This is a genomic window from Pseudomonas sp. UBA6323, from assembly GCF_002439135.1.
Taxonomy (GTDB): Bacteria; Pseudomonadota; Gammaproteobacteria; order Pseudomonadales; family Pseudomonadaceae; genus Aquipseudomonas.
In genome coordinates this window covers 1-42,140 of sequence record NZ_DJSX01000035.1, presented here as the reverse complement: position 1 = coordinate 42,140, position 42,140 = coordinate 1, and the positions used below count along the sequence as shown (strand labels likewise).

Genomic DNA, 42,140 nt, shown 5'->3' with positions numbered 1-42,140 from the left:
CAGATGACCGTGGAATCCGCAGGTCTGGCGCAAGGGAGATGTTCTTGGTGCTGTTTCTCGACCGGTACCGAAGGCACCTGCACCGCGCAAAATCAAACCCGAACAGCTCCGCATTTCGCGATCAAGGCAGCACCCTGTTGTCGTGGGGGCGTATGAGGTCTTTGAGCATGGGCGAGTCATCGACCAGGGGTTCCTCAAGCCAGGTAGGCAGCGTCTGGTGGATGTCGTGGTGACCAAGCCTCAGCTTGAGCCGGCTCTGAAACTGGCGAATCAGCTGTTTCTCAAGCTGGAAGCTGCCGGCCATCGCGTGATGTTTGCACCGAGTGACCGAACCTATGCCCGGGCCTCGTTTGATGAGCATGAACACCCACCCAAGAAGCCAATGCACCGGCATCCGGCGTTGTGGTCACCATCCAAGCCCACAGTGGTTTTCGTCGGGACCGTTGCCATTGGGTTGACGTTATTTGAGATGACTGAGGAACTGGAGGCCCGCTACATCGATGGCAAGTACATCCCCACCTCCAAGATACCGTCGCAGCAGATGCGCCGCTTAAGCCCAACCTGGAACTGGTCGACGCGCATGGACTTTGCGACCGGCCGCCTATGCATAAGGGCGTTCTCGCCATATCCGTGGACTGATTGGTCTCAGAGTTGGAAGGAGGCTAAGCAAGGCTCGCTACGCGGCCAGCTGGATGAGATCGTCCAGCAGCTCACGGACGCCGCGCCTGTAATTGCCCGATTGGTAGAGGAGGCCGAGGAACAGGCGAGAATTCGTCAGCAGGAGTGGAAGGAGCAGATATGCCGGCTCGAGGAGAGGCAGCAAGTTCGACGGGAGAATGAGGCAAGAGAGCAGGCGAGGGCTGATTTGTTGAGTGCCATCAAGCAGTGGGATGACATAAAGCGGATCCAGGCCTTTTTCAGTGATGCAGAGAGCTCCGCATCGAATCTGCCCGAAGCCGAGCGATGCATTGCTATGGACAAGCTCGCTCAAGCGCGTGAGCTTGTTGGCGAACTGGATCCGCTACAGGCGTTGCTGGAATGGAAGGGGCCTAGGGAGCGCCTATAGCAATGTTCAAGAGTTCCTTGTGTGGTTTATAAAAACTAAATTTTGCTCACTATTGGTGAGTATTTTTTAGATTTTCTAAACCATCTTCTTGCTGAAGGTTTAGAAAAGCTCTATTTTGCTCACTATGAGTGTGCAAAAGTCTGAAAAACTAAACTCCTTGCTTGCAGGGCTCGGCGACAGCGACTTGGTATCCAGTAGCTGGTTGAAGGCTCATGGCTACAGCAGCAACCTGGTAGCGCGATATATCGCGAGCGGCTGGCTGGAATCGCCTGCGCGTGGAATCTATCAACGACGAGGCGGACGTCTCACCTGGGCTGCTGTAGTGCACGCGCTGCAGGAAGGAGAGCGATTGCCGCTGCATGTTGGCGGGCGTTTTGCCTTGGCTTGGCATGGGCACGAGCACTACCTGCGGTTGGGCGAGCGTGAGAGGGTCACTCTATATGGCCCTGGAAGCCTCCCTGCCTGGGTGGAAAAGCTTCCCTTGAAGGCAGAGGTGGTGCTGTGCGGCAAAAGCCCATTCAATCTGCCAGCATTGTCATTCAAGGCCGACATGGATGACGAAGCCCTAAGGAATCTTGGGCTCGAGTGGGTGGATGCTGATGGCGACCGCGGCCGCATCGTAGTCGCGACACCTGAGCGCGCAATCCTCGAGCTGTGTGATGGCGTGTCGGACGCGTCGCTCGTTTATGAAGTGGATGCGCTGATGCAGGGCGCGGACACCCTTCGTCCCCAAAGGGTAAGCATGCTGCTGCGACATTGCACCAGCATAAAAGCCAAGCGCTTATTTCTAGCCCTCGCAGAACGCCACCAGCACGCCTGGGTGGATCATCTCTCGTTGGACGGCGTCTATCTCGGGAAGGGGAAGCGTTGTCTGGTTCCCGGTGGTCGCTTGAACCCAACCTACCAAATAACCTTGCCGGCGGATCTTGATGAGCACCTGGGATAAGCGCTACACCGACCGAGTCCAGTTGTTGGTGGAAATTTTGCCGACCTTGGCGAAAGAAACACGATTTGCCCTCAAAGGAGGGACGGCGATCAACCTGTTCGAGCATGACTTGCCCAGGTTGTCTGTGGATATCGATCTGACTTGGTTGCCGATGCAGGACTATGCGCAGGATGCTGGTCAGATCTCCGATGCATTAGAAAGTCTGGGAAGGGCACTTGGCTCTGCGTCATTAAGGCTACAGGTACAAACATCGGCGCCAGAGAGAGGTGGCTTCATAAACAGACTGATAGTGAGTCGTGGACGAGCCCGAGTCCAAATAGAAACGACTCCGGTGATGCGCGGTTCCGTGCATCCGGTACGGACAATGGTTGTCCAGCCGCAGGTCCAAGAGGCCTTTGGCTTTGCCTCGATCCAGGTGCTCGACTTTGCGGATCTATATGCGGGGAAAATGGCAGCAGCATTGTCGAGGCAGCATCCGCGTGACCTGTTTGATATCGGTTTGCTTCTGGCCGATCCGCGCACAGATGAGCGACTTTGGCGAACCTTCCTGATCTACATGACCTGTAGCCCGAAACCTGCCTGGGAGATGCTGGTTCCCAATGAACCCAAGGATTTCGAGGCGATATACCAGACCCACTTCCGTGGTATGACTGCAGCCCCTGTCAGCTCAGAGATACTGCTGGAGCACCGCGCCAGGCTTCTTCGACAAATTTCAGAGTGGCTTACCCCGCAGTCGAGAGCATTTCTGGAATCCGTCGAGATGGAGAATCCAGATTTTGACTTGATCGAGTTGCCACAGGCAGCAGAGCTACCTGCGGTAAAACGGAAACTGCAGAATCTTGCTTTACGATCAGCTGCGAAGCGGGCTTCCGACCATTCTCAGTTGCAAGCGGTCTTCGAGATGTTTGATCGTCGGTAGTGTTCGCGGACTGCCCAGCCGTTGTTATTTCGGCATGGACTGAGTGGGCGTCGCTGAAAAGGCTAATCCCTCAAAGCCGGATGTGGATAGCGGCGCTCGGTGGCGCGACGAACACTTCAGGCTATTGCCTTGGCTTCTCTAATGAGTTTCGCTTCTTCGAGTACCTTGCGATGGCACGCTCAGCTGCTGCACCATAAGCAGCGCGCTTGGCTGTATCAGAGCTGTTTCCTGAAGAAGGTCGACAGCGGGCTTGAATTGCGCCCAAGGGCCTTTCCTTTCATCGACGTCGCCTCCCTCGTTCTTCCATACGGAACTAAACAATCGCAGCAAATCGCTCGATGTGCGGCTGTTCGCGATGCCTGGCTTGCCAAAGGTCGTAGTCGGCTTGCACTCCGAGCCAGGTGCGAGCTTTGCCGATGCCGGCCAACTCTAGGCGAACAGCCAAATCCGGACTGACCGGCGCATGGCCGTGCAAAATGCGAGACAGGGATTCCCGCGCAAAGCCAAGGCGGCGGGCAAGTTCGGCAATGCTGATGCCCAGTTCGGGGAGCACATCCTCAAGCAGGGTTTCACCAGGGTGTGGTGGGTTGAACATGGTCATGGATAACCCCCTCCTGTTTAGTGGTAGTCAAGGTAGTCGACGAGCTCGATGTCGCTACCCACGAATCGAAAGATCACTCGCCAGTTTCCGTTGACGGTGAGTGACCAGAACTCTTCCAGTTCCCCTTTGAGGGGATGTAGCCGCCAACCGGGGATGTCGAGGTCGGCGGGTTCATTGGCTCTATCCATAAAACTCAGCATTCGGCCCAGGCGCTTTGCGTGGTCGGCCCGAATGCCTTTGGTTGAGCCAGATTCAAAGAAAATGCGTAGACCTTTGTGCCGGAAGCTTACAATCATAGTGATGAGTGTGATGTATTGGGTCACGGTTTTCAACCGTGTGTGGGTTTTCTTCCGTTGTCATCACGGCAGCTGGGAGGGGGAATGCAGACTTATCAATTGCCGGTGCAAGATTGTGTATTTGTTCTCCTGAACACCCGATCCCTCGCCATAAAAGCTTCCAGCATGTGCGGGATGAGCGTCAGGGCGTCGACCTCTTCGCCATAGGTATGCGAATGCAGTGCCGCGTAGCGCTCGAGGTCGGCCTTCAGGGTGGCCGGGCAGGTGAAGGTCAGCTTCAGGTTCTCGGTTTTCGGCAGCGGGCCGAGACGCAGCTTGGTCGTGCTCATTGCGGGTTCCTCTGTTGAGTGGAGAAAGGTTGATAGGGGCGCAGTACCAGGTCGCGGTTGACGATTACCCGGAGTGGTAACCCGGGGCGCTGGGTCAACGTGGGCTGGATATCGAGGTTACGGCGGGTGACCTCCTGGCCGACCTGATTCACTGTGTCTTGCAGGCTGTCGCGTCCGGCGATGATGATGCGGTCGCCATCGGTGCGACTGGTCGGTGCCGCCAACTCTGCACCGATGCCCAGCAGGCTTGTCATGGCCGCGCCGGCGACGATCCGATCCCAATGCCAGTCGACGCCATCCTCGAGACCGGCATAGCCGGCGGCATCGGTACCGACCAGGTTGTCGAGCTGGAAGGACGAGGTGTCCGGCAGGATCACTCGCTGCCACACCACCTGCACGCGGCTTTGTCCGTAGCTCACCTGGCTGTTGTAGCGGCCCAGCAGGCGCGAGTCCTGGGGAATCAGCACGTGCTGACCGGTGGCACTGTCATAGACCGGCTCGGTCACCGTGGCGATCACGTCGCCGGGTAGATCCGACTTGATGCCAGTTATCAGTGCCGCCGCGATGATGGTGCCGGCCATCACCTGGTAAGGCGACTCAGGCATCTGCAGCAATCCGGAATTACGGATTTGTGCGTTTACGGATTTACTGAGAAACGCCTCGTTCCGCTCCTGCTGCGTTGGTGTTCCTGATATTCCGCCTAGTGCGTCCGTCGAGGTCATACCCGGAGTCATGGGAACTGTTTGGGCGACACCGTCGGATGCGACGCTCGATTTCCTCGCGTTGCTGGTCTGGAAAAACACCGAGGACTGCGCTGCTTCCTCAGCTTCCTTGAGCAGGGCCAGGCGCTCTGCTTCGGCGGCATCTGGCCCATGTCCATAACCTTGCGCCTGCTGCTCCGCCCTGAGGATTGGCCCGCCCAGATCGCCGGGCAGCGGCGGCCCCAATTGCGGCACCTCGGGTGCAGGGGGAGGCGGCAGCTGCGAGTAGTCTGCCGGCAACTGCTCCAGCCCCTCGGAGCGTGCCACTCGGTCGACGTTGTATAGCTCGTTCGGCTCTGCGCCCTGGCGGCGCTGCTGCGGTTGCAGCGACCACAGCATGGCTCCTAGTACCGCAGCCGATAGGCCGCCCACCACTACCGCCAGCATGCGTGGGTTGAGGCGGGTGACAGGGCGAGGCTTGGCGCGCAGCTCCAGCGACTCCGGCGCCTCCTTGGTCGGTAGCGAGGTTGCCGCGTTTTGGTCGTTATCCTTACCCGTCATGCTCAGCGCCTCCGTGCCACGCCGTCGGTGCGCTCGATCCGCACCACGTCACCCTTGTCGGCGCCTAGGCGCAGCTCGGCCGCGCCGAACAGGCGATCGACGATGTAGTAGGGCGAGCGGAAGCGGTAGTTGACCAGCTGCCCGTCACCTTCGGGGCCAATTACGAACAGCGGCGGCAGCTCGCCTTGGGCGATACCGGCGGGGAACTGGATATACACCTTACGGCCGTCATCGAAGGCGCGCAGCGGTTTCCAGGGCGGATTGCTACCGCTGATTGCATAACGAAAGCGCAACTGCTCTAGCGCCAGGCCGGCGTCCACCGGCGCCGCGGCCTGGGCGGCACTGGCACGGCGTTGCAGGGCGAGCATGCGATCCTTCGGGTAGTCCCAGGACACCGACGCCATCCAGGCCTGCTCGGTGGAACTCAGCTCGATCAGGTAGGTGCGGCGCGTGGTGGTGATCACCAGGTTGGTCTTGAGATCGACCCGCGTCGGTTTGATCAGCACGCTGGTGCGTAGCTCGTCGCCGCTACCACTAGTGGTGTCACCGACGATCCAGCGCACGGTGTCGCCAGCGGCCACGGTGACAAGTTCCTCGCCAGGCTGCAGGTTGATTGCGGTCACCCGTCCTGGGCTGGCGTAAACCTGATACAGCGCGCCATCGGAGTAAGGCCAGACCTGGATGGCGTTGATATAGCCCTCGCGGCTCGGCGCGACTCGAGCGTCGCGATTGGCACGCGAGACCCGCACTCGCTCATCGGCCGGTTCCTTGGCGGGTTTGCTGGGTTGAGTTTCCGGCAGTGGCTTGAGCTGTGCGGGCAGGGCCAGGGGCTTGGGTACTTCCACCACTTCGATGGGCTTGGGCGGCTCCGGCAGGCGCTGCGCTTCTATCGGTTCATCCAGCGCTATCACTGGCGGTTCCTGGCTGGCGCAGCCGGCCAGCACGCTCAGCAGCAAAGGGCAGAGGCAGAGGTTCAGGGAGGTTTTCATGGTTTCTTGGCTCCTTCCGTAGTGTCCAACTCGCGGCTCCAGGACAGGCCGTTGACGTAGATGCCGAGCGGGTTGCGGCGCAGCTTTTCCTCGGTGCGTGGAGGTTGCAGCACCAGCGAGATCACCGCGGTCCAGCGCTCCAGGCCGGCGGCTGAACCATTCACGAAACGGCGTTCGATCCAGCGCACCTGGAACGAGCTATCGCTGGCGCGCACCACGCTGGTGACCTCTACCGACACCGACTCCTTGCCGACCCGGCTGAAGGGATCGTTAGCGCGGGCATAGTCGTTGAGGGTGGCTGCGCCGCGGTCGGTGGTGGAGTGATAGGCCTCCAGCCAGTTTTGCCGGACCACTACCGGATCGATCGATAGCGAACGCACCAGATCGATAAAGCGCGCCAGGTGATGCGCGATCTGCGCATCCTGGGGCTGATAGGGACTGGCGGCTTCGCCGACCGCGCGTACCTGACCAAGGTTGTCGACCTCCACCACATAGGGCGTCACCGTCGACTGCGCCGAACGCCAGACCAGCCCGCCTGCCATCAGCAGCGCCAGGCCCAGGCAACCGAAGGCCATCAGTCGCCAGTTGCGTGCCTGCGCCAGGCTGCTGCCCATGCGCAGATCCCAGGCCTGTGCCGCTGCCTGGTAAGGGGTGACAGGTTGAGGGGTGTCGCTGTAGCGCACCCGTGGGCGTCTGAATCGCATCCTCGTCCTCCTTTACGAATTCGATGGGTCGCGGATCTGCGGCCCAGGTGATGAACCACCGCCATCGCCGCCGCGCAGGGTGTGGGCGACTGTGCTGGTGGCCTGTGAGAGTTGTTGTCTGCGCTGCAGGCGCCTGGCCCAATCGGGCTGTTTGGCTGGGGCTGTTGCAGGATCGGAAGCTGCTGGGGCGCCATTTGCTGCAGCGCTGGAAGAAGCTCCTGCCAGAGAGCGAGCGCCGCCCATTGCCAAGCGCGCTGCACCGGGTGCCATACGTGCGCCGGCCAATACCGCGCCGCCGACACCTGTGGCGACTGCAGCAGCACCAGCAGCCATGCCCGCCGCGCCTAGCGCGGTACCGGCTGCTGCACCAGCACCCAGTTGCGGTGCGCCGGAGACCAACCCGGTGGCAATGCCCGGCCCGAAGATGCCCAGGCCCAGCAGGGCCAGCGAGGCGAGCATGACCACCAGCGCATGGTCGATGGAGGGCTCGTCCGGCATAGCCTGGAACTCGGCGAACAGCCCGCTGCCAATGCCGACGATCACCGCCAGAACCAGCACCTTGATGCCGGACGCGACCACGTTGCCCAGCACCTTCTCGGCGAGAAAGGCGGTCTTGTTCCACAGCGCAAAGGGCACCAGCACGAAGCCGGCGAGGGTGGTCAGCTTGAACTCGACCAAGGTCACGAACAGCTGAATGGCCAGGAAGAAGAAGCTGACGATCACCACCAGCCAGGCCAGAAACAACACCAGGATGCTGTGCAGGTTACTGAAGACTTCAGGAAATCCGCTGAGGCTGCTGATCTGCTCAAGCAGTGGCCCTCCGGCATCAACCCCAATCGCGGCCAACCGCCCTGGCTGCAGAAACTCCGCATGACTCAACCCGGAACCCGAGGCCAGCAGACCCAACCCGGCGAAGGAGTTGAAGACGATCTTCGCCAGGGCATTGAAGTTGCCAATGATGAAGGCGAAGGCGCCGACATAAAGGATCTTGCGGATCAGCTTGGCGCTAACGTCCTCACCGCCCATGGCCCAGAACAGCCCGGCCAGGGTCATGTCGATCACCACCAGGGTCATGGTGAGAAAGGCCACCTCGCCGCCGAGCAGCCCGAAGCCGGTGTCGATATACAGCCCGAACACCTCGAGGAATCGATCGATCACGCTGACGTCGTTCATTGCGCGTCCTCATCGAAACTCGGAGGGATCGCGGGCAAGTCGGTAAGCCGCAGAAACTCGCCGTGCCGAGCACAGCCGGAGTAGAAGCGCTTAGTCGCATCGGCTTGCTTAGCCATGACGCCGTTGTCGCCTTGTCCGCAGGCGACCAGCACCAGCAGCGGCAGCAATGTCAGGTATCTCATGGAGTCGCCTCCCTACCGATAGAACTGCACGGGGTAGGGGGTGTAGGGCGTGCCGTTGCCCATAAAGCGTCTCCGGCGTTCGCGCGCCTCTTCGGCCGCAGCAGACTGACGGGCAAGCTCCAGGGCGATGGCGCGGTTCTGGGTGATCTGCAGTTGCTGTGCCTGGATCGACTGCTTGGCCTGCAGGGCCAGCAACTGATTGGTGGCCTGGGCAGCCTGCAAGGCACCTCCCGCCGACTGGCTCTGCTGCACCAGGGCGGCCAAGGCGCTTTCATCCTCGGCCAGGCTCTGTGTCACCTGAGCCTGCACGCGCAGCGCCGTATGCAGCCCAATGAGGCCCTGCTGCCAGCGCTCCCGCGCTTCTTCTGCCAGGCGCTGGCTGCTGACATCGTTGGTGTACTCGTTCGGGTAGAGGCGGCTGAACTCCTGATCCAGGCGCTGCACTTCGTAGGCCAGCCCTCTCGCCTCGGCGAGCAGTCGCTCGGTGTTGGCCAAGCTCGCGCGCAACTGGCTGATCACGTTGTAGTCCAGGCGCTGCAGATTGCGGGCCTGGTTCAGCAGCATCTGGGTCTCGTTCTGCAACTGGCGAACCTGATTGTTTGCCATCTCCAGGGTGCGCACCGCAGTCAGCGTGTTCTGCACCAAGTTGGTCGGATCGATTACGGTGAAAGCGCTGGCCGGTTTCACGGCCAGCAGACCCAGTACCAGCAGCGTTGCGCAGGGAAAACGGTGGACAGAGGATCTCATGGCAGGCACTCCTTGCGTGACGAGGGATAAGCGGTGAGCAGGTCGGCGGCCCAGTCCAGGCCGCGGTGACGCAACCAGGCAGGGGCGAAATCGGCGGCACCGGACGTCTGCAAAATGCGGTCGATCTCGCGCTGCTCGGCCGGGCTGGCCGAGGCGGCGAAGGCCAGCGTCACCGGCCCCAGGTCGAGGTCGAACAGGCGGTTGCCCAGGCGCGACTGGTAGTAGTAATCACGCTTGGGCGTGGCCTGGGCGATGATCTCGATCTGTCGGTCGTTGAGGCCGAAGCCTTGGTAGATGTCGCGGATCTGCGGTTCGCCCGCCAGCGGGTTGGGCAGGAAGATGCGGCTGGCGCAGCTCTCGATGATTGCCGCAGCGATGCTGGAATCCTTGATGTCGGCCAGCGACTGTGTGGCGAAGATGACGCTGACGTTCTTCTTGCGCAGAGTCTTGAGCCACTGGCGGATGCGCGCGGCGAACAGCGGATCGTCGAGAAACAGCCAGGCCTCGTCGAGGATCAGCAGGGTCGGCGCGCCGTCGAAGCGCTCCTCGAAACGGGCGAACAGATAACTCAGTACGGCGGCCGCCGCCGCCTTGCTGTGCATCAGCTCCTCCATCTCGAAGCACTGCACGTCGGCGCTGCCCAGACGATCCTGATCGGCATCCAGTAATGCGCCATGGGCACCGCCCAGCACGTAGGGTTGCAGCGCCTGGCGTAGGGCGTTGTCCTGCAGCAGCACCGACAAACCGGTCAACGTGCGCTGCGCCTCCGGCGCGCCGGCCAGGCTGTCGAGTGCCGTCCACAGCGCAGCCTTCTGCTCGGGGCCGACGGCCACACCTTCCTGCAGCAGGCGAGCCTCCAGCCACTCGGCGGCCCAGGCGCGGTAGCCGGGCTGGTCGATGCGCGCCAGGGGCTGGAAGGCCAGGTCTCCGTCGCCTCCAAGGTCGTAGTGCTCGCCACCCAGGCCCAGCACCGTTGCGCGCAGCGAACGTCCCATATCGAACAGAAACAGGCGTGAATCCGGGTAGCGGCGAAACTGCAGGGCCAAGGTCGCCAGCAGCACTGACTTACCCATACCGGTAGGGCCGGCCACCAGCGTGTGGCCGACATCGCCAATGTGGGTAACCAGGCGAAACGGTGTTGCGCCATCAGTGCGGGTGATCACCAATGGCGGGCCACCCAGATGTTCGTTGCGTGCCGGCCCAGCCCAGACTGCCGAGACCGGCATCAAGTGTGCCAGGTTGAGCGTGGAGATCAGCGGCTGGCGGACATTGGCGTAGGCGTTGCCGGGGATCGACGACAGCCAGGCCTCCACCGCGTTGAGACTCTCGGCGATGGTGACGAAGCCACGGCCTTGAATCACTCGCTCGACCCGGCGCAGCTTCTCGTCGGCGACCTGAGCGTCGGCATCGCTCACCGTCACGGTGGCGGTCACATAGCCGAAGGCGACCTGGTCGGCACCGAGTTCCTGCAGCGCCGCATCGGCATCGCTGGCCTTGTTCGCGGCATCGCTGTCGAGCAGTGGGCTCTCCTGCTGGAAGATCGCTTCGCGCAGCAGCGCCAGAACACCCTTGCGCTTGGCGAACCACTGCCGACGCAGGCGCACCAGTTCCTTCTCGGCCTCGTCCTTGTCCAGGCAGATAAAGCGGGTCGACCAGCGATAGGCAAAGCCCATTCGGTTAAGGTCGTCCAGTACGCCTGGCCAGGTCGAGGTCGGGAAGCCTCGTACCGACAGCACGCGCAGGTGCTGCTCGCCCAGGCGTGGCGCCAGGCCAGTGGTCAACGGACTGTCGGCCAGCAGGGCGTCGAGATGGAAGGGCACCTCGGGTACCGCCACCCGCTGGCGATGGGTCGAAATCGTGGTATGCAGGTAACTCAGCGTCTGGCTGTCATCGAGCCAGGCGAGCTCCGGCATTACCCCGTCCAGCAGGTCGAATAAACGAGCCGTCTCGGCGACGAAAGCAGATAGTCGTTCGCGCCAGTTGACGTCGCGCTGCGCCCGGTGCTCGTAGAGCAGGCCGGCGGCGCGCGAGCGCGACTCCTCCGGCGGCAGGTAGAGCAGCGTCAGGTGATAACTGCTCTCGAAGTGGCTGCCCAGAGCTTCGAATGCGGCTCGGCGCTCCTCGTCCACCAGCCAGGACAACGGCTCGGGAAAGTCGCTGTCAGGGTAGTCGGCGGCCGCCAGGCGCTCGGCTTCGACAAACAACGCCCAGCCCGATCCAAGGCGACGCAGGGCATTGTTCAGGCGCGCTGAGGTGGCCACCAGCTCGCCTTGGGTGGCGCTGTCCAGGTCTGGCCCTCGAAAGCGCAGGCTGCGTTGGAAAGAACCGTCCTTGTTCAATACGACGCCGGGTGCGACCAGGCCGGCCCAGGGCAGCCAGTCGGCCAACTGTACGGGGCGGCGCTGGTATTCGGTGAGGTTTAGCATGGCGGCCTCCTCACACATCCAGCAGCGACGGCTGCTTGATGTGCCGGGCAAACACCTGCAGGAACTGCGGGTCCAGACGGGCACCCCATACCGCCAGCGAGTGACCTACCAACCAGAGCGCCAAGCCAGGCAGCCACAGCTGTAGGCCCAGGCCTACCACTGCCGCAAGAGTGCCGTTGAGGATCGCCACGTTGCGCGGCGCGCCACCGAGCAGAATCGGCTCGGCCAGCGAGCGGTGCAGTGGCACCTCGAAACCGGGGATGAGTTCGCGCTCGCCGTTCATGCGATCACCGCCCCGCCGGCAAAGCTGAAGAAGCTGAGGAAGAACGACGACGCGGCGAAGGCAATCGACAGGCCGAAGACGATCTGGATCAGCTTGCGAAAGCCGCCGCTGGTGTCGCCGAAGGCCAGCGTCAGGCCAGTGGTAATGATGATGATCACTGCGATGATGCGAGCCACCGGACCCTGCACCGAATCAAGGATCGATTGCAGCGGTCCTTCCCAGGGCATGCCGGAGCCAGCAGCGAGCACCGGCAGGGAAGCGCTCAGGCATAGAGCACCGAGGATCACGGCGCCGATGAAGCGACGACGATTAGCAACGCAGAGATGGCAGGCAGTCATGGCTGTTTTCCTGAGGTAGCGAAGGAATGAATGCTGGGGCGATGGACGTGAGTTGATAGCCGCGCTCGTCATAGCCGGTGACGCGGGCGATCTGCTGGACATAGCGCGTGCGGCCACGCCCGGCGAGAAACACCACCAGGTTGACCGCCTCGGCGATCAGCGCCCGCGGCGCGGTCAGGGCGACTTCCAGAATCAGTTGCTCCAGGCGCAGCAGCGCGCCCTGTGCAGAGCCGGCATGAAGGGTGGCGATACCGCCTGGATGGCCGGTGCCCCAGGCCTTGATCAGATCCAGTGCCTCACCGCCGCGCACCTCGCCGACCACCACGCGGTCGGGGCGCAGACGCAGCGTGCTGCGCACCAGATCAGCCATGGAGACCACGCCGGGCTTGGTGCGCAGAGCGACGTTATCGAGGGCCGGGCACTGTAGTTCGACCGTGTCCTCCAGCACCAGTACGCGATCGCCGCTGCCGGCCACCTCGGCCAGCAGTGCATTGGCCAGAGTGGTCTTGCCGCTGCTGGTGCCGCCGGCCACTAGGATGTTCTGCCGCTCGCGCACGGCCACGCGCAGGTACTCGGCTTGCGCCGCGCTGAGGATACCGTCGGCCACGTACTGCTGCAGCGGGATGACGCCAGCGGCGCGTTTGCGCAGAGCGAAGGTCGGCCCGGCCACCACTGGCGGCAGTAGACCCTCGAAGCGTTCGCCAGTCTCTGGCAGCTCGGCGCTCAGTAGCGGCTTGTTGCGATGTACCTCCTGGCCGACATGCGCGGCCACCAGGCGGATGATCCGTTCACCGTCGGCAGTTGCCAGCGTGCCCAGATGGGCGCGGCCAGCGGACAGGCGGTCCAGCCAAAGCACGCCATCGGGGTTGAGCATTACTTCGACAACGTCTGGATCATCCAGGGCGGCAGCGATCAGCGGGCCCATTGCCGTGCGCAACATGCGCGTACGGCGATCCATGGACGTTGCGGCAGCGCTCAGCATTGGGGAGGAGGCGACAGTCATGGACGCTCTCCCGAGACCTGAGCCTCTGCCTGAACCTCTTCCTGTACGTCCCTGACCAAGCTGCGTCCGCGCTGCAGGTGGCGCCCCAGTTGTTCGACGAACTGGCTGAAGCGCAGCTTGCCCTGCGCGCGGGCCGCCTCCTGATGCGCCTCGGGCACCGGCGTGCTGACCGTGAGGTAGTAGCGCACGTAGAGCGCCACGGTCTCGATAAGGATGTGCTGGTCGCGCTCCAGGCGCTCGAACTGACGTGACAGCCGGTCCAGGCGCTTGGCCATGGCCACCTCGCGCTGCTCGCCGGACTCGGGTGACAGCCAGGAGGCCAGCGCCGCGGCGATGATCGAGGACTTCGATACGCCCTTGGTGATCGCCAGTTCGTTCAGACGCTTGGCGTGCTCGGGTTGGATAAACAGGTTGAGGCGGGCTCGGCTCATAGGGCTATTCCATCGTCAGGGTCGAGGGCGGCCAGCCGCGCCACGCGTTGCAGGCGTGGGTCCGGCTGGGTGGGGAAGGGGGCGGGAATGTCGTCTTCGTCGAGCAGCAGCAGGTCGTTGGTCAACTCGTCGTGATCCGGCAACTGGGCGAGCTCCGCTAGTTCGGGCTGACGGCGCGGGCCGCCTTCCTCAATGGTTTCGTCATCGCTCAGGTCGGCCGGCGACACGGCAACGGACGCAGGCACGGTCAGGCCGCTCCAGTCGTCCGCTCGTGGCGCCGGAGCGTCGGCATAGCCGCCCGGCTGCAAGCGCGGCGCTGGCAGCACGCGGCTCTGGAAGTTGGCGTCGGTGAAGTAGCGCAGCTTCTTCGCCCGGATCGGCGCCAGGCCGGAGAGCATCACCACGGCCTCGTCGCTGGGCAGTTGCATCACCTCGCCCGGCGTCAGCAGCGGGCGCGCGGTTTCCTGGCGCGACACCATCAGGTGGCCCAGCCAGGGCGCCAGGCGGTGGCCGGCATAGTTGCGCTGCGCTCGCAGTTCGGTGGCGGTGCCCAGGGTCTCGGAGATGCGCTTGGCGGTGCGTTCGTCGTTGGTGGCGAAGGTGACCCGTACATGGCAGTTGTCGAGGATCGAGTGGTTCTGGCCGTAGGCCTTGTCGATCTGGTTCAGCGACTGCGAGATCAGGAAGGCGCGCAGCCCATAGCCGGCCATGAAGGCCAGGGCCGTCTCGAAGAAATCCAGCCGCCCCAGCGCTGGAAACTCATCGAGCATCAGCAGTAGTTTGTGCCGGCGCTCGATGCCATCCGAGCCGTCGAGCGACTCGGTCAGGCGCCGGCCGACCTGATTGAGGATCAGGCGAATCAGCGGCTTGGTGCGGCTGATATCCGAGGGCGGCACCACCAGATACAACGACACCGGATGCTCGGCCGAGATGAGGTCGGCGATACGCCAGTCGCAGCGCGAGGTGACCTCGGCCACCGTTGGATCTCGGTATAGGCCGAGAAAGGACATGGCCGTGGACAGCACGCCCGAGCGCTCGTTGTCGCTCTTGTTGAGCACCTCCCGGGCGGCCGAGGCCACTACCGGATGCGGTGCATCACCCAGGTGCGGTGTGGTCATCATCTGGTGCAGGGTCAGCTCGAAGGTGCAGGCCGGATCGGAGAGGAAGTTGGCAACGCCGCGTAGGGTCTTGTCTTGACCGGCGTAGAGCACGTGCAGGATGGCGCCGACTAGCAGCGCGTGGCTGGTCTTCTCCCAGTGGTTGCGCCGCTCCAGTGCGCCCTCCGGGTCGACCAGGATGTCGGCGATGTTTTGCACGTCGCGCACCTCGTGGGCGCCACGGCGCACTTCCAGCAGCGGGTTGTAGGCGGCCGAGGCCAGGTCGGTGGGGTTGAACAGCAGGCAGTGGGAGAAACGTGAGCGCCATCCCGCGGTCAGGCTCCAGTTCTCGCCCTTGATGTCGTGGATGACCGCCGAGGCCGGCCAGGAGAGCAGGGTGGGTACCACCAGGCCGACGCCCTTGCCGGAGCGCGTCGGCGCGAAGGTCAGCACATGCTCAGGGCCTTCGTGGCGCAGGTACTGCCCATCGCACTGGCCGAGGAACACTCCCGCGGACTGGGTCAGGCCAGCCTTGCGCACCTCATCCGCATCGGCCCAGCGCGCCGAGCCGTAAGTGGTGACGCGGCGTGCCTGGCGCGCTCGCCAGATCGCCATCCCGATGGCCACCACCAACGCCAGCAGACTGCTGCAGGCGGCGATGCTGCCGCCGACGTTGAAGACGTCCGGCGCATAGGCATCGAAGACGAACCACCACTCGAACAGACGCCAGGGGTGATACACCGGCGTGCCCAGCAGTTCGAACCAGGGTGCCCCCAGGCGAGCTTGATAGCCGAGCGCAGCAGCCGTCCACTGCGTGGCACCCCATACCCCGGACAGGGTAATGGCCAACACCACCAGCACTTGGCCGTACAGAACCGTTGTTGCATGCATCCCTGAACCCGACCTCCCAGACAAAGCACGCGGCACGCCGATGTGCCGCGGGCGAAAGGTTCGGTACTGGGGGAGGAGGGGTCAAAGACCGTTTCGGCGGGGACTAAGAAGGTTGGGACAACACAGCATACTGTGGCGATTGGCGGATAAGCTCAGCAGGGTATCGACCCGGCGACAAACGCCCAGAGGCGTTGCTGACGAGCAGCAGAAATGCAGCCATGGCGTGCAACAGCCAGGGCGAGAGGCAGGGGGTTCTACCCCCGTTAGCACGGACACTTTCGAGTAACCACGGCTGTCGCGCGTAGCAAGACATCTTTTACAAGCTGTGTTTCTGTCTGGCCGTTGAGTTTCTGGCTTAACCGTTGATCGGGCGGCTTCTCCTTGGCTGATAATCAAGATACTGTAGAGATCGAACGATTTTTGTGAGATTGCTACATGGGTGATTGGCTCTGCTTGGTCATGGCTTTGCCTACAGCCAATGCCGCCGAGCGCATGCGCGCCTGGCGAGCGTTGAAGGGGGCAGGGGCCGCGGTGCTGCGCGATGGGGTGTACCTGCTGCCGGACCGGCCGGGTTGTCGAGAAACCCTGTCGGCGGTCGAACGCGACATTCTCGACAGCGAGGGTTACGTCTGCCTGTTGCCGGTATGCGACCCGCAGGGTGAGCGCTTCATTCCCCTGTTCGCGCGTGCGGAGGACTACGCCAAGCTGCGTGCAGAGGTAGATGCACAGCTCGCGCAACTGGCCCCTGACACCGCGCTTGCGGTCATGCGCCAGGCTCGAAAACTGCGTAAGGCCTTCGCTCAGGTCCAGGACATCGACTTCTTCCCCGGGGCGGATCAGCAGCAAACCGACGCCCAGTTGCGCGAGCTGGAGGTTGCGATCAGTCGCGCGCTGTCCAGAGACGAGCCCTGCAGTCACGAGCAGGAGATCGAGCGACTGTCTTCGGCGGAGTTTAAGGGGCGGGTCTGGGCCACGCGTCACCGGCCCTGGGTCGACCGCTTGGCCAGTGCCTGGCTGATCCGGCGCTTCATCGACCCGGCGGCGCGCATCCTCTGGCTGCCGTCTGCGGACGATTGCCCCGCCGACGCTCTGGGCTTCGATTTCGATGGTGCGCGCTTCAGCCATGTCGGCAACCGCGTCACCTTCGAGACCCTGCAGGCCAGCTTCGCACTGGACGTGCCCGGTCTGCAGCGCATGGCAGCACTGGTGCATTACCTCGACATCGGCGGTGCCCAGCCTGCCGAGGCCGCCGGCGTGGAACGGGTGCTCGCCGGCCTGCGGGCCAGCCTGGAAAACGACGATCAACTGCTGGATGCCGCCTGCGCCATCTTCGATGGCTTGTTGGTGGCCTTTGGTAAAGAAGGACAGAACGATGACTGAGACGATTATGCAACCCGATGAGCAGGCACTGCCGCGCCGCGAGTCCGTCAGTTTCTGGCGGGCCCTGCTGTTCTGGCTCAAGCTCGGTTTCATCAGCTTCGGCGGGCCGGCCGGGCAGATTGCGATCATGCACCAGGAACTGGTGGAGAAACGCCGCTGGATTTCCGAGCGGCGTTTTCTGCATGCGCTGAACTACTGCATGTTGCTGCCCGGCCCGGAGGCCCAGCAGTTGGCCACCTACATCGGCTGGCTGGTGCACCGCACCTGGGGCGGGGTGATCGCCGGGGTGCTGTTCGTGCTGCCGTCGCTGCTGATCCTGATCGCCCTGTCCTGGGTCTATATCGCCTTCGGCGACGTGCCGCTGGTGGCCGGGATCTTCTACGGCATCAAGCCGGCGGTGACCGCCATCGTGCTGCAGGCGGCCCATCGCATCGGCTCGCGTGCACTGAAGAACAACTGGCTGTGGGCCATCGCCGGCGCCTCGTTCGTCGCCATCTTCGCCATCAATCTACCGTTCCCGCTGATCGTGCTGGGAGCGGCGCTGATCGGTTACCTGGGCGGGCGTTACGCGCCGGCCAAGTTCAGTGTCGGCGGCGGCCACGGGGCGGCCGACAAGTCTTGCGGCGCTGCGCTGATCGACGACGACACCCCACCGCCGGCGCATACCCGCTTTCGCTGGTCGCGCCTGGCGCTGATCCTGCTGGTGGGTGCGCTGCTCTGGCTGTTGCCGATGGGCCTGCTCACCGCGCTGTTCGGCTGGGACGGCAGCCTGACGCAGATGGGCTGGTTCTTCACCAAGGCCGCGCTGCTGACCTTCGGCGGCGCCTACGCGGTGCTGCCCTACGTCTACCAGGGCGCGGTCGGCCATTATGGCTGGCTGACGCCGACGCAGATGATCGACGGCCTGGCCCTGGGCGAGACCACGCCGGGGCCGCTGATCATGGTGGTGGCCTTCGTCGCTTTCGTCGGCGCCTACGTGCAGCCGGTGTTCGACGGCGACTCGGCCTTCGTCAGCGGCGCGCTGGCGGCCTGCCTGGTCACCTGGTTCACCTTCCTGCCGTCGTTTCTGTTCATCCTCGCCGGCGGGCCGCTGGTGGAGTCGACCCACGGCGAGCTGCGCTTCACCGCGCCGCTGACCGCGATCACCGCGGCGGTGGTCGGGGTGATCCTCAACCTGGCGCTGTTCTTCGCTTACCACGTGCTCTGGCCGCAGGGCTTCGCCGGCAGTTTCGACTGGCCCTCGGCGCTGATCGCCCTAGGCGCGGCCGTGGCCCTGCTGCGCTTCAAGCGCGGGGTGATCCAGGTTTTGCTGGGTTGTGCCCTGGTCGGGCTGGCGGTGCATCTGCTGCGTTGATGGAGGCAATCATGGCGCGTATCTCGTTCTGCGAACTGGCCGAGTGGCAGGCTGCCGGCCGTACCTTCACCCTGCTGGATGTGCGTCGCGCCAGTGTGCGTCAGGCCGATGCGGCGCAGATCGCGGGCGCCCGCTGGCGCGATCCGGAGGCCTTGCTCGCCTGGAAGGATCAGGTGCCGCGCGACAGACCGGCGATTCTCTACTGCGCCCATGGTCACGAGCTCAGCCAGGGCTGCGCCGCCACCCTGCGCGCCATGGGCCTGGATGCGCGCTACCTGATCGACGGTTTCGCCGGCTGGCGTGCGGCCGGTCAACCCCTGCAAACGCTGGAATGAGTGTGAGGTGCGTATGAAGTGGATTACCCGTGAGCGGCCGAAAATCGACCGCATCGCCTGTCCCTGGCTGATCAGCCGGTTCATCGATGCCGACGCCGAGTTTCTCTACGTCGCCAGTGCGGACGTGCTGCGTCTGTCACAGGAGCTGGAGGCGGTGCCCTATGACATTCCGGGTGTCGAGCTGTCGCACCTTGGCGAGCAGTGCAGTTTCGACGCCTTCCTCACCAAGTACCGGCTGCAAGAGCCAGCCTTGCAGCAACTGGCGGCCATCGTCAGGGGCGCCGACACGTCGCGGCTCGACCTCACCGCGCAGTCGGCCGGTCTCTATGCGATTTCCCTGGGGCTGTCGCACTGTTTTGCCGACGACCACGAGATGTTGCGTCATGGCCTGGTGCTGTACGACGCGCTCTATGCCTGGTGCACGCACTGTCAGGGCGAGTCGCACAACTGGCCGCCAGCGCTGTGAGGCGGCCGGTCTTGGCGGGCTTCGGTGGCGCTCAGGGCATGGCGCTACGCAGCACATGCAGCGCCAGCAGGTGCCCCGGATAGAACAGGTAGCCCCAGCGGCCGACGGGCCAGATCTTCAACGGCAGGGCTCGATGCAACAGGTAGAGCCCCAGCAGCGCAGCCGCACAGGCCATCGCGAACGACGCCAGGGTATCCGCCACCAGGCCCAGCTCGGCAAACCAGCGGTTGCGGCCGTTGGCCAGCACCGCCAGGGCGGCAGGCAACCACCACCAGCGCAACCCCTTCAGCCCTTGGACAAAGGCGGCCGGCAACAGGACGCCGAGTACGCCGTACATCAGTTGCTGATGCAGCAGGGTGGCGATCAGCACCGTCGCCGCTGCCAGCAGCAGGCTGGTGCGCTCGCCATGGTGGACGCCCCAGGCGACCATCAGCCCCAGCAGTAGGGTTGGCATCACGTTGAGCGTCGCGCTTTCCGGCGACAGCAGGCGATAGGGCAGCTCCGACAGCAGGGAGAACACCAGCAGCCAGCCGAGGTAGCGCGCGTTGCCCTCGCTGAACAGCTCGCCGGGGCGGGTTCTGGCCACGTTGGCGGCGATGCCCAGGCAAAACAGCGGGAATGCCAGGCGGCCGACGACGAATAGGCCATAGGCGTCCGGCCACAGGTAGCGCAGGTGGTCGAGCAGCATGCTGAGCATGGCCAGCCACTTGACCAGGTCGAGCCCCGCATCCCGTCTCATCTCATGACTCCGAGCGTCAGCACCGCCAGCACCAGGTAGCGCCCCGCCTTGGCCACCAGCACGATCAGCAGGATACTCCAGAACGGCTCGCGCAGGACGCCGGCGATCACGGTCAGCGGATCGCCGATGATCGGCACCCAGCTCAGCAGCAGGGACCAGCGTCCATAACGGTGGTAGGCCTGCCAGGTGCGCTGCAGTTTGTCTTCCGGCACCGGAAACCAGCGTCTGTGGCGAAGGTGTTCGATATAGCGGCCGAGCAGCCAGTTGGCAGTCGAGCCCAGTACGTTGCCGGTCGTGGCCACCAGGAGCAACAGGGCAGGTGGCTGTTCAGTGGCCAGCAGCAGGCCGACCAGCACCGCCTCCGACTGCATCGGCAGCAGGGTGGCGGCACTGAAGGCCGCAACGAACAACCCCAGATAGGCGGATAAATCCCACACCTCAGGCGCTCAGTCCGGCCCAGCCATGCAGGCCGACATAGATGCCCACGGCGATGATCAGCAGGCCGGACAGGTAGGGCGCGCGGCGCGCCACCACGGCCAGCCAGGGCCAGCGGTTGGAGGCGTGTCGCGTGCCGACGGCGGCGGCGACGCCAACCGCGACCAGGGTCAGCGCCAGGCCGACGCTGAAGCTGAGTACCAGAACCGCACCCAGCGTCACCTCCTTGACCTGCAGGCAGAGCAGCAGCACGGTGATGGCCGCAGGGCAGGGAATCAGCCCGCCGGTCAGGCCGAACAGGATCACCTGGCCGGTGCTGACGTTGCGGCTGGCGAAACGACGGCGAATGTCGTTGGCGTGGGCCCGCTCGTGAGCATCCTGGTAACCCTCCAGCGACAGCTCCAGACCCTCCAGCTGCGAATGGGCGTGGTCGTGTTCATGGAACTCCAGGTCGTACTCGTGGGCGTGTCCGGCGTGGCCGAGGCGCAGGCGCGCGGTGAACTCATGCGGCTCGGGAATCGCATCCAGCGACTGCAGATAGCCGTCCTGGGTGACGAAGCGGAACTCCTGCATCTGTCCGTCGCTGCGGGTGGTGAGCAAGCTGACGTCCCCGGCGGGCCAGGCATGCCCGCTCAGCACACGCAGACGCCAGCGCGGCGGCGCGTCCTGCTCGTGGATCGACAGTTCGACGCGGCCGTGTCCGGTATCGATGTGCTGGCGTTCGTCGTGATGGTGCTGCTCTTCCTCGAAGCGCCACATTTGCTCGCCACGCCAGGTGCGCCAGAGCATCCACAGCGCGATGGTAACGATGAGCACGGCCGAGGCGAGTTGGAAGTAGGGTTCGGTGGTCTGGGCGTCGAGGTGCTGCCCCAGGTACATGCCGCCGATCGCCACCAGCCAGACCACGGCGGTGTGCGAGGCAGTGGCCGCCAGGCCAAGCAGGACGGCCTGACGCACCGTGCCGCGAATGGCCACGATGAAGGCCGCCATCATGGTCTTCGAGTGCCCGGGTTCCAGGCCATGCAGGGCCCCGAGCAGGATGGCGGTGGGGATATACAGCCAGGCCTGTGCGGCCCCTTGCTGCAACAACTCGGCGAAGGTCGACATGGGGGGCTCAGAGGTATTTGGTGATCTGCTTGAACTCTTCCAGTGGCGCCCGCTCACCCTTGGTAAGGGCGCCGACCGTGTGTTCCAGGCAGTGGTCGATGTGGTCCTGGATCAACGTGCGCTTGGCCTGGCAGACCGCTTTCTCGACCGCGTGCAGTTGCTGGGCGATGTCCACACAGGCGCGACCGTCCTCGATCATGGCGACGATGCTGCGCAGATGGCCCTCGGCACGTTTCAGCCTTTTGATGATTTCCGTATGACTTTGGTGCTGATGTCCGTGTTCGTGCTTGCTCATCGCCAGACCTCGTGCAAGGATAATTGCCGCGGCATCCTATCCCCCTGGGGGGGATATGGTCAAACGGCTGCCCCCTCAATCACACGGCCCAGCTATCGAAGCGGCGATCCATGCTCAGCAAACCCATCAGCGCCAAGGTGATCTTCGCCCTCGCTCTCGCCATCCTGATGGCCTGGGCCGGGCATGCGTCTGCGCTGTTAGTGGGGGCGAGCCCGCCGACCTGGAGCGACAACCAGGATGTGCATGCGCACAGCCATGGCGACGGTGCGTTTGCCTGTGCGGTCTGTGCGGATCATTACCACTCGCCGCTGACGGCTGACCACGTGCATGAAACACCGCACCTGACCACTGGCCTGAACATCGCCACGCAGCCGGAGCGTACGCTGCTGCTGGAAAGCCCCGGCTACTCGATTCCCGCCAGCCCGATCTACCTGATCGAACGGCCACCACGCCCTGGTTTGGTGTTCTGAACAGGCCGCTGTGCGGCCCAAGACCACTGCAACCTAGGATTTCTCCATGCATTCGCTATCCATGCGCGGCATGGACGCAGGCCACCTGCGTCCGCACCGCTCGCTACCATTATTGCTACTGCTTACCGCCCTGTTCTTTCTCGGTATGCCCGATGCGCTGGCCCACGGCGTCGCCGAGGGCGACAAGGGCTTCATCCAGGAAAGCACCGGGGTGATGTTGATGCCGTTCGTGTACATGGGCGCCAAGCACATGATCACCGGCTACGACCACCTGCTGTTCCTGTTCGGCGTGATCTTCTTTGTCTACCGTCTGAAGGACGTGGGGCTCTACGTCACCCTGTTCGCCGTCGGCCACTCGGTCACCCTGCTCCTCGGGGTGCTGGCGGACATCGGCATCAGTGCCTACGTGATCGACGCCATCATCGGCTTTTCGGTGGTGTACAAGGCGCTCGACAACCTGGGGGCCTTCCAGCGCTGGTTCGGCTACCAGCCAGATACCCGCGCAGCCACGCTGATCTTCGGCCTGCTGCACGGCTTCGGTCTGGCCACCAAGATCCAGGAGTACGAGATTTCATCCGATGGCCTGATCGCCAACTTGATCGCCTTCAACGTCGGAGTGGAGATCGGCCAGCTTCTGGCGCTCGGCAGCATTCTCATTCTGATGGGCTACTGGCGGCGCACAGCCAGCTTCTGGCGCCACGCCTACACCGCCAACGTCGCCATGATGAGCGCCGGTTTCCTGTTGATGGGTTACCAGCTCACCGGCTTGATCGTCTCCCAGTAAGGAATTTCTCCATGTTCAACAGCAAGATCCCAACCCTCAACGAACTGCCGAGCAGCCAGCAACTGCTGCGCTCGACCGTGATTGCACTGATCGCCGCCATTGTCCTGCTCGTTACCGTGGTCATGCCCTCGGAATACGCCATCGATCCCACAGGGGCCGGTCGCATGCTGGGGCTGACCCAGATGGGCGAGGTCAAACAGCAACTGGCCGCAGAAGCTGCAGCCGATGCTGCGACGCCTGTAGTTGCGGCTCCGGCGGCGCCCCAGCCGGTAGCTCAAGCGGCCCCGCAACCTGCCGTCAGCACTGCCGCCGAACCGACGGCCCCAGCCGTGGCAGCGCCTGCGGTAGTCGAGGCCGAGGGGCAGCAGCATGAAATGAGCATCTCCCTTGAGCCCGGTCAAGGCGCCGAGATCAAGCTGGAGATGCTCAAGGGCAGCAAGGTGAACTACTTCTGGACGGCCAACGGCGGCCTGGTGAACTACGACACCCACGGCGACCCCTACAACGCGCCGCGCGAGTTCTACCACGGTTACGGCAAGGGGCGCGCCACGCCGGAGGATCAGGGCGTCCTGGAGGCCGCCTTCGACGGCAAGCATGGCTGGTTCTGGCGCAACCGCACCAGCAAACCGGTCACCGTCACGCTGCGTACCGAGGGTAATTATATTGCCATCAAGCGGGTGATCTGATGGTTCAGCGGGAGCAGTGAGCCTCTGTTCCCGCTACTTTCTGCCTGCGTGCTCCATTGATCTAGATCAGGAAGATGATGAGTTCTGGATGCTTGCTTGACGAGTCGGAACCACAGCCCGATCAACGGGCTGCGGGAGGTCTTACTTTCGGATGCTCAGAGTTCCTGACTGGTTTTTGATGGCTCAGGCAAAGCTCCTCGCGATATCTGCAGGTTGTCGCGTGGTGCTGCGTTTTGCGCACCTGCCTCGTGTTCTACTGGATGGTATTCAGCCTGGCGTGTTCGAAGTGTCCGCCTTCCTTTGCGCTGTGCGGAAAGGTCTTCGAAGCCTTCGGTCAGCTCAGAGAAAATATCCCTCTGGGTCATGGCGTCGGGATTACCTTTTTGTTCAAGACGCTTCGTAAATTGTCAGGCCTACAAGGAATAGTGGTACCAGTAGTTACTCGACAACTATGGTTGTAATGCGGCTGACGCTGATGATTTGCCCGCTCCAGATCATTTCATAGTGTGCGCTCTGGATGATCGAGGTAACAGGTCGCGGCGTCATCAGTGCCCAACAGATGTTGCCGGTAGATCGAACCGAGTGGTAGCGCAGGCCCATGCATCCTTCTCGTTTCAATTCGCTTCCCAATTGATTTGAGTGTGCGTAATCGTCCGGCGCATAGATGGCGTCTGAAAGCGGAAGTGCGGTGACGTCCCTCATCCCGCTGTCGCTGAAGCTGACGGTCAGTCCCCTGAAGACGAAACGCTCATAGTTGAGATCTGGCACATTCGACCAGTAGCGCTCCTGGTGATGACGCACCTCGGCAATCGCCGTATCCATTCTATCGGCCAGGTAGAGCACGCCGAAGGTGCCATTGCTGAAGCGCGAGCCAGCTGGATTAACGTGGGTGAAGGGCGCTGTCGCATACGAGCAGCCAGGAATGCCGAACGGAATCTGGTCACGCGGAATCAGCTCCAGGCGACCAATCTCGTTCTGCAGCCGTGGATTGCTCAGCGCCTGGATCTGATAGAGGGCTTCGAAGTCCTCGCCGTCGGCGACATCGTCGAACAGGGCAATGGGCGGAAACTTGGAGTTGACCAAACGGTATGCCTGCAGACTTTCACTTTCCAGCACAGGAAGGTCGCCGAGCATTACCACTGGGCACCTCGTAGCGCGTCGATCCGCCGGAATGTCTCGTACAGCGAAATCATGTCGCCCTGCGCCATGATGTCGAGTGGCTTGCGGCCGTTGAAGAACTCATTGTGGTTCTCCATCGTGGGGAAGCCGTAGACGTTCTCGGGGTTGTCGAACACAACGCGCAGCGCTGCGTGGATGTTCAGCACAAGACTGATGCGCTGCATCTGATCGGAGTCCAGGCTTACCGCCCATGCCGAATCCTTCTGACTGGCTCGGGTGTAGGTGCTGCGGGAAATCCGCAGCACCCGGCAAGCCTGCTCGCAGGTGGCCTTCCACTTGTCCAGAATGTTCAGCGCGGCACGCAGGCCGGCTGCACACTGGGTTTTCGATAAGTCCTGAGTTTGGATAGCGGCAGCTGTCATGGAGAGCCCTCGATTTAATCTATAGAGCCAAATATAGCACATTTGAATCTGTAGACTAAAAGCGGCCATTTCGCCGGCGTCCCCTCTAGCGTCCATCTTCACTGTCCGAGTGGAAGAATTGGACGGGGTGAGGAGTGTAGGGTGTGCCTTTTCCCATAAAACGTATGCGCTGGGCATCACTGACTGCGTTGCACTGGGCCTCACCCAACTCTGCTCGATTGTCCCGGCACTGCAGTCGCAGTTCCTTGAGCCGGTTCGGATTTTCCGCAAGCGCTTCAGCCGACTCAAACGGCATCGGCTTTTCACATGCGCTGAGCAGCAATGCAGCCAGCAGTAATGACATCTTTTTCATCAAGCGATCTCCTTCTGTAATGCGTGATTCGGCAGCAACGCCTGGCTTTCCTCCGGACTCACCCGCCCAATAAACCGGGCCAGTTGCTCGGCCGGATTGCCTTCGCGTCGTACCAAGTAGGTGGTCAGCGTGGTCGCGCAGCCGTCTAGCGGCCTGGCCACGACGTCCGGATTATTCAGTTCGTTGATGCGCGCCAGGCTGGAGAAACCCAGCCCGTAACCCGCAGCGACCAGCGCCATCATCAGGTCTAGTGTCGGTACGCGGTCGGCGATGGTCAGTCGCGTATCCACTGCGCCTAGCACCCGCTGCAACTGTTGCCAGAAGCCTTCGCAAACTTGCGGATCGCAAAGGACCAACGGGTAGCGCACCACCTCGTCGAGCGGCACGCGCCGGTAGCTCAGCAGTGGGTGGCGGGCAGGTACCGCCACAACCAGCGGATCGAACCAGACCGGCTCGGCCACCAGGCCATCGCCAACCTCGTCGGACTGTGCAAGTCCGATGTCGAACAGGTCGTCGTTCAGGCCCCTGACCTGCTCGCTAAAGGTGACTTCTGAGAGGCAGATCTCGACCTCGGGTTCTTCCTCGCGGCACTGGGCGAGCAGGGCGGCCAGGCGTGCCTGGGGTATACCGTCGGACAGCGCGACGCGAATACGTCCGCGGTAGCCGGCCGCCGCGCTCTTGACGCTGGCCTTGGCCTGGTCGACCACGGCCAGCACCCGACGCGCTTCTTCCAAGAGCACCTTGCCGGCCCAGGTCAGGCGCGTGCGCCGCGTGGTGCGCTCGAATAGTTGCACGCCCAGGCGGTACTCCAGCTCTTTGATGATCCGCGACAGGGGCGACTGTTCGATATGCAGGCGCGCGGCGGCACGGGCGAAGTGCAGTTCTTCTGCGACGGCGATGAAACAGCGAAGGTGGCGCAGTTCCACGGCCTTTCCTCCGTCAGTTGTAGGGTTCGGCTTGCACGTCGCCGTTCCAGGTTGGCTGGCGACGCAGGTTGACGACCTGCAGCAGGGCACCGAGGGCTGCGACACCACCGGCGCTGGCGGCCAGGGTCCAGGTGGGCATCTGCAACAGCAGCACGAAGCCGCCGGCCGCGGCGCCGATGGCGCTGCCCAGGTAGAGCGCCGACTCGTTCAGGGCGATGGCCAGGTTGCCGTCACCCTGGGCCTGGCGCGCCAGTATCAGTTCGTTGTTCTGCGGTACCTGCAGCGCCCAGCCGACGGCGCCCCACAGGGCGATGGGCAGCATCACCAGCCAGGTGTTGAGGGCGGCGGCCAGTGGCAGTACGAACAGCGATACGGCGAGGGTCAGCATGATGGCGAAGGTCAGCACCGGTCCCTTGATGCGATCCACCAGCGGGCCGATCAGGAAGCTGCCCAGCACGCCGCCAATGCCCCAGACCCACAGGTAGGGGGTGACCGAGCGCACCGCGCCATAGGCCGGGTCAGCCAGCAGCGGGGCAATGAAGGTGTACATGCCCAGGCTGGCGATGGCAGCGAGCAGTGACACCAGCAGGATGACCAGCACATGGCCGTCGCCCAGAATCGCCAGCTTCTGGCCCAGCGTGGTGGCGGTGGCTGCCGGTAGGGAGGGGAGCTTCAGCAGCAGGCCGAAGAAGGCCACCAGGCCGAGCAGGGTCACCAGCCACAGGGCGGCCTGCCAGCCGAGCTGTTCGGCGATCAGCAGGCTGAGCGGCACGCCCAGCACCACACCGCTGGCCATGCCTCCCATGATGATAGCGATGGCCTTGCCGCGGCGTTCCGGCGTGGACACCGCGGCTGAGGCGCCGATGCCCATGGCCAGATAGACACCAGCGCCTATACCGGCGATGGCGCGCCAGACCATCAGTGCGGTGAAGCTCTCGGCCAGCGCGCTGGCGGCGTTGGCGATGACGAACAGGCCCAGGGCCAGCAACAGGCCGGCACGCTGACGATGTGCCGGGGTCAGGGCGACGAAGATTGGCGAACCCAGGCCGTAGGCCAGGGTGAAGGCGGTAACCAGCTGCGCAGCCACCGCGACGGAGACCGCGAACGAGGCCTCGATCATCGGGATCAACCCGGCGGTGACATAGGAGGCCATGCCGAGGGCGAAGGCCCCCAGCGCTATGAGATAGATGGGGGATTGGTTGGGTGTGTGCATGCTCGGACTCGCTTGTGCTCCATTGGAGCGCGTGGGTGGTACAGCGAAGGGATGCAGCCCCGCACCGGGGCCGCATCCGGTTAGGGGACTAGAGCTCGAGGCTGACGTCGTACTCGCTCAGCCAGGTGTTGAGGCCGACCGCCAGCTCCATGCCCATGCGCTCATACATGGGCGAGACGCTGCCGAGCGGCTTGGCCAGGGTCTGCTGGATACGGCCGCTGTCGAGCAGCGGCGTCACCGGCGCGTTGCGATCCGCCTGGATGGCGGCCAGGGCATCACGCAGCGCCTGCTCGTAGGCCGGGTCCTGGGTCGACGGGTAGGGGCTCTTGACCCGTTCGCTGATCGACTCCGGCAGCAGGTCGCGGGTCGCCGCGCGCAGGATGCTTTTTTCCCGCCCGTCGAAGGCCTTCATCGCCCAGGGGATGTTGAAGGCGTACTCGACCAGGCGGTGATCGCAGAAGGGCACCCGCACCTCGAGGCCGACGGCCATGCTCATGCGATCCTTGCGGTCGAGCAGGGTCTGCACGAAGCGGGTCAGGTTGACGTAGCTCATCTGCCGCATGCGCTGGTCGACCGCGCTTTCGCCCGGCAGTACCGGCGCCTCGGCAATGGCCTGGGTGTAGCTGTCGCGCAGGAAGCTGTGCATGTCGAGTTGGGCCAGCAGTCCTGGATCGAACAGGGTCTTACCGTCGAAGTACTTGCCGGTGACCGAGGTCAGCCAGGGGAAGGTATCGGCCTGGATCGCCTCTGGATCGTGGAACCAGCGGTAGCCACCGAACACCTCGTCCGCGCTCTCGCCGGACAGCGCCACGGTCGAGTGCTTGCGCACTTCCTGGAACAGTCGGTAGAGCGATGGCCACATGTCGCCCCAGAAGGCCGGTGGTAGGTCAAGGGCGCGAACGATCTGCGCACGCAACGCCGGATCGGCCAGCTCGCGGCTGTCGAGGACGATCTCCTGGTGGCTGGAGCGAATCATCTCCACCAGGTCACGCACAAAGGGCGCATCCGGCGTGCCGCGCACGGCATCACCGGTGAAGCCGCTGCCGTGGTCGACGAAGTCGACGGAGAAGGAGCGGATGTTTTCCTTGCCGGCGGCCAGCAGCTTCTTCGACGCCAGCGCGGTAATGATCGAGGAGTCCAGGCCGCCGGAGAGCAGGCTGCACAGCGGTACGTCGGCGACGATCTGGCGGTCGACGATGTCCTCCAGCAGGTCGCGGGTATGGCGGATGGTCTCGTCCAGCGTATGTTCGTGCTCGCGTGCCTCCAGCTTCCAGTAGTGGCGGCGGCCCAGACCCTGGCGGTTGATACGCACGATCTCACCTGGCATCACCTCGCGCATGCCGTCGAACAAGGCATTGCCAGGTGTCTTCACCATCTCCAGGATCTCGCGCAGGCCATCGGCGCGCACCTTTCGCGGTACCAGCGGGTTGGCCAGCAGGGCCTTGGGCTCGGAGCCGAACACTACGCCGTCGGAGGTGGGGAAGTAGTACAGCGGCTTGACGCCCATGCGGTCGCGGATCAGCAGCAGCTCCTGTGAGCGCAGATCCCAGATGGCAAAGGCATACATGCCATTGAGCTGCTCGACGAAGGCCTCGCCCCATTCGACATAGGCACGCAGTACCACCTCGGTGTCGCTGCGGGTTTTGAACTCATGACCGAGTCGTTGCAGTTCGGTGCGCAGCTCGCGGAAGTTGTAGACCTCGCCGCTGTAAGTGATCGCGGCGATCTCGCGCGGGCCGCCGTGCATCGCCGTCATCGGTTGGCGGCCGCCCTCCAGGTCGATGATCGACAGGCGCCGATGGCCCAGGCCCACCGGGCCCTCGATCCACAGACCGCCAGCATCCGGGCCGCGCAGGGCCATGGTGTCGGTCATGCGCTGTAGGGTGTCGCGTTGTGTTTCCAGATTCTGGCTGTAGGACAGCCATCCAGTGATTCCACACATAATCGTTCTCCTTGTGATTGGGTTACCCGAGGCTTTCCAGGTCGCTGTCCTCGGCCAGCAGCACGCGCGCCTCGCCATGGGCGTAGCGCGCCGGTGCTGGGGTTTGGGCGTGGGTTTCCAGGTCGTTGAGCAGGCGCTGTAGCACCACGGCGGTGTCGAGACCCGCGAAGGGCTGGCGGGGCGGTTCCTTGAGCGCCACGGCGCGCACCACCTGCCGGCACAGGCGCGAAAGCTTGTGCAGGGTCTCCAGCCCTGGCTCGTCGGGAGCGGTGGCGAACGCGTGCAGCAGCTCCTCGGCGCCGTTGGCGCCGCGCGTCCAGATGCGCAACTGGTCGTGATCCCAGCGCGGCGTGTCGAACACCAGGCGCGCATGGATCAGCCGGGCGTCGCGATCGACGAAGCTGAAATCCACAGTGCGCTGGCGCACGATGTTGACGAAGCTGGCGTAGCCGGTGACCCGAGCCTCGCCCAGGCTGGCGGTGAGCTGCACGGTGTCGAGCACCTCTGCGCCGGAAATGGAGAAATCCGAGCGCACGCCGAGCACGCCATCGAGCTGGAGCTGGCCGGCGCGCGGGCAGATCCAGCCGACCAGATCCAGGGCATGGATCACCTCGCTGGTCACGCCGCAGGTGGGGCGGTAGTCGTTGATGCGGTCCTTGCCCCAGTGGAAGTTGGCGCGCACCAGTTGCCAATCGTGGCGCTCGACCCACTCGCGCAACTGCCGGGTTGCGTCCGAGTAACGCTCCACCAGATCCAGGGCAAAGCCGCCGACCTGCTCCAGCGCACCGAGCAGCTCATCCAGGTCGTCACCGGGCGTGACCAGCGGCTTCTCGCAGAGCACGAAGCCCTGGTAGCCGGCCAGTTGCTTGAGCACGAGCGCATGGCTGTGATCGTTGACGCTGACCACCACGACGTCCGGCTCGAACACCTGCAGCGCCCGCTCGACGCTGTCGAAGTAGGGCAGTTCGGTCGTCCTCTGCCGGCGCCCGACATAGGCCAACGACAGCGGCAGGCCGGTGCTCATGGCGATATGTTCGAAGGCGCGGCGGTAGCGGTTGCCGGCGTAGCCCAGGCCGATGATCAGGATCTTCATGCCGAGGCCTCCTGACGGATCAGCAGGCGCTCGTCGCTGACGGCGAAGCCCAGGGACTGGTACAGCTTGTCGGCGGCCGCGGTGCTCTGCAGCACCACGCAGCCGACGCCGCGGTTGGCGAACCAGCGCAGCAGGTGCTGCATCAGCTGCCGTGCGATGCCGCGGCCCCGCCACTGCGGCTCGACCACCACCGACTGCACCCAGCCGGACAGGCCGTTGAGGCAGCCCGGCGCCGGCGCGCGCTGGTCGATGATGGCCGTCGCGCAGCCCAGCACTTGGCCGGATTCCTTGTGCTCGGCGGCGAAGATCTGCACGCAGTCGCTGTTGTTCAGGCGGCTGCTCAGCCAAGTGCGGTAGGCCGTCCGCCAGCGTGCCGCGTCTTCTGGTGTCTTGCTCGAATAGCTGGCGTTGGTGCCGTCCAGCAGATACGCGCGCAGTTCCACCAAACTGGCCAGGTCGGCCTGGGTCGCCGGGCGCACGGTGAGGAAGGACTGCTCCATCTCAGGCCACCTCCGCAGCAAACACCTCGGATGCCAATGGGATGCTGAAGTGGTCGAAGGTCTCCCGCAGCGACACCGCCAGGTGCTCGATCTGCACATCGCTGTGGTTTGGCGTGGCGTTGACGCGGAAACGCTCCGTCCCTACCGGCACGGATGGATAGTTGATTGGCTGCAGGTACACGCCATGGTTATGCAGCAGGCGTTCGGCCGCCGCCTTGCAGCGCTTGGCTTCACCTACCAGCACCGGCAGCACATGGGTTTGTGAGCAGGGCATCACCGGCACGTCATGGTGCTTGAGGCGCTCCCGCAGCTTGGCGGTCTGGCTGTGCAGGCGATCGCGCTCGAAGCGGCTGGCCTTGAGATGCTCGACACTGGCCAGGCAGCCTGCAGTGATCGCCGGCGGCAGCGAGGTGGTGAAGATGAAACCGGTGGCGAACGAGCGCACGGCATCGACGATTACCTGGGTCGAGGCGATATAGCCGCCGATTACGCCGATAGCCTTGGCCATGGTGCCCTGGATGATGTCCACCTAATCGGCTACGCCCAGTTCGGCCGCGATACCGGCGCCGCGTGGGCCGTACATGCCCACGGCGTGCACTTCGTCGAGGTAGGTGAGGGCGTTATAGCGCTTGGCGACCGCGACGATTTCGGCGATAGGGGCGATGTCGCCGTCCATCGAGTAGATCGACTCGAACACCACAATCTTCGGCTGACCCAGCGGGTAGCTGGCGAGAATCTGCTCCAGATGCTCGACGTCGTTATGGCGGAAGATCTTGCGCTCGTTGGGCGTGGAGCGAATGCCGTTGACGATGGAGGCGTGGTTCAGCTCATCGCTGATCACCACGCAGTCGGGGATGCGCCGCAGCAGGCACTGGAGGGTGGCATCATTAGAGCCGAAGCCGGTGGGGAAGACCAACGCCGCTTCCTTGTCGTGCCAGTCGGCCAGGCTAGCTTCCAGACTGGAATACACCTCGTGCGAACCGCCGATATTACGCGATCCGCCGGAGCCCGCTCCGTAGGTCTCCAACGCATCGTGCATCTGTTCGCGCACGGCGGGGTGTTGCGACATGCCGAGGTAGTCGTTGCTGCACCAGACCACCACCGGTTCTTGCTCGCGGCCATCCAGCTTGGCCAGCGGGTACTGGCCGCAGATACGACTGAGGGTGGTGAAGGTGCGGTACTGGTTGGAGGACTTCAATGTCTCCAGTTGTTCCCGAAGAAGTGCTTGGTACATCCGTTTATATCCTTAGCGAGTTGATGACACGTCTCTGTGTGGTTCCTCATCAAGCGAGAGCCCTGGCTCGGGTAATTGCGGCCAGGTCGGGCTATTCTTCTCGGGATTTATAGGGGTTACAATTTGACTGTTTATCCTAGTACCGGAGGTAACCGGATGAGCGCACCTCGCACAACTGAACGCACTCGGGTAGAGCTGGCCGAATTCCTGCGTAGTCGCCGCGAACGAATTTCGCCGGAGGAGGTGGGCCTGCCCGCCGGTAGTCGACGGCGCACGCCGGGGCTGCGTCGCGAGGAGGTCGCGGCCCTGGCCGGGGTGGGTTTGTCCTGGTACACCTGGCTGGAACAAGGACGGGACATCAGCGTGTCCGCGACCTTTCTCGACAACCTCTCGCGTACGCTCAAACTGGATGCTACCGAGCGTCGTCACCTGTTCCTGCTCGCTCACCAGCGCCTGCCGCCCGAGCCGGGCAAGACCTGGTGCACGGTGCCTGCGCTGATTCACCGACTGATGGGCGACATCCCCTCGCGCCCGGCCTACGTGCTCAACCTGCGCTGGGACGTATTGGCCTGGAATGCCGCGGCGGATCGGGTGTTCGGTTTCTCCGCGCTGCCGGCTGACCGCCGCAACCTGTTGTGGGTGCTGTTCACTAGCCCGGCCATGCGCGAGTTGTTCAACCCTTGGGATGAGCAGGCGCTGCAGATCCTCTCCAGTTTCCGCCGTGACTTCGTGCGGGCGACCCAGGATCCGGATATCGCCGCGCTGGTGAAGGATCTGGAGAAGGCCTCGCCGGACTTCAGGGAATGGTGGCGACAGCAGGACATCCACGGCCCGTGCCAGGGGATACGCCACCTGTACATCGAAGCAGTTGGCCAGGTGGTGTTCGAACACACCACGCTGACCATCGACGAGGACCGCCACCTGCGCCTGGTCTACTACGCGGCCAAGGAGGGTAAGCCGCACAGCCAATCCTTCGAGCAGTGGCTGCAACAGGAGCCGGCGCTGGTATAAGCCCCGGCGCCTGTTGCTCAACCAATCGACGGCCCGCGCTGGCGACCCAGTTGCCAGGACACGCTGTTGCCCTGAATCACCGCCGACACGCTCTGCCCGAGCCTCTGCTCGATCACCGGCTTCCACGGCACCAGGCTGAAGCCGATGCCATCGTCGAGCAGGGCATAACGGCCGCTGGCCAACTGCACGCTGCGCCGGTAGATCCCGCTGACGCGCTGGCCCTCGACCGTCGGGCGGTACTGCATATCCTCTTCGGTCGAGTTCTTATGCGCAGCAGTAGCTAGTTCTCTTAAGGGATCTTTACACACTCTTGCCTGAACTTAGCCACTACATGTTCCGCCGGATAAATTGCATCGGGAGACTACCGTGCGCTTAAACTTCGAAGCGACTGCAGCGACCTTCGAGCTCGCTAAAGAGCCAGTCCTGAAAGCTACGTATCTTCGGCAGCTCCGCTCGTGAGCGCAGGAGGTTGAAGGTGTAACCCTGCACCTTCGGTCCTGCCAGGCCAAGTGGTGCGACCAGTTGTCCACTGGCCAGCTCGCGTTGGGCGAGCAGCAGGCTTTCGAGGCATATCCCTAAACCATCAACAGCTGCACTGATGGCCATGAACGAGCGATCGAAGCGTGGCCCACGCGATATATCCAGCGGCACTTTGCGGTGCTGGCGCATCCAGTCGCGCCAACTGACCAGGCACACCTCGCTGTGAATCAAGGTGTGATTACACAGATCCTCAGGTGCTCGGATTGCGTGTTCCCCATGCGCAAGCGATGGCGCACAGAGCGGCACGATGGTTTCTGCAGGGAAAGGCAGCACCATGGTGCCGGCGGGCTGCAGCCGTTTCATGCCATAGCGGATATCGATGTCCACGCCCTGGGTCAGCAGGTCGGCAGGTGCCGGGTAAGACGAGTTCAGCCGTACGTCGATGTCCGGCTCCAAAGCGCTGAATCTTGCCAGTCGGGGCATCAGCCACTGGGTGGCGAAACTGGGTGTTGAGTGCACGGTGAGGATGTCGCTTTTGGCGGTGCGCCCCAGCTCGCGGGTCGCCATGTCGATTCTGGCAAATGCCGCCGAAACCTCTTCGGCATACACGCGGCCGGCATCGGTCAGCACCACCGCGCGATGCACGCGATGGAACAGGCGAACACCAAATTGCTCCTCCAGCAGTTTTATCTGATGGCTGATCGCTGAGGCGGTGACGAAGAGCTCCTCCGCCGCCAACGCAAAGGAAGACAGGCGTGCCGCTGCCTCGAAAGCCTGAATCGCCTTGAAAGAAACCCGGTTTTGCATGGCATTTCACATTAGCTCAGTTCATCTATCTGCCTTAACTATTCGTTTGAGCTCAAAAAATCAAGGGAATAGGCTTTGTCTCACTGCCAAGCGTGCTGATTCAGCGCCCTGGCAGGCCTGGAGATTCTCTCTCCAATCGAGACATATGAGGCTCCGGCAGCATCCCGTGTCGGGCTATAGCAAGGAGAACTGCGTGCAGAACAATAATTCTTCCGTCCACGCCAAGGTTGCCGAAGGCGCCTACCGTATCCGCCGCTTCGCGCTGCAGATGGGCGAGGTTCAGGGCCAAGGCTACGTCGGTCAGGCGCTGGGCTATGCCGACGTGCTGGCGACCGCCTACTGCCACGCGCTGAACCTGCGCCCCGAGGATCCAACCTGGGAAGGTCGCGACCGCTTCCTGCTGTCCCACGGCCACTACGCCATCGCGTTCTACGCGGCGCTGATCGAGGCGAAGATCATTCCCGAGGACGAACTGGAGACATACGGCAGCGATGACAGCCGTCTGCCCATGTCCGGCATGGCGACCTATACCCCAGGCATGGAAATGTCAGGCGGCTCGCTCGGCCAGGGCCTGCCGATTGCCGTGGGCATGGCGCTCGGCCTGCGCCTGAAGGGCAACCCGGCTTTCGTCTATAACTCGATGTCCGATGGCGAACTGGACGAAGGCTCGACCTGGGAAGCGGCGATGAGCGCAGCTCATCATGGCCTGGGCAACCTGATTTGCCTGGTGGATATCAACAACCAGCAAGCCGACGGCCCTTCGACCAAGGTGCTGGGCTTCGAGCCACTCGCTGACAAGTGGGCGGCGTTCGGCTGGCATGTTCAGCGTGTCGACGGCAACGACCTCGCTGCGGTCATCAAGGCCTTCGACAGCGCGCGCAATCTCACCGAAGCCAAGCCGCGCGTGATCCTATGCGACACCCTGATGGGCGAGGGGGGGCAATTCCTCGAAGCCCGCGAGAAGAACCACTTCATTCGCGTCGACCAGGCCGAGTGGCAGCAGGCCCTCGATATTCTCGACCAAGCCCAGGGAGCTGCCCGATGAGCACCACCGCCAAGAAACCACGCCTGACCACCTCAGCGATGATCGCCTCGATTGCCTCCGAAGGGCAGCGCGTCCAGTCGGCCCCATTCGGCAAGGCCCTGGTCGAACTGGCCGCCAATCGCACGGAGATCGTCGGTCTTACCGCCGACCTGGCCAAGTACACCGACCTGCATCTGTTCGGGCAGGCCTACCCGGATCGCTTCTTCCAGATGGGCATGGCCGAGCAACTGCTGATGGCTGCTGCCGGCGGCATGGCCAAGGAAGGTTTCGTCCCGTTCGTCACCACCTACGCGGTATTCGCTACGCGGCGTGCCTTCGACTTCGTGCACCAGGTGATCGCCGAGGAAAACCTCAACGTCAAACTGTGCTGCGCCTTGCCTGGACTAACCACCGGTTATGGTCCCAGCCATCAGGCCACCGAGGACATCGCGCTGATGCGTGGTATTCCGGGCATGACCATCGTCGATCCCTGCGATGCCCTCGACACCGAACAGGCCGTGTCGCAGATCGCCGACCACAAAGGCCCGGTGTACATGCGCCTGCTACGTGGCAACGTGCCGCTGGTGCTCGACGAGTATGGCTACAGCTTCGAACTGGGCAAGGCCAAGATGCTGCGAGACGGTCGTGATGTGCTGGTGATCTCGTCCGGCATCCTGACCATGCGCGCCCTGGAAGTAGCCAAGGCATTGGAAGCGGACAAGGTCGACGTCGGCGTGCTGCACGTACCGACCATCAAGCCGCTCGATGTGGCGACCATCCTGCGTGAAGCAGGCCGCGCCGGACGCCTGGTCGTGGTCGCGGAAAACCACAGCACGGTCGGCGGGCTCGGCGAAGCCGTCGCCACGGCGCTGCTGACTGCCGGAGTGACGCCGCAATTTCGCCAGATTGCGCTGCCCGATGCCTTCCTCGATGCCGGTGCACTGCCGACCCTGCATGACCGCTACGGGATTTCCACTGAGGCGATGACGGCCACTATCAAAGGCTGGCTCGGCTGAACGCCGCGCGACCTCGACCCTGTATTCACGTGCCGCATCACGGCGCAACTGTAAGGAATCCATACATGAATAACGCTCTTCTTCTCGACGGCAAGGTTGCCATGGTTTCGGGCGCGGCCTCGGCGCGGGGCATCGGTCTGGCTACCGCTCGCCTGTTCGCCAGCCACGGCGCCAAGGTGGCGATTCTCGACCTGGACGAAGGTGCAGCCGTCGAAGCTGCCGCCGCCATCGGCCCCGAGCACCGTGGTTATGCCTGCAACGTGGCGGACAAGGACGCGTGCCTCAAGGCCACCGAGCGCGCCATCGCCGACTTCGGTCGCATCGATGTGCTGATCAACAACGCTGGCATCACCCAGCCGGTGAAGACCCTGGAGATCGACCCGGCGAGCTGGGATCGTATCCTGGACGTCAACCTGCGTGGCGTGCTGTACCTGTCTCAGGCCGTCATTCCGCACATGCAGGCGCAGGGCAGTGGTTCGATCGCTTGCATGTCCTCGGTATCGGCCCAGCGCGGTGGCGGTATCCTCGGCGGCCCGCATTACTCTGCGGCCAAGGCCGGTGTACTGGGCCTGGCCAAGGCCATGGCGCGCGAGTTCGGCCCGAGCAATATCCGCGTCAACTGCGTGACCCCTGGGTTGATCCAGACCGACATCAGCTCCGGCAAACTCAGTGACCAGCAGAAGGCCGAGATTGCCGCCAGCATCCCGCTCAATCGCCTGGGTAATGCCGAAGAGGTGGCCGGTGCCTACCTGTTCCTGGCCTCGAATCTGTCGGCGTACATCACCGGTGCGGTGATCGACGTCAACGGTGGCATGCTCATCCACGGTTGAGCAGCACCGGGTTGGCCGCGTGCGGGCGCTGCCATAAGGTCCGCACGGACGACCTGCAACAAGCAAGACATGCAGACAATATCAATAAAAAACGCAAGGTGAAGCTCATGAAAAAGACACTGATCGCACTCACCGCGACCTTGGCACTGGCTACTGCCTCCACCAGCTGGGCGCAACAGGTACTGCGCCTCTCCCACAACGCTGCGCCGGGTAACCCGAAGGCGGTGGCGTCCCTGAAGTTCGCGGAACTGGTCGAGCAGAAGACCGAAGGTCGAGTCAAGGTCGAGGTGGGCGGCAGCGCGCAGTTCGGCGATGACGTCGAGTCGCTGACCAACATGCGTCTGGGCTCATTGGCTTTCAGCACCAACTCCCAGGGCAGCACTGCTGGCGTGGTGCCGGAATTCAACCTGGTCGGCCTGCCTTTCCTGTTCCGTGATCTCGAACATGCCTACAAGGTGGTCGATGGCCCGGTCGGTGCCAAGCTCGACGAGGCTGCCAACAAGAAAGGGTTGGTGGTACTGGCGCTGTGGGACAACGGCATTCGCCATACCAGCAACAACAAGCGTCCGATCGTAAAACCCGAAGACCTGCAGGGCATCAAGGTGCGTACACCGCCGGATGCCATGACCCTCGACATCTTCAAGGCACTGGGCGCCAACCCAGGCCCACTGGCCTTCTCCGAGCTGTACATCGCCCTGCAACAGGGGGTATTCGATGGCCAGGAGAACCCGCTGATGAACGTCTATTCCTCCAAGCTCTTCGAGGTGCAGAAGTACATTTCGCTGACTGGGCACAAGTACGAGACCACACCGCTGCTGGCCAGCAAGATGATCTGGGCCGGTCTGTCCGAGGCCGATCAGGCGGCAATCAAGGAAGCTGCAGTAGAAGCCGGCAAGCTCAACCGCGAGATGTCCCTGGCGGCCGATATCGAGTTGCGCACCAAGCTCACCGAAGCTGGAGTCGCGATCAACGAAATCGACCAGGCCACATTCGCTGCCAAGACCAAGTCGGTCTACGACAAGTGGTCGAAGCAATACCCCGAGCTGGTGGAACTGATCGTTTCGGAAGCAGGTAAGCAATGATGGCCGTCCAAACCTCCAGCAACGACTCGTTGCAGTCCGGCGCTCTGGCGCAGATGGCGAGGTGGGTGGACAACGCGATAGTGGCGCTCAGCGTGGTCGCCGTGATCACTGCGCTGGTGGTCATGTTCGTGGCCCTGATGGCTGAGGTAGTGGTTCGCTACTTGACCAATCAGGGCATGGGCTGGCCCACCGAGATGCCCAATATCCTGTTCCCCTGGCTGGTGATGGGCGGCATCGTGCTAGCTGCCCAACGCGGTCAGCACATCGCTGTCACTGCCATCCAGGGCTGGATTGGTCGAGGTGGCAATCGGGTGCTGCTGATCGGCCATCAGGCGTTGATCTGCGCCACTTTTTTCTACCTGGCCTGGGTGGGTCTCGATGTGATCGAGATCACCGGTGGCGAGATCTATCCGGTCACCGGAATCTCGGCCAAGTGGGCGTATCTGGCCATGATCGCTGGCTTCGTCGGCCTTGCCTTCACCGCACTCACCACGCTGGTTCACCTGCTGTATGCCGGCGATCCCCTGGCTGTTCGCGCACATCAAATCGAGGACGACGTATGACGCTCATGATGCTTCTGGTCTTCGCCGTGCTGCTGGCGCTGGCGTTGCCGGTCGGCTACGCGCTGCTGATCAGTTCGGGTATTGCGGCTGTCACTGTCGGCGGCATTCCCAGCGTGGCGGCGATCGTGAAGATCTTTCAGCCCACGCAGAGTTTCCCGCTGCTGGCGATTCCGTTCTTCATGCTCTCGGGCAGCTTGATGATGGGCGGCACGCTGGGCAAGCGGCTGATCGACTTCGCCACCATGCTGGTCGGTCGCTTCCACGGCGGGCTCGGCCAGGTCACGGTGGTCGGCTCGACCGTATTCGGCGGGGTGTCCGGCTCGGCCGTGGCGGAGGCCTCGGCGCTTGGTTCGATGCTGATTCCCTGGCAGAAGCGCGAGGGCTATCCGGGCGCCTTTGCCGCCGCCGCAACCGCGTCGTCAGCAACCATCGCCGGGCTGATTCCGCCGTCGATTCCGCTGATTCTCTACGCCGCCGTGTCCAACCAGTCGATTGCCGCGCTGTTTCTCGCCGGCCTGGTGCCGGGGTTACTGCTGTGCGTCGGCTTCATGCTGACCTGCTACCTGTCAGGCCGTCTGCGTGGCTTCAAGCGGTTAGCCAGTGAGGTCACCTTGAAAGGTGTGCTGCGTGTGACCATTGCGGCAACGCCGGCACTGGCCATGCCAGCCTTCATCGTGATCCTGCTGCGCGCTGGCATCGCCACACCGACCGAGGTCAGCGTACTGGCGGTATTCTACGGTTTGATGGTGAGCATGCTGGTCTATCGCGACCTGACCCTGCGCCGCCTCTACGACGCGCTGGTGCATACCGCGATCACCACCGGTGTGGTGATGCTGGTGATCGCCGCCTCGAACCTGGTGGGCTATGTGCTGACCGTCGAGTCGGTGCCGACCGCCGTGGCCGAATGGACCGCACAAACCCTGAGTTCGCCGTGGATGGTCATCCTCATGCTCAACCTGATCATGGTGGTGGTCGGCATGTTCCTCGACCTGCCGGCAGCGATCCTGCTGTTGGGGCCGACCTTCGTCGCCATCGGCAACGCCATCGGCCTCGACCTGACCCAGCTCGGCATCATGATGGTGGTGAACCTGAGCATCGGCCTTTTTACCCCGCCGGTGGGCACGACGCTGTTCATCGCCTCAGCGATTTCGCGCGAGAAGGTCGGGGCCGTGGTGCGCGAGCTGTGGCCCTTCTATCTGGTGGCGGTCATCGTGCTCGGCCTGGTCTCCTTCGTGCCGGCTTTCACCCTCTATTGATCGATGCGCCCCCGGCCCATGCTGGGGGCGTGTCCTGCAAGGAATTTCCATGACTACGATTGCATTTGCCGGGCTTGGCTCTATGGGGCTGCCCATGGCCAAGAACCTGCTCGCCGCCGGCCACGTTGTGCGCGGTATCGACCTCAACCCCGTGGCGCTCGCCACGCTTGTCGAGGCTGGCGGGCAGCCGGCCGACGCCGCCTCTGCCGCCAGCGGTGCCGATATGCTGATCCTGATGGTGGTCAATGCCGCCCAGGCCGAGCAGGTCCTGTTCGACAATGGTGCACTGGAGGCATTGGCCGAGAATGGCATCGTCTGCCTGATGGCGACCTGTCCACCGGCTGCGGTCGAGCGTATTGCCGAGCGGGTCAAAGAGGCGGGGAGGCGTTTCGTCGATGCCCCGGTCTCCGGCGGCACCACAGGCGCCATCGCCGGCTCGCTGACCATCATGGTGGCCAGTGAGCGCGCCACTTTCGAAGCGGTACAGCCGGTGTTCGAGGGCATCGGCCAGCGCATCTTCCATGTCGGCGAGCGAGCCGGGCAGGGCGCCACGGTCAAGGCCGTCAACCAGTTGCTGTGCGGTGTGCATATCGCTGTGGTCGCCGAAGCCTTCGCCCTCGCCGCCAAGGTCGGGGTCGAGCTGCCGGTACTGCTGGAAATCATGGCCGGTTCTGCAGCATCGAGCTGGATGCTCAAGGATCGCGGCCCGCGCATGCTGCAGGCCGAGCCCGAGGTCAGCAGTGCGGTGGACATCTTCGTCAAGGACCTGGGCATCGTGCTCGAGGCCGGTCGCGATGCGCAGGCCGCGCTGCCGATTGCCGCTGTGGCGCACCAGCTGTTCCTGGCTACTTCCGGCCGTGGTGAGGGGCGAGCCGACGACAGCCAGGTAATCCGCAGCTATTACGCCCTCAACGGTACGCCCACGCAGGGCTGAGAGTCTGTGAAGATTTCCGAGAAATGCTTTTGGTATAATTCTTGCGTCCCGGCCACGATCTCGTAACCCTGCCATGAAAGCTCACGCACGCGTGATTTTGCCCAACCGCACCCAGATGGAGTTTCGCGCCAGCGACCTCGAGTCGCTGCTGCCGGAAGGTCATCGGGCGCGGCTGGTGTGGTCGTATGTTGCCGGGCAGGATCTGGCGCGCTTCTATGAGCGGATCCGGGTGCGTGAGGGCGGGGTTGGTCGGGCGGCGATTGCGCCGGAGATTCTGTTGTCGCTGTGGCTTTACGCGACGCTCGACGGGGTGGGCAGCGCGCGCGAGGTGGCGCGCCTGACCGATGCGCATGATGCGTATCGTTGGCTGTGCGGCGGGGTGCAGGTCAATTACCACACGCTGTCGGACTTTCGGAAGGATCACGGCGAGGCGCTCGACGAGTTGCTCAGCGCTAATGTGGCAACGCTCATTGCCGCCGGGGTGGTGAAGCTGCGCCAGGTGGCGCAGGATGGCATGCGGGTGCGGGCCAGTGCGGGGGCGGGATCGTTCCGGCGCGAGGACAAGCTCGCGGGCTACCTGGAGGCGGCCCGCGAGCGGGTCG

At 63.5% G+C, this 42,140-nt stretch carries 46 protein-coding genes and 3 pseudogenes; 19 read left to right on the top strand and 30 right to left on the bottom strand.

The features are described from left to right. The first annotated feature begins 229 nt into the window (after window positions 1-229). The 3 genes from B3P22_RS08135 to B3P22_RS08125 all read left to right on the top strand — a co-directional run bounded on the left by B3P22_RS08135 (window position 230) and on the right by B3P22_RS08125 (window position 2,931). Complete coding sequence (locus tag B3P22_RS08135; RefSeq protein WP_252857212.1) at window positions 230-1,066, top strand: hypothetical protein; 837 nt, start codon at window positions 230-232, stop codon at window positions 1,064-1,066. A gap of 124 nt (window positions 1,067-1,190) precedes the next feature. Beyond that, window positions 1,191-2,012, top strand: coding sequence for a type IV toxin-antitoxin system AbiEi family antitoxin domain-containing protein (locus B3P22_RS08130; protein ID WP_104726998.1), 822 nt, complete (start codon window positions 1,191-1,193; stop codon window positions 2,010-2,012). Further along, a complete protein-coding gene (locus tag B3P22_RS08125) occupies window positions 1,996-2,931 on the top strand; it encodes a nucleotidyl transferase AbiEii/AbiGii toxin family protein (protein WP_116618464.1) in 936 nt (311 codons plus the stop codon). Before B3P22_RS08130 ends, B3P22_RS08125 begins: the two co-directional genes overlap by 17 nt. 313 nt (window positions 2,932-3,244) lie before the next feature. On the opposite strand, the gene B3P22_RS08120 is transcribed toward B3P22_RS08125, so the two are convergent. The 15 genes from B3P22_RS08120 to B3P22_RS08050 form a co-directional block, all read right to left on the bottom strand. Further along, the gene (locus tag B3P22_RS08120; RefSeq protein WP_003116607.1) at window positions 3,245-3,532 is read right to left on the bottom strand and encodes a HigA family addiction module antitoxin; all 288 of its coding nucleotides are present in this window, start codon (window positions 3,530-3,532) and stop codon (window positions 3,245-3,247) included. 17 nt (window positions 3,533-3,549) lie between these two features. Next, window positions 3,550-3,828: a type II toxin-antitoxin system RelE/ParE family toxin gene (locus B3P22_RS08115; RefSeq protein ID WP_019339397.1), complete on the bottom strand. Its 279-nt coding sequence runs from the start codon at window positions 3,826-3,828 to the stop codon at window positions 3,550-3,552. A gap of 95 nt (window positions 3,829-3,923) precedes the next feature. Next, a complete protein-coding gene (locus B3P22_RS08110; protein WP_100549554.1) occupies window positions 3,924-4,157 on the bottom strand; it encodes a DUF2274 domain-containing protein in 234 nt (77 codons plus the stop codon). Continuing rightward, window positions 4,154-5,419: a TrbI/VirB10 family protein gene (locus B3P22_RS08105; RefSeq protein WP_100549553.1), complete on the bottom strand. Its 1,266-nt coding sequence runs from the start codon at window positions 5,417-5,419 to the stop codon at window positions 4,154-4,156. Before B3P22_RS08105 ends, B3P22_RS08110 begins: the two co-directional genes overlap by 4 nt. Window positions 5,420-5,421: 2 nt before the next feature. Beyond that, the gene (trbG, locus tag B3P22_RS08100; protein ID WP_104727886.1) at window positions 5,422-6,408 is read right to left on the bottom strand and encodes a P-type conjugative transfer protein TrbG; all 987 of its coding nucleotides are present in this window, start codon (window positions 6,406-6,408) and stop codon (window positions 5,422-5,424) included. Next, a complete protein-coding gene (gene trbF, locus B3P22_RS08095) occupies window positions 6,405-7,112 on the bottom strand; it encodes a conjugal transfer protein TrbF (protein WP_100549551.1) in 708 nt (235 codons plus the stop codon). The genes trbG and trbF overlap by 4 nt, the downstream gene beginning before the upstream one ends. A gap of 12 nt (window positions 7,113-7,124) precedes the next feature. Then, window positions 7,125-8,285: a P-type conjugative transfer protein TrbL gene (trbL, locus tag B3P22_RS08090; RefSeq protein ID WP_100549550.1), complete on the bottom strand. Its 1,161-nt coding sequence runs from the start codon at window positions 8,283-8,285 to the stop codon at window positions 7,125-7,127. Further along, window positions 8,282-8,467, bottom strand: a complete 186-nt coding sequence (locus B3P22_RS08085; RefSeq protein ID WP_100549549.1) for a hypothetical protein — start codon at window positions 8,465-8,467, stop codon at window positions 8,282-8,284. Before B3P22_RS08085 ends, trbL begins: the two co-directional genes overlap by 4 nt. A 12-nt stretch (window positions 8,468-8,479) precedes the next feature. Continuing rightward, window positions 8,480-9,214 (bottom strand): P-type conjugative transfer protein TrbJ, encoded by a 735-nt coding sequence (gene trbJ, locus B3P22_RS08080; protein WP_104727884.1) that lies wholly within the window; start codon window positions 9,212-9,214, stop codon window positions 8,480-8,482. Then, the gene (gene trbE, locus B3P22_RS08075; protein ID WP_104727882.1) at window positions 9,211-11,640 is read right to left on the bottom strand and encodes a conjugal transfer protein TrbE; all 2,430 of its coding nucleotides are present in this window, start codon (window positions 11,638-11,640) and stop codon (window positions 9,211-9,213) included. Before trbE ends, trbJ begins: the two co-directional genes overlap by 4 nt. A gap of 10 nt (window positions 11,641-11,650) precedes the next feature. Beyond that, a complete protein-coding gene (locus B3P22_RS08070; protein ID WP_003116617.1) occupies window positions 11,651-11,923 on the bottom strand; it encodes a VirB3 family type IV secretion system protein in 273 nt (90 codons plus the stop codon). Continuing rightward, window positions 11,920-12,261, bottom strand: coding sequence for a TrbC/VirB2 family protein (locus tag B3P22_RS08065; protein WP_104727880.1), 342 nt, complete (start codon window positions 12,259-12,261; stop codon window positions 11,920-11,922). The genes B3P22_RS08070 and B3P22_RS08065 overlap by 4 nt, the downstream gene beginning before the upstream one ends. Then, a complete protein-coding gene (trbB, locus tag B3P22_RS08060; RefSeq protein WP_104727878.1) occupies window positions 12,233-13,201 on the bottom strand; it encodes a P-type conjugative transfer ATPase TrbB in 969 nt (322 codons plus the stop codon). The genes B3P22_RS08065 and trbB overlap by 29 nt, the downstream gene beginning before the upstream one ends. Before the next feature lie 59 nt (window positions 13,202-13,260). Next, window positions 13,261-13,695, bottom strand: a complete 435-nt coding sequence (locus B3P22_RS08055; RefSeq protein ID WP_104727876.1) for a CopG family transcriptional regulator — start codon at window positions 13,693-13,695, stop codon at window positions 13,261-13,263. Then, window positions 13,692-15,683, bottom strand: coding sequence for a conjugal transfer protein TraG (locus B3P22_RS08050; RefSeq protein ID WP_104727874.1), 1,992 nt, complete (start codon window positions 15,681-15,683; stop codon window positions 13,692-13,694). The genes B3P22_RS08055 and B3P22_RS08050 overlap by 4 nt, the downstream gene beginning before the upstream one ends. Before the next feature lie 435 nt (window positions 15,684-16,118). Between B3P22_RS08050 and B3P22_RS08045 the strand changes: the two genes are divergently transcribed. From B3P22_RS08045 to B3P22_RS08030, 4 genes are read left to right on the top strand one after another with little or no spacing between them, the layout of a single operon-like run. Beyond that, on the top strand, window positions 16,119-17,063 hold the full coding sequence (locus B3P22_RS08045) for a chromate resistance protein ChrB domain-containing protein (RefSeq protein WP_170961164.1): 945 nt from the start codon (window positions 16,119-16,121) through the stop codon (window positions 17,061-17,063). A gap of 7 nt (window positions 17,064-17,070) precedes the next feature. Beyond that, window positions 17,071-18,417, top strand: coding sequence for a chromate efflux transporter (gene chrA / locus B3P22_RS08040; protein WP_371920564.1), 1,347 nt, complete (start codon window positions 17,071-17,073; stop codon window positions 18,415-18,417). Between the two features lie 11 nt (window positions 18,418-18,428). Continuing rightward, window positions 18,429-18,752: a rhodanese-like domain-containing protein gene (locus B3P22_RS08035; RefSeq protein ID WP_104727870.1), complete on the top strand. Its 324-nt coding sequence runs from the start codon at window positions 18,429-18,431 to the stop codon at window positions 18,750-18,752. Window positions 18,753-18,765: 13 nt separating this feature from the next. Next, on the top strand, window positions 18,766-19,218 hold the full coding sequence (locus B3P22_RS08030; protein ID WP_116618466.1) for a chromate resistance protein ChrB domain-containing protein: 453 nt from the start codon (window positions 18,766-18,768) through the stop codon (window positions 19,216-19,218). A gap of 31 nt (window positions 19,219-19,249) precedes the next feature. Here the strand turns inward: B3P22_RS08030 and B3P22_RS08025 are convergent, their stop codons facing one another. From B3P22_RS08025 to B3P22_RS08010, 4 genes are read right to left on the bottom strand one after another with little or no spacing between them, the layout of a single operon-like run. Next, on the bottom strand, window positions 19,250-19,957 hold the full coding sequence (locus B3P22_RS08025) for a TraX family protein (protein ID WP_074860978.1): 708 nt from the start codon (window positions 19,955-19,957) through the stop codon (window positions 19,250-19,252). Beyond that, window positions 19,954-20,394, bottom strand: a complete 441-nt coding sequence (locus B3P22_RS08020) for a YqaA family protein (protein ID WP_128578265.1) — start codon at window positions 20,392-20,394, stop codon at window positions 19,954-19,956. Before B3P22_RS08020 ends, B3P22_RS08025 begins: the two co-directional genes overlap by 4 nt. Window position 20,395: 1 nt before the next feature. After that, complete coding sequence (locus tag B3P22_RS08015; protein WP_296270613.1) at window positions 20,396-21,499, bottom strand: nickel/cobalt efflux transporter; 1,104 nt, start codon at window positions 21,497-21,499, stop codon at window positions 20,396-20,398. A gap of 7 nt (window positions 21,500-21,506) precedes the next feature. Then, entirely contained in the window at window positions 21,507-21,794 is a 288-nt protein-coding gene (locus tag B3P22_RS08010) for a metal-sensing transcriptional repressor (protein WP_116618371.1), read from the bottom strand. A gap of 110 nt (window positions 21,795-21,904) precedes the next feature. Between B3P22_RS08010 and B3P22_RS08005 the strand changes: the two genes are divergently transcribed. From B3P22_RS08005 to B3P22_RS07995, 3 genes are read left to right on the top strand one after another with little or no spacing between them, the layout of a single operon-like run. Further along, a complete protein-coding gene (locus B3P22_RS08005; RefSeq protein WP_296270612.1) occupies window positions 21,905-22,264 on the top strand; it encodes a hypothetical protein in 360 nt (119 codons plus the stop codon). A 46-nt stretch (window positions 22,265-22,310) separates the two neighbouring features. Next, a complete protein-coding gene (locus B3P22_RS08000) occupies window positions 22,311-23,048 on the top strand; it encodes a HupE/UreJ family protein (RefSeq protein ID WP_116618474.1) in 738 nt (245 codons plus the stop codon). A gap of 11 nt (window positions 23,049-23,059) precedes the next feature. Then, window positions 23,060-23,734, top strand: a complete 675-nt coding sequence (locus tag B3P22_RS07995; protein ID WP_148118360.1) for a transmembrane anchor protein — start codon at window positions 23,060-23,062, stop codon at window positions 23,732-23,734. Window positions 23,735-24,172: 438 nt separating this feature from the next. Here the strand turns inward: B3P22_RS07995 and B3P22_RS07990 are convergent, their stop codons facing one another. From B3P22_RS07990 to hemA, 9 genes and pseudogenes are all read right to left on the bottom strand, one after another. Continuing rightward, on the bottom strand, window positions 24,173-24,868 hold the full coding sequence (locus B3P22_RS07990; RefSeq protein WP_296270611.1) for an RES family NAD+ phosphorylase: 696 nt from the start codon (window positions 24,866-24,868) through the stop codon (window positions 24,173-24,175). Next, entirely contained in the window at window positions 24,868-25,275 is a 408-nt protein-coding gene (locus B3P22_RS07985; protein WP_148119438.1) for an antitoxin Xre-like helix-turn-helix domain-containing protein, read from the bottom strand. Before B3P22_RS07985 ends, B3P22_RS07990 begins: the two co-directional genes overlap by 1 nt. Before the next feature lie 85 nt (window positions 25,276-25,360). Next, window positions 25,361-25,627: an EexN family lipoprotein gene (locus B3P22_RS07980; protein WP_200633061.1), complete on the bottom strand. Its 267-nt coding sequence runs from the start codon at window positions 25,625-25,627 to the stop codon at window positions 25,361-25,363. Then, entirely contained in the window at window positions 25,627-26,553 is a 927-nt protein-coding gene (locus B3P22_RS07975) for a LysR family transcriptional regulator (RefSeq protein WP_200633063.1), read from the bottom strand. The genes B3P22_RS07980 and B3P22_RS07975 overlap by 1 nt, the downstream gene beginning before the upstream one ends. Window positions 26,554-26,566: 13 nt before the next feature. Next, entirely contained in the window at window positions 26,567-27,766 is a 1,200-nt protein-coding gene (locus B3P22_RS07970) for an MFS transporter (protein ID WP_296270610.1), read from the bottom strand. Between the two features lie 88 nt (window positions 27,767-27,854). Continuing rightward, window positions 27,855-29,708: an asparagine synthase (glutamine-hydrolyzing) gene (asnB, locus tag B3P22_RS07965; RefSeq protein ID WP_296270609.1), complete on the bottom strand. Its 1,854-nt coding sequence runs from the start codon at window positions 29,706-29,708 to the stop codon at window positions 27,855-27,857. Window positions 29,709-29,730: 22 nt separating this feature from the next. Beyond that, the gene (locus tag B3P22_RS07960; protein ID WP_296270608.1) at window positions 29,731-30,801 is read right to left on the bottom strand and encodes a Gfo/Idh/MocA family oxidoreductase; all 1,071 of its coding nucleotides are present in this window, start codon (window positions 30,799-30,801) and stop codon (window positions 29,731-29,733) included. Further along, the gene (locus B3P22_RS07955) at window positions 30,798-31,301 is read right to left on the bottom strand and encodes a GNAT family N-acetyltransferase (protein WP_296270607.1); all 504 of its coding nucleotides are present in this window, start codon (window positions 31,299-31,301) and stop codon (window positions 30,798-30,800) included. The genes B3P22_RS07960 and B3P22_RS07955 overlap by 4 nt, the downstream gene beginning before the upstream one ends. A gap of 1 nt (window position 31,302) precedes the next feature. After that, a pseudogene (gene hemA, locus B3P22_RS07950) lies at window positions 31,303-32,535 on the bottom strand (5-aminolevulinate synthase). Between the two features lie 156 nt (window positions 32,536-32,691). Between hemA and B3P22_RS07945 the strand changes: the two are divergent. Next, the gene (locus B3P22_RS07945; protein WP_296270606.1) at window positions 32,692-33,546 is read left to right on the top strand and encodes a helix-turn-helix transcriptional regulator; all 855 of its coding nucleotides are present in this window, start codon (window positions 32,692-32,694) and stop codon (window positions 33,544-33,546) included. A 17-nt stretch (window positions 33,547-33,563) separates the two neighbouring features. Here the strand turns inward: B3P22_RS07945 and B3P22_RS07940 are convergent. Both B3P22_RS07940 and gcvA read right to left on the bottom strand, forming a co-directional pair. Continuing rightward, window positions 33,564-33,836, bottom strand: a pseudogene (locus B3P22_RS07940) (DUF3363 domain-containing protein); the annotation flags it as partial. A gap of 82 nt (window positions 33,837-33,918) precedes the next feature. Further along, window positions 33,919-34,833, bottom strand: a complete 915-nt coding sequence (gene gcvA / locus B3P22_RS07935; protein WP_104730443.1) for a transcriptional regulator GcvA — start codon at window positions 34,831-34,833, stop codon at window positions 33,919-33,921. A gap of 193 nt (window positions 34,834-35,026) precedes the next feature. Here gcvA and B3P22_RS07930 point away from each other — a divergent pair, with 193 nt between their 5' ends. The 8 genes and pseudogenes from B3P22_RS07930 to B3P22_RS07895 form a co-directional block, all read left to right on the top strand. Beyond that, window positions 35,027-35,878, top strand: coding sequence for a transketolase (locus B3P22_RS07930; RefSeq protein WP_296270605.1), 852 nt, complete (start codon window positions 35,027-35,029; stop codon window positions 35,876-35,878). Continuing rightward, window positions 35,875-36,873: a transketolase family protein gene (locus B3P22_RS07925; RefSeq protein WP_104730445.1), complete on the top strand. Its 999-nt coding sequence runs from the start codon at window positions 35,875-35,877 to the stop codon at window positions 36,871-36,873. Before B3P22_RS07930 ends, B3P22_RS07925 begins: the two co-directional genes overlap by 4 nt. Before the next feature lie 65 nt (window positions 36,874-36,938). Beyond that, complete coding sequence (locus B3P22_RS07920) at window positions 36,939-37,703, top strand: SDR family NAD(P)-dependent oxidoreductase (RefSeq protein ID WP_104730446.1); 765 nt, start codon at window positions 36,939-36,941, stop codon at window positions 37,701-37,703. A gap of 107 nt (window positions 37,704-37,810) precedes the next feature. Continuing rightward, on the top strand, window positions 37,811-38,785 hold the full coding sequence (locus tag B3P22_RS07915) for a TRAP transporter substrate-binding protein (RefSeq protein WP_104730447.1): 975 nt from the start codon (window positions 37,811-37,813) through the stop codon (window positions 38,783-38,785). Beyond that, complete coding sequence (locus tag B3P22_RS07910; RefSeq protein ID WP_017677576.1) at window positions 38,782-39,348, top strand: TRAP transporter small permease; 567 nt, start codon at window positions 38,782-38,784, stop codon at window positions 39,346-39,348. The genes B3P22_RS07915 and B3P22_RS07910 overlap by 4 nt, the downstream gene beginning before the upstream one ends. After that, window positions 39,345-40,604 carry a TRAP transporter large permease gene (locus B3P22_RS07905; protein WP_104730448.1) on the top strand — a complete coding sequence of 420 codons (1,260 nt, stop codon included), beginning with the start codon at window positions 39,345-39,347 and terminating at the stop codon, window positions 40,602-40,604. Before B3P22_RS07910 ends, B3P22_RS07905 begins: the two co-directional genes overlap by 4 nt. Window positions 40,605-40,653: 49 nt before the next feature. Further along, entirely contained in the window at window positions 40,654-41,538 is an 885-nt protein-coding gene (locus B3P22_RS07900) for an NAD(P)-dependent oxidoreductase (protein ID WP_104730449.1), read from the top strand. Window positions 41,539-41,611: 73 nt separating this feature from the next. After that, a pseudogene (locus B3P22_RS07895) lies at window positions 41,612-42,140 on the top strand (IS1182-like element ISPst13 family transposase); the annotation flags it as partial.

Coding starts and splice junctions, on each gene's coding strand:
- B3P22_RS08130 (WP_104726998.1), top strand. CDS start 1,191: ATGAGTGTGCAAAAGTCTGAAAAACTAAACTCCTTGCTTGCAGGGCTC.
- B3P22_RS08125 (WP_116618464.1), top strand. CDS start 1,996: ATGAGCACCTGGGATAAGCGCTACACCGACCGAGTCCAGTTGTTGGTG.
- B3P22_RS08120 (WP_003116607.1), bottom strand. CDS start 3,532: ATGACCATGTTCAACCCACCACACCCTGGTGAAACCCTGCTTGAGGAT.
- B3P22_RS08115 (WP_019339397.1), bottom strand. CDS start 3,828: ATGATTGTAAGCTTCCGGCACAAAGGTCTACGCATTTTCTTTGAATCT.
- B3P22_RS08110 (WP_100549554.1), bottom strand. CDS start 4,157: ATGAGCACGACCAAGCTGCGTCTCGGCCCGCTGCCGAAAACCGAGAAC.
- B3P22_RS08105 (WP_100549553.1), bottom strand. CDS start 5,419: ATGACGGGTAAGGATAACGACCAAAACGCGGCAACCTCGCTACCGACC.
- trbG (WP_104727886.1), bottom strand. CDS start 6,408: ATGAAAACCTCCCTGAACCTCTGCCTCTGCCCTTTGCTGCTGAGCGTG.
- trbF (WP_100549551.1), bottom strand. CDS start 7,112: ATGCGATTCAGACGCCCACGGGTGCGCTACAGCGACACCCCTCAACCT.
- trbL (WP_100549550.1), bottom strand. CDS start 8,285: ATGAACGACGTCAGCGTGATCGATCGATTCCTCGAGGTGTTCGGGCTG.
- B3P22_RS08085 (WP_100549549.1), bottom strand. CDS start 8,467: ATGAGATACCTGACATTGCTGCCGCTGCTGGTGCTGGTCGCCTGCGGA.
- trbJ (WP_104727884.1), bottom strand. CDS start 9,214: ATGAGATCCTCTGTCCACCGTTTTCCCTGCGCAACGCTGCTGGTACTG.
- trbE (WP_104727882.1), bottom strand. CDS start 11,640: ATGCTAAACCTCACCGAATACCAGCGCCGCCCCGTACAGTTGGCCGAC.
- B3P22_RS08070 (WP_003116617.1), bottom strand. CDS start 11,923: ATGAACGGCGAGCGCGAACTCATCCCCGGTTTCGAGGTGCCACTGCAC.
- B3P22_RS08065 (WP_104727880.1), bottom strand. CDS start 12,261: ATGACTGCCTGCCATCTCTGCGTTGCTAATCGTCGTCGCTTCATCGGC.
- trbB (WP_104727878.1), bottom strand. CDS start 13,201: ATGTTGCGCACGGCAATGGGCCCGCTGATCGCTGCCGCCCTGGATGAT.
- B3P22_RS08055 (WP_104727876.1), bottom strand. CDS start 13,695: ATGAGCCGAGCCCGCCTCAACCTGTTTATCCAACCCGAGCACGCCAAG.
- B3P22_RS08050 (WP_104727874.1), bottom strand. CDS start 15,683: ATGCATGCAACAACGGTTCTGTACGGCCAAGTGCTGGTGGTGTTGGCC.
- B3P22_RS08045 (WP_170961164.1), top strand. CDS start 16,119: ATGGGTGATTGGCTCTGCTTGGTCATGGCTTTGCCTACAGCCAATGCC.
- chrA (WP_371920564.1), top strand. CDS start 17,071: ATGCAACCCGATGAGCAGGCACTGCCGCGCCGCGAGTCCGTCAGTTTC.
- B3P22_RS08035 (WP_104727870.1), top strand. CDS start 18,429: ATGGCGCGTATCTCGTTCTGCGAACTGGCCGAGTGGCAGGCTGCCGGC.
- B3P22_RS08030 (WP_116618466.1), top strand. CDS start 18,766: ATGAAGTGGATTACCCGTGAGCGGCCGAAAATCGACCGCATCGCCTGT.
- B3P22_RS08025 (WP_074860978.1), bottom strand. CDS start 19,957: ATGAGACGGGATGCGGGGCTCGACCTGGTCAAGTGGCTGGCCATGCTC.
- B3P22_RS08015 (WP_296270613.1), bottom strand. CDS start 21,499: ATGTCGACCTTCGCCGAGTTGTTGCAGCAAGGGGCCGCACAGGCCTGG.
- B3P22_RS08010 (WP_116618371.1), bottom strand. CDS start 21,794: ATGAGCAAGCACGAACACGGACATCAGCACCAAAGTCATACGGAAATC.
- B3P22_RS08005 (WP_296270612.1), top strand. CDS start 21,905: ATGCTCAGCAAACCCATCAGCGCCAAGGTGATCTTCGCCCTCGCTCTC.
- B3P22_RS08000 (WP_116618474.1), top strand. CDS start 22,311: ATGCATTCGCTATCCATGCGCGGCATGGACGCAGGCCACCTGCGTCCG.
- B3P22_RS07995 (WP_148118360.1), top strand. CDS start 23,060: ATGTTCAACAGCAAGATCCCAACCCTCAACGAACTGCCGAGCAGCCAG.
- B3P22_RS07990 (WP_296270611.1), bottom strand. CDS start 24,868: ATGCTCGGCGACCTTCCTGTGCTGGAAAGTGAAAGTCTGCAGGCATAC.
- B3P22_RS07985 (WP_148119438.1), bottom strand. CDS start 25,275: ATGACAGCTGCCGCTATCCAAACTCAGGACTTATCGAAAACCCAGTGT.
- B3P22_RS07980 (WP_200633061.1), bottom strand. CDS start 25,627: ATGAAAAAGATGTCATTACTGCTGGCTGCATTGCTGCTCAGCGCATGT.
- B3P22_RS07970 (WP_296270610.1), bottom strand. CDS start 27,766: ATGCACACACCCAACCAATCCCCCATCTATCTCATAGCGCTGGGGGCC.
- asnB (WP_296270609.1), bottom strand. CDS start 29,708: ATGTGTGGAATCACTGGATGGCTGTCCTACAGCCAGAATCTGGAAACA.
- B3P22_RS07960 (WP_296270608.1), bottom strand. CDS start 30,801: ATGAAGATCCTGATCATCGGCCTGGGCTACGCCGGCAACCGCTACCGC.
- B3P22_RS07955 (WP_296270607.1), bottom strand. CDS start 31,301: ATGGAGCAGTCCTTCCTCACCGTGCGCCCGGCGACCCAGGCCGACCTG.
- B3P22_RS07945 (WP_296270606.1), top strand. CDS start 32,692: ATGAGCGCACCTCGCACAACTGAACGCACTCGGGTAGAGCTGGCCGAA.
- gcvA (WP_104730443.1), bottom strand. CDS start 34,833: ATGCAAAACCGGGTTTCTTTCAAGGCGATTCAGGCTTTCGAGGCAGCG.
- B3P22_RS07925 (WP_104730445.1), top strand. CDS start 35,875: ATGAGCACCACCGCCAAGAAACCACGCCTGACCACCTCAGCGATGATC.
- B3P22_RS07920 (WP_104730446.1), top strand. CDS start 36,939: ATGAATAACGCTCTTCTTCTCGACGGCAAGGTTGCCATGGTTTCGGGC.
- B3P22_RS07915 (WP_104730447.1), top strand. CDS start 37,811: ATGAAAAAGACACTGATCGCACTCACCGCGACCTTGGCACTGGCTACT.
- B3P22_RS07910 (WP_017677576.1), top strand. CDS start 38,782: ATGATGGCCGTCCAAACCTCCAGCAACGACTCGTTGCAGTCCGGCGCT.
- B3P22_RS07905 (WP_104730448.1), top strand. CDS start 39,345: ATGACGCTCATGATGCTTCTGGTCTTCGCCGTGCTGCTGGCGCTGGCG.
- B3P22_RS07900 (WP_104730449.1), top strand. CDS start 40,654: ATGACTACGATTGCATTTGCCGGGCTTGGCTCTATGGGGCTGCCCATG.